This is a genomic window from Cupriavidus sp. CP313, assembly GCF_054072015.1.
On sequence record NZ_JBSVZB010000048.1, the window covers coordinates 1 to 46,165 of the forward strand.

The window sequence follows — 46,165 nt, forward strand, 5'->3', positions numbered from 1 at the left end:
ATTCCATTGGTCGCCGCTTGGCACACATGAACGTTTGGCATGTCGGCTTCTTGGGCTGCCATATTTCTGCAGTCTAGGCCGCTATCTCAATGCGCTGTAGAAGGCAGCGTCTTACACGTCTGCTCGGAAGGCCTGCCTTGCAACCGGCGTGCTCACCCATTTTCAAGAAGGGCGTGCCCCTGCAGGGTCAGGCCGCCGCCACTAGCGCCACGGTGACAGCGATGTGCTATTCCGCGCAGATTCACGCCAGCTATCGAAAGTACGTTCGGGAATTCGGGGCCTCCGTCAGTTTTGAGCATTTTGTCGAGCTCTTCTGGGAGAAGCGCAGAGACGGCGCTGGTCCAAACTGCCTAAAGCAATTCGTGCCGCATTCCTTTCTGCCACGAACGACAAGGAACGCGCTGTCGCCGACCTTGTTGTGGCGGGTGACAAAGATCAGGCGATAGCGTTGGAAACGGAGTTGTTCCAGCAGAAGACCCGGCTGACGGCCGCGGAGCGCGCATTGGCAGCCAAGCCGACGAAGAAGGCGGAGAACGATCAACGCATCGCGACGGACAAGATCGCGAGAGCACAGCGCAATCTTGCCGACCTGCAGCGAGCCGATTTACTGGATCGAGACTCGCGTATTTTCCCGGGGCATTACGCGCCTGTGATGGTGGTGCAGGACGGCCAGCGGGTGGTCATCCCGATGCGCTACCAGTGCAGGCTGCCGGGGTGGACGCCCGCGATAGAGCGGCAGAAGCCCGGAAGCTACAACGCAAGACGCAACAATTTGAAGAAGGCCTGGCGACACCTATACGGTCATAGACACGGCATCATGATCGTCAATGCTTTCTACGAAAATGTCGCACGGCATCGGATGGAGCAGCGAGAGCTGGCGCCTGGCGAAAGGAGAAGAGGGCGAGGCCGATCTCTATTCCTTCGCTGCCGGCGGAGGGTCTGGGCATGGGTCTGGCCATCTGCCGGTTGATCATCGAGGCACATGGAAGGCGGCTGTGGGCGAGCCCCAATGTGCCTTGCGGGGCCGTGTTTCAGTTCACCCTGCCGCCTCAAGACTAGATACCTCCCGCCGACGGCGGGAGGCTACAGGGACTCAAAGCGGCGACTCGCAAATGCCGAGCTGCTGTGCCATCAATACAAGCTCGGCAAAGGTGTGTGCCTTCATCTTGCGCATGGCCTGGCCGCGATGAATTTTCACGGTGACCTCGCTGATACTTAGCTCGCTGGCGATCCGCTTGTTCAGCAGACCCGCCACCACCATGCGCATGACCTCGGCCTCACGCGGCGTCAGGCTCTGGTAGTTGGCTCGCAGTTCATCCAGCTTACGCATGCCATGGCGGCGATGCTGATCCTTTTGCAAGGCGGCCGCCACGGCATCGAGCAGGTCCTGCTCGCGGAATGGCTTCGCCAGAAAATCCTCAGCACCAGCCTTCATAGCAGCAACGGTCATGGGGATGTCGCCGTAACCAGTCATAAAAATGATTGGGACCTGAATGCCCATTTGGGACAGCCGAGTCTGTAGGTCCAGGCCACTCTGCCCGCGGAGCCTGACATCGAGCAGAAGGCAAGTGGGCGCGTCCGGGAACGCGAATGCTAGCAGTTCGGCAGCGGATGCGAACAGTGCGACACGCATCCCGACTGATCGGAAGAGGTTCTCCAACGCGCCGCGAAGCATTGCGTCGTCATCAACGATTAGCACCATCGCTTCATCACTCGCACTGGTCTCCGTGGTTACGAAGCTGTTGATTGTCACAGTCAATCTCCAGTGCACTCATCGGTGCGCGGCGTCTGGGCAGGCCCACTCTCGCCACCATGACCTGACCCCGCAAAACCTTCCATTACATCACACAAGCGGGATCATGGACTACTTATACCATGGGGTTAGTTCAGTGTGACTGTTGGCGGCTGCCCCGGCCGGCCAGTTTGCAGGCTAACGCACATCGAACCCGCACGCAGCCCCAATGCCTTCCTACGCCGCAAAGGGTTGGCGAAGCCACTCCCTATTTGCTGTAGCACGGCCTAGCGGCGTCGCGATGAAACCAAGGCAGCGGACGACTAATACGATGCGCCAATGGCCATGGCCGACAGCGCCGACTATTCTTGCCTCAGGTTGCGATCCAGATACAAACGCCAGTCGCGGCCCTTATGCCTAGCCGCCCCGACGCGGCTCTGTCGCGGCGGCCCTACTCTCGCCCCCAACAGGAGCAACGCAATGTCGAACCCCAAGCTTGAAGTCCTCACCCCGCAGAACAGCCAGCTGATCTTCATCGACCACCAACCGCAAATGGCGTTCGGCGTCCAGTCGATGGACCGCCAGGCGATGAAGAACAACGTCGTCGGCCTGGCCAAGGCGGCCAAGATCTTCAATATCCCGACGACGATCACCACCGTCGAGAGCGAGTCGTTCTCGGGCTTCACCTATCCGGAACTGCTCGACGTGTTCCCGGACCAGAAGACGCTGGAGCGCACCTCGATGAACTCGTGGGACGACAAGAAGGTGCGCGACGCGCTCAAGGGCAATGGCCGCAACAAGGTGATCGTCGCCGGCCTGTGGACCGAGGTCTGCAACACCACCTTCGCGCTGTGCGCGATGCTCGAAGGCAACTATGAAATCTACATAGTGGCCGATGCTTCGGGCGGCACCAGCAAGGAAGCGCATGACTACGCGATGCAGCGCATGGTGCAGGCCGGCGCTGTGCCGGTGACCTGGCAGCAGGTGCTGCTCGAGTGGCAGCGCGACTGGGCCCACCGGGATACGTATGACGCCGTAATGAAGCTGGTGAAGGAACACTCGGGCGCCTACGGCATGGGTGTCGACTACGCCTACACCATGGTGCACAAGGCTGCTCCCCGGACCGAAACAAAGCATGAGTCCATCGCTCCGGCTCCGGCTCGCCGCTAAACCGAAGCTTCTACTGGACCACGGGACGCGGATTGTCGTCCTGTGAAGCAGAGATTGGCCTACGCCGGTAGGAAGCACCGAGCATCTCAACGGCGAGCCGATTGCAGTTCTCAAAATTGGCGACGGTGTCGGGTATGTCCTTGCCGACACCGTTCCTGCGCTCCAGACTCATATGACGCTTTCTTGGCGGGTTCGCGCTTGCTACTTGGCAAGTGCCCTTCTTTCTTCACCCGTTGTTCCGCTGCAAGCGGTCACCTTGGACCAGGCCGTGGGCCCTCAATACGACACCGCCCATGTGTATGTGGCGCCCGCGGATGTCGAGAAGTTTTCTGATAGCTTTATCGCGACATTCGGCGGCCATAAATCCGGAACTACCGTGCTGCAGGTAACCCCGACGCCAAGCATGGCGACTTCCCAAATCGTCCATACCCCGGTCGGAACCGTCTCGGTCTTCGGCTTCAAGACACCTATTCCTTATCCGTTTGGACAAGAGCGACATGGGTACCTTGTCAAAGATCTTGAGACCGCCATTTCACTCGCGCGACACCATGGCGCAGAGGTCAGTGTGGCCGCGTTCCCCGATCCGATCGGCAAAGATGCCGTGATCGAGTGGCCGGGCGGGGTAAGCATGCAACTCTACTGGCATACACACGCACCGAACTACGAACAACTCGAGACCGTGCCAGAGAGTCGAGTTTACATCTCGCCGGATCGAGCAAACGCATTCGTAAGAAGCTACATCGCGTTCACAGACGGAAACGTTGCGTCGGACGAATGTAATGCCCCTGGAGTGGAAATCGGACAGGGTACTAAGAGCTACCGTCGCATCCGCATGGAATCGAAGTTCGGCAAAACGACCGTACTAGTCACTGATGGCCATCTTCCGTTTCCCTTTGGCCACGAGTCGACAGGCTACGAGGTCAGGAATCTATCCGCGACTTTGTCCCGCGCTCGCGCATCCGGTGCCGTCGTGTTAGTCGGCCCGTTCTCAACGGAGCAGCGGGAGGCCGCCGTCGTCGAGTTCCCGGGAGGCTATATCGCAGAAGTTTATGCGCTTCGACGCTGAAACCACCGCCTGGTGCCGGCTGTGTTAGCTCATGCTCGCCACTGGTTGGAGGGCTAGCAAGTGCATAAGGCGGAGCGGGTGGCGCGATACAACGTGTTTAAAGTTTTGGTTGACATGCATAAAACAGTTTCAACAAGGGCTGCAGAACACCTGGCTGCTTCCACAAGCCGACTGGGACCTATTGCTTACGCAGCGGTAGTTCTGGCGATTTTGGCAACGGCAGGCATAGCCCATGCAGAAGACGCGAAGATTGTTTGCGGCGCAGACCGCCCAGCCCCATTGTTCAACCGCTGGCAAGAGGATTGGTCGGTGCTGGCGGATCCCTGCGTGCCGCGGCAGCCTTTTGACGATCTAAAGTATGTCCCGCTTGGCGGGGATCCCCATTCCTACCTTTCGCTGGGCGCAAATCTTCGCGAACGGTTTGAGTACAACAACGCTCCATTGTTCGGCATTGGTGCGAGCAGGGCTAACAGTTATCTGTTGCAGCGTGCGGACGTGAGCGCAGACGTCAGGCTGGGACGGCATCTGCAATTTTTTGCCCAGCTCGCCGATGCGCGTGTGTTTGGAAAGGACTCTGTGTCCGCAGTGGACAGGAATCCCGTTGATGTACAGCAGGCTTTTGTCGCGTGGGTTTCCCCACTGGGCCCCGGCACGTTCAAGTTTCGTGTAGGCCGCCAAGAAATGGCGTTCGATTTGCAGCGGTTCATCTCAGTGCGGGACGGCCCAAACGTGCGGCAGGCCTACGATGCGGTATGGGTCGACTACGAGTTGGATAAATGGCGCTTCCTTGGCTATTTGACGCAGCCCGTGCAGAACCGCAACGGAAGCGTGTTCGACGATGTCTCCAACAGGCACTTGACCTTTAGCGGTGTACGGTTCGATCGGAAGGATGTCGGCCCGGGCGATTTGTCTGGCTACTATTCGGCGTATAACAAGACCGGTGCAAGTTACATCGACGCATCGGGCGGCGAACACCGCAATGTTTACGACCTTCGGTACTCGGGCAAGCGGGGGGCGGTCGACTGGGATGTTGAGGGGATGTATCAATCCGGCCGCGTCGGTACGAAATCCATATCAGCGTGGGCTTTGGGATCCGTGTTCGGCTACACCGTTGCTTCTCCATGGTCCCCTCGCATCGGCATCCAGCTTGACATGGCCTCTGGGGATCGGCATTCGAAGGATGGGTCGACGGGAACGTTCAATCCGTTGTTTCCCAACGGCTACTACTTCACGTTGGCCGGATACACAGGATACTCCAACGTTATCCATCTGAAGCCGTCCATCACGTTAAAGCCGAAAGCCGACCTAACGCTGCTGGGAGCCGTAGGCCTTCAGTGGCGTCACTCTACGGCTGATGCTGTCTATCAACAGCCGAGCACTCCCGTACCGGGCACGGCTGGACAAGGAGGGCATTGGACCGGTGCTTACCTGCAATTGCGCGCGGATTGGGCCATGACCAAAACGCTGACAAGCGCTGTTGAAGCCGTCCACTATCAGGCCGGTAATGCGCTGCGTAGTGCAGGCGGTCGAAACTCCGATTATGTCGGCCTCGAGTTGAAGTATGGCTGGTAGTGTCGAACGTTTGTCATTGAGTGCAAGCGGGAAATACCCCGTGACAACACGGTACCAAAGTCTAAAGGGCTGGCCGTCGGTTTCTTCGACGGCGGCTTTCGCATCCTTTTTCCACGGGCGCCGTCATACCAATGTCGTCCCCGATTTACCTTCATTAAGGAGAGACGAGCATGTCCAAACTCAAGTTGCTTGAACCCACCGATTGCGCATTGATCCTTGTTGACGAACAGGCAGGCCTGGCATTTGCCGCCGGCTCGCAAGACCCGCAGATCCTGCGCAGCAATGGACTCGCGCTCGTGAAGACCGCTGTAGCGTTCGACGTGCCCGTCGTCGCCTCAACATCCGCTACGAAGGTGTATAGCGGTCCACTAATGCCTGCATTTCGTGAGGTATTGCCGAATGTCGCGCCGATTGAACGTCGCAACATGAATCTCTGGGAGGACGATGCCGCCCGAGAGGCAGTGAAAGCCACCGGTAAGCAGACGCTGGTCATCGCAGGAATGCTGACTGAAGCCTGTGTGAGCTTTCCAGTGCTGTCTGCGCTGGCGGAAGGCTACCAAGTTGTTGTTGTCGCGGATGCTTGCGGCGGTCTAACGCCGACCAGCCACGAACTGGCCCTGCGCCGTATGGCGTCCGCTGGTGCCGTCATGACATCGTGGCTGCAACTGCTGTTGGAATTCCAAAGGGATTGGACGCGCCATGATACGTACGAAAAGGCTAGGGCAATTGTTGTCGAGCACGGGGGCGGCTATGGCACCGGCCTGGCATATGCGCGGGATATGATCAAGCCAGCATAAGTTGCTCCACAATGCGGCAGGCAGAGGGTCACGTTGTCGGGAGGCTGAAAACGGCTGGGCAGTACGTCGGGGCGTAATCGCTTTTGCCCGGCCGGTCAGCCGCCTTGTAAGTTGTCACTTGTGCTGTTGTGAATCGGTGGTGATCGGGGCCCGCATAAATCCTGCAGTGACCGCTGTGGAGCTCGTCCCGGTCACGGGCCAAGCAGCCAATGGCCGACCGAGAATGGCCGGCCTCGGTCGGACGCCCACCCCGGAACTGATATCCGACATGCCACTGCAACACGCCGAGCGGCGACTGTGCGCGCCGCTTGTCGCCCAGAAAGGCGTTGTTGTCGCCGAACAGCCACACCCCGGCAGACAACTCGGCAAACCAGTTGCCGATCGGCTGGGACAGGCCGATTTTCGGCTTGAAGGCCCAGCGGTGGGTCCCAACGTTGACCAGCCGGGCGGCATCGTACTGGCCGCCGGGTGCTACAACCGGGAGGCTCGCGCCGAGCATGGCGTCCGGCGCCCGTTTCATGAACTCGGCCAGCTTCAGAGCGGGGCCGCCAAGGAGATTGATGGCCAGGCGCATGCGGGCATCGCCGATCCCCTCCCGGTGGACCGCGTTCGGCGCATCGAGCACGTTGCCACTGACGTCGCCACTCGCGAACGGTGCAAGCAGGCCGAGCGAGGCAGTCCGCCCGGCCAGCTCAAACACGCGCACATAGCCCACCCCGAAAATGTTGACTCTGGAGCGTACATCGGTGATGGGCAGCGACGGGTCGGTCAGCACGTCCCCCGAGAGCCGGGTATAGGTAGCGGCGAGGAAGTTTGTCCCGACGGGTGCGGCAGAATAGGCGCGTGGCTCGAGTTCCTGCGCATGGGCCGGCATCCTGCAGCACCACAGGGCGAGCCACATCCACAAGGTGACCAGGGTGCGTCAGGGCAGACCATGCCGACGGCCTCACGGATCAAAGTGCAATGAGACTAACACGGGACGCGTTGTTCCCGGCGAAGCACAAGTCTCGTGCGGCCATCATGCACACAAATGCCCCTAACACCGGTAATAATTACCAAGGAACCACTGTATGGGTAACGTGGTAGCCGATGGCGTAGGAGGTACGATGAGGATGCGGCTGGCAATCTGGCTTGTAGCCGTGGCCGTTTTGTGGTCCGGGGCGGCAGTCGCCGCCAGCTTCGGCAGCAAGGGCGGGCCCGATCCCGCGAACATTGACCATATTGCCGACCTTCTTCGCGAGGATCCCTACGATCTGGAGCTGCTGATCAGCTTCGGCACTTCCAAGGGCGGATCGGCCGGCCATATCGCCCTTGCGATTCGAGACGAAGTACCTGGTGACGATCTGGTCTACTCAGCCAATTTCTATGCCGACCGCGCACGCAGGCACGCAACAGGTTTCTACACGAAGGATCTGATGGTGGCCATTCCGAAGAAGGAGTACCTGTACAAGACGGTCTCCTCTGTCGCGCAGACTGCTTCGTTTGGCCTCGACTTTGGCGAGATCTACAAGCGCTCGATCATCGGCGTGCGCGTCTACGGCGTACCGGCGAGCGACAAGGCGGCCCTTGCGGCGTACTTCAAACGCATCAATTACGACTATCACCGACGGGCCAAGAACACCGAGTATCACAGGGGCGAGATCAAGTACGATTACTTGCGCCTCAACTGCGCCAAGACCATCGGGGCCGCATTCAAGTTTGGTGCCAACTACAGGGACCTCGATGTCACCAGTGCCAGGGTTCTCTCCGGGCGGCGCGTGGTCGCGGCCGCCACGGCCAACATTCCCACCGAAATGGCGATGAAGCTCATCGAGGAGTGGGGCAAGCGCGGGTATGGCATGGATGTGGTGCTGTACAAGAAATATGGTGGCTCGTCCTATGTCGACCCTCACGAGGACGAAAAGGTGGCGTTCAAGGACTTGCCCAATCGTTTCCCATCGGTCTTGTCCCTGGACTTCCGCAGGGAAGAGGGGGCGTATCAGGACTTCGACAACCTGTTCGCGATGTACCTCCTCTATAACCTGGGCAAGTACAGCGTGCGTGTTAACGAACGTACGTTGCTGCTGGAGATCGAGAAGGAAAAGGACCCGATGACCTACCAGGAGGCGGCCAGACTTGCTAACCGGAGCTCCAGGTCAGACAGCGAGAATTTCCGCCGCCACCTTGAGTTCCGCCCGCGCGGTACACGGATCGGGGAAACGCCGGACAACACGCACCTCTACAATTTCACTGACGACAGCGCCATGAAGATTCAGCCCAACAAGGATTGAGGAACTGAAGCCGCATGTGGATCTGCTGATGACCAGGTACTTTCCCGATGCGCATTTCTCGGATGAGCACCGCGCGTTGTTCGCCTTCGCCAGTTACAACGCGGGCCCTTCCAAAATTGCGAAGATGCGCGCCGAGGCGGCTGCGCGCGGGCTGGATCCTGCCCACCCTCCAAACCGGCATCAAAGCAACTGGGCCCCTGTCCTAGTTCGACGCTTAGCGGTCCCCACCTATCGGCAACCGCTCGGCTTCGAGGTCTGCGCGGCAGACTTCGACGTGAACAGCAAGCTGACAAGGCGCACGCAGAGTCCAATAGGATGGTCATTCTTCCAGCCATACGTAGAAGAAGTTTTTCTTATCTCATCGTCCGAAAAGATTCATTCTGTTGCGACCATGGCTGACGCTACAGTTCGGAACAAGACGCAAATCGGGGGCCTGGCTGCCGCGCTCAGTCCCCATGCGCAGAATGCGACTGCCGGCACCGTTTTGCGGAGGTGAGTCATGTCTATTCTCTTGCTTGGAAACCTCGACGCCAAGACCACCGATGAGGACATCGGCGCCTTCCTGGTGAAGTACGGATTCCCGGAATACACCAGCATCGAATACATGGAAGGCGACGGTACCAGGCCTGCCGTGCAGGCTGACGGCATTGGTCGGTAGAAGTTCGTCGCAACCAACAAATCCTTCCTAAGCGGCGGGTCCTCGCCAATCGCTTCGCGAAGTCGCTGTACTCGGCGTCTCAGCCATGGGTTATCGAGTGACCGTGACGGCCGCACAACAGCCCTTGGGCTTCGGTCGGCGACCGTCTCTTGATGGCCGATCTCGGTCCGATAGCCGCCGCGAAACCGCGACCGTCTCTGATCGACCCTTCACGGACATTCCCCACCTTTTAGTTGAATGGCCGGTTTGGCCCTGCGGATTCAACCCGTCGATGCAACACACTAAAGACTGCGTGAGCGTCCGCTGCCGGCATGGAAAGGAAACTGCAAGTGAACGGCTTAGCTTCTCAGTCTCGCCAAATCGTCACCAGCACCGAATCCGGACCTTTCTGCTACGTCCTTGGAGTCGGCGACAAGCAACGTTTCGAACGCAAGATCGCTGTTGGTGAGGGCTGGCGTGACTAAGAGCGGAATGGATCAAGCTGCGTTGACCCTCGTCAACGTGGAGGCGCAATCGCGACGTATAGTTGGTACAGAGACCTTCTCGCCCACACCAGGAGTGCCACATGCCCGCCATTCGTCGTCTTCCCATAGTTGTATCCGCTATCGCTTGGGCGCCGGCGGCCTTCGCCGCTGCCGGCACTCCCGCCGCCGAGCACGATCACAGTCATTCCAATGCACCGGCCACTGCCTCTCAGCCTGCTACTGTCCCTTCAGCCGCCGCGACACCGGCGAAAGGAAGTAACACTCAGCGCGACGCGCAAGTCGCGCATTTGCGCGCCATTCGGGAACGGCTGTCACGGGCCACCACCGCTGAAGAAAGGCAATCCCTAATGGCCGAGCGCCAGAAGGTCATGCGCGAGGCGATGGCCTCAATGCAAAAGGACATGATGAGCATGACGAGCCGGGCGCGCCAGCCTTCAGCAAGCACGGGAACTGCTGATCAAATGCAGGTGTGCCGGGACATGATGGGCCAGCACATGGCTTTGATGCAGGAGATGATTCATTCCATGGACGGCTCGGGTACGAGCGGAATGGGTCGCAGCATGATGAGACACGGGATGGTGGGCGGGGGCGACACCGCAGGCGCTTCTCCACACAAGTGATTCCCGTACACTGGTTTGCCGAGCTGCGTAGGGTATGTCAACACATGGGCTCCAAGTTGGGCCCATGTCGCGACCAAAGTAATGCCTTCCAGCCCTCGGGAAAATCCACCGCCGCAGCAAGTCCCCGGCTATTCTTTGCCTCCGGCCGCATCATAGAGCCAGGCAAAGAACGCGCCGGCCGCAAAGAACCAGAGCGCGAAGATGATGCCGGGATAAATCATCGTCCAGGCTGAGAGTGAGTTACTGGTCTGCAGCTTACGAAAGTCAAGTCCTTGAAAGAGCGCATTCATAAAATTCATGAAAGGCTCGGGGAACGTTAGCCACAACACGGTACACACTGCGTAAAAGAGCACGACTGTGGCCGAGAGTGTAAAACCAGCTTTCAAGGGTTTCATGGCGCTCTCCAAATCCATTCAGAGAACTGCAGGGTTCGGCGATCAATGTGGATGCGGCGCAGATGTATCGCGCGGCACGAAGTGGGGAAGAAGCGCGGGCGTCCGTTTGCGGTAGCTCTCATACTCCTGGCCGAACTCCCTAAGTGCCTCGCGCTCCTCTGCTTTCGCAAGACGCACGTACATCCACACCAGCACCGGGAACATCGCCAGGGTCAGGATGGTGGGCCATTGCAGCAGGAAGCCCAGCATGATGAGGACAAAGCCAACATACTGTGGATGCCGCATACGCGCATATATCCCGGTGGTCGCCAGTTCATGCCGCTGCTGAGCTTGATAGAGAGCCCGCCATGCTGCCGACAACATGAGGAACCCGCCGAAGATCATGATATTGCTGGCAATGTGGAATGGGCCCCAATGTGGGTTCCCGCGCCAGCCAAAGATCATTTCAGGAAGGTGCCCCGCATCATGCGTCAGGAAATCGATGCCGGGAACGCGCGCGGACAGCCATGGAAGCAGAAGATATATGCTCAGCGGGATACCGTACATCTCGGTGAACAACGCCACAATGAAGCCCGAGAACGCGCCAAAGGAACGCCAGTCGCGCGACGTCTTCGGCTTGGTGAAGCTGAATGCGAAGATGATAAAGATTGCGGAATTGATGAAAACCAAAGACCAGAGGCCGTAGCCATATTGCGCTTCATGATTCATCACTGCTCTCCTTTAACATCCTTCCCGTCGCGCGCGCCTTCGCTGCCTCGGTCGTGACCACGGCCGTGGCCGTGATGCATGAAAAGATGCATCAACGGACATGAAGCAAGGAGCAGGAAGGGCAGGAACTGAATGACATGCGCCCGATGTTCCGTCCAGAGAAAATAAGCGATCACCAACAGGAACCCAATCGTCACCAACTTTGACCGGTAAATCTTTCTCCCGATCTCTGCCGCAGGGGCGCTGTCCCCGTGTTCGCTATTCATACGAATCTCCGATCCATCGTTAAACACTGCCCCAACTTACCTGCAGATCGGCAGCGCTTCCGATGCTACCAATATGCATCGGGCGCAGGACCTCAATGCCTTTCTTTTGGATGATTTCGTTCCCAATGGCCCGCCGTGCATGCGGAGCGACCTCGATACGGCACAGCGAATAACGCCCGCGGCCCGAGCCAGACATGGTGTGCATGAGAACCACTCCGGCGTGGAAATCATCGACGTCTTGATGGCGCTCGACTTCGTAACCATTCCGCAACACCTCGCTGCGATCCTTTGGGCTGCTTGCCAGCCGTTGGCCGTCCATGCTTTGGAGTATTGGCGAACGGTCGCCAGTCGGCTTGATCTACATCAAGCTAGCCGCAGCGCGCAGCGCGGCTAAGGGAGAGCGCTGCAAATTGCAAGCGAGAGATCACCTTTACAGGCGATTCGACAGGCGCTCGCAGGCGTGGGCGCGTAAGCGCACGCCATGGACCAGCGCTGTCCGCGTTCGGATACCTCAGGAGACCATCGCCTGAGGTGCCCGCTCAAGGGGCGGCGACACAACGGAGAAGTAAGGGAGCTCCGGATGAGCGAACAGGATAGATTCCCAAATGCTCGCAGCGCTCCCCGCCATTGCTGGCGTGACGACGGCGGACGCACAGATTGCAGTGCACGTCGAGTGAACGGTGTTGCCGGACGGCGCGCCGGCGGCACAGTGGCCTAGCGTATCGCAGCCATCCCCGGTGCCAGCCCCCTCACCGTCGGTCTGGGCAGCGTACACCTGAGAACCCGCCACGCCGAACGTGCAGCAGCGCTCCGCAGACATAGAAAGGGTGCGCAACGGGAACGCCACAGCGAGCATCACCGGCAGGATGGCTCGCCAGAGTTGCTTCATATGCTCACACCCTCGTGCCAGACGTACGACCTGAAGCAGGTGCCGTCTGTCCTTGCATGCCTTCAGTAGAGGAGGCGCTTATCTGTGGGGCCGGGGCGCTATCCCACGCAGCGCAGCGGCTTGCGGGCGCGCAGCATTGCGCCACCAGAAGATACGCCTCGTCCAGTTGCCGGCTGTCTTGGTCTTGACCAGCCATGGCTTCGAGGGCGCTCAGGAGCAGATCGGCGACGACATACTGTTCTTGCTCGCATGCCCGCCTGAACACTGCAAGGACATCGTCATCCAAGGTCTGTTTAGCGGCAGCCATGGCGTCACCTCCGCGCAAAAAGGGCTCGCTCCCTGGCTGGGGCCCCCTGTTCGACGGACGTTGCAGTCCGTCTGCCGTAACTATGGACCTTCCCATAGGAGGAAGGTCAAGCAATGTCGGCTGTTCTTCGGTGCGATTTTGACTGCCCGCCTTCTGACGTGCTTCATCCGTGAATGGCATCGCCGACTCGACAGGCTAGTGGCACTACAGCTTACCGGGATGTAATGGCTGCGCAACGCCCCGGTGAGAGACGGCCTCATACCATTGATTCAAGAGGTCGATACCTCGAAACTTCAATGGAGTGCACCATGAAAACCAACAAGTCCTTGGCCGCCGCGCTGACTCTTTCGGCGTTGTCCATCTCCTCTGCATGGAGCACCGACAAGCTGAAGACCAACGCCGGCGATGACGTGGCGCAGCATGTTCAGCGCCAGGCCGGAGAACCCGCTGCAGTTCCAGTATCAGGGCAGGTAAGCGCAACGCGTCTCGGTTCGCAGGCCGCTATTTTTGGCAGCCAGGTACCCGCAGGCACGGCCTCCCGCACAGTGGCACTGACCTCGGGCATGAAGTACGTCACCGTTGAGTCCGGCGACACCGTGACATTCCGGAGCGGGGGGCAGGTGGCAACGTGGAAGTTCGCCGAGTCGATTCGCGGAACGTCCGTAGATCTGGGCCTCATCTTGCCGGGCATGCCGAATGCCCAAGGTGTACGCGTCTATATCGACCGCAGTCGTCTCTTTACCGGCGGCTGACCTCGATACCCGGCCGGACCGAATTGGGCTTACCCATCGGGATACCCGAGATGACCACTTTGTCATGGCGGTGTCACGGCTCGGTGGGGGACCGCTTTCTACACTGTGTTGGCAGGCTCATGGAGCCAATTATCGAATCATCGAGGAGAAGCAAAATGCGTACGTTGAAGAAGACCGCTCTTGTAGCACTGACTATTTCAACGCTCGGCGGCGTGGCCGGCATGGCAAATGCCGGCGGGACCTCGCCGCGCGATTCCTTCACTGATGGCGCCCATGCGATGGGTACGCGCGACCCGTTCAGTGACGGCAGCCACGCCGTTGGAACGCGCGACACCCTTACGGACGGCGCCTGATCCACGCCTCTCACAGGCGCAGCCATCCAGGTACGGACGTCTTGTAGGCATCCGACCGTGGGCCGCGAAAAGAGCGGCCCACGGGACACGACTGCTTCGGCGGCGGTGTCGTCTTCCCTGATACGAAGCACAAGGCCGCAGCTCGGCTTGCGGCAGTCCCGTGCTCAGCACTTCGCCATTCCAAAGGCGCCTTCTCATTGGCGGCCAACCCATACTGGACCCAAGCGCGGTTAGCCTTTTGAGAACAGTCCTGCCACCGGTGCACCCCCTTGCGCTTGACCTTACAACGATGGGAACGTCTAAGCTGGCGTCATCAGGCGTGACATGGAGGTCCCGCACCTCCGATGCCGGTCATCTTCGTGTAAGGAGCGTGTCATGAAGAATTGCCCCCAATCGTCAGCCTCCGGCAGGGGGAGCCATAGATTCATGCGCTTTCGCTGGCTTCTGTTCTTTGCGGTAGCCGGCGTTGCGGCGATTGCGCTTGGCGTCCGGCACTGGGGCCACGTTGCCTCCTGGCTACCCTTTGCGCTAGTGTTGCTGTGTCCGCTGATGCACTTCTTCCATGGCAGGCACGGCGGCCACCGCACGGCCGCAGTAACCGGCAAGTCGGATGACTCAGTGGATGCCCGGCCCAACAACTAAGGGAGCCAGGATGAACAGGACAAGCAACGAACGCGATGCAACGGAGCCTGGCCGCCACGGCGCCGGTGCACATACCCCGGCTCAGCACCAGTCCGATCATGGCCATCATCACGAGCATGCCCATCACCATGGCCATGTTCATGAACAGGCTGGCACTGGTACCGGGGCGGCGGAGGCCCTCAAGGATCCGGTCTGCGGGATGACCGTCTCGGCCGATTCCAGATTCCAGGCCGAGCATGCTGGGGCTCGCTATTATTTTTGCAGCGCGTCCTGCCAGCAGAAATTCGAGTCCGATCCGGGCAAGTACACGATCCCGTCTGAGCCGCCCTCGGCGGAGCCTGCCGCCGAGGGCACGATCTATACTTGTCCCATGCACCCGGAGATCCGCCAGGATCATCCGGGCAACTGCCCCAAATGCGGCATGGCGCTGGAACCGTTGTTGCCGGAACTGGATGAAGGCGAGAACCCCGAGTTGGTGGATTTTCGTCACCGCTTCTGGTGGACGCTACCGCTCACCGGTGTGGTGTTCGTACTGGCCATGTTCGGGCATCGCCTTGGCTGGATGCAGGTGTCGACCCAGAGCTGGGTCGAGCTTGCATTGGCGACGCCTGTGGTGCTGTGGGCGGGCTGGCCGTTCTTCGTGCGGTGTTTCCAGTCGATCGTCAACCGCAGTCCGAACATGTGGACGTTGATCGGAATCGGCACAGGTGCGGCCTATGTCTACAGCGTCATTGCGACCGTCATGCCAAGCGCATTTCCGCAGGCGTTCGCCGAGCATGGCCGCATCGGTGTGTACTTCGAGGCTGCGGCGGTGATCATCTCCCTCACGCTGCTGGGTCAGTTGCTTGAGCTCAGGGCCCGCTCCCAGACTTCCGCCGCCATCAAGTCGCTGCTGGGACTGGCGCCCAAGACGGCGAGGCGTATCGGTCCCGACGGAGCCGAGGAGGACGTGCCGCTCACCCATGTCCACGTGGGCGACCTGCTGCGCGTGCGGCCCGGCGAGAAGGTGCCGGTCGACGGCGTGGTAACGGAAGGCACCAGCGCGGTCGACGAATCGATGATAACCGGCGAGCCCATTCCGACCACCAAGCGCGTCGGCGATCGCGTCATCGGTGCCACGATGAACACGTCGGGCAGCCTCGTCATCCAATCCGAAAAGGTTGGCTCCCAGACCGTGCTGTCCCAGATTGTCCAGATGGTGGCGCAAGCGCAGCGATCGAAGGCGCCGATGCAGCGGATGGCGGACAAGGTTGCCGGCGTCTTCGTCCTCGGTGTCATCGGCATTGCGGTGCTGACCTTTGTCGCGTGGGGACTCTTCGGCCCCGAGCCGAGCTGGGTGTTCGGGCTGATCAATGCCGTCGCGGTGCTGATCATCGCATGTCCGTGCGCGCTGGGTCTTGCCACGCCGATGTCCATCATGGTCGCAAGCGGCAAGGGCGCTTCGAACGGCGTGCTGTTCCGCGACGCCGCTGCGATCGAAAACCTGCGCAAGGTCGATACCCTGATTGTCGACAAGACCGGGACGCTCACCGAGGGTCGGCCTGTTTTTGAGCGCGCGCTCGGCGCAACTGGTTATGCCGAGGAGGAGGTGCTGCGGTTAGCCGCCAGCCTGGATCAGGGCAGCGAACATCCTCTGGCGGCCGCGATTGTTGAAGCAGCCCGTGAGCGCGGCCTGCAGTTGGAAAAGCCGGAGGGCTTCGAGTCGAGCTCCGGGATCGGGGTAAGAGGCAAACTGGGCGGCAGGAAGGTCGCGATCGGAAACACTGCGCTCATGGAAGCCGAAGGAGTTCCCATCGATCCGCTCGTGACGCAGGCCGATGAGCTGCGTGCGCAAGGCGCCAGCGTCATGTATCTCGCTGTCGAAGGCAAGCTTGCTGGCCTGCTCGCCGTCTCGGACCCGGTCAAGTCCACCACGCCGGAGGCGCTGGCGCATCTCAGGGAAGAAGGTATCCGTGTCGTGATGGCGACCGGCGACGGGATTGCAACGGCAAAGGCGGTGGCCGGGAAACTCGGCGTTGACGAGTTCCACGGCGAGGTGAAGCCGGCGGACAAGCTTGAACTTGTCAGCTCCCTGCAACAGGCAGGCGCGGTGGTCGCCATGGCGGGCGACGGCATCAATGATGCGCCGGCGCTGGCGAAGGCGGATGTCGGTATTGCCATGGGCACGGGCACTGATGTCGCGATGAACAGCGCTCAGGTCACGCTGGTCAAAGGGGATCTGCGCGGGATTGCCCGTGCCCGGCAACTCTCGCGAGCAACCATTCGAAACATGAAGCAGAACCTCGGTTTTGCGTTCATTTATAACGCCTTGGGCGTTCCGCTGGCCGCGGGCGTTCTATATCCAATGACAGGCCTGCTGTTGTCGCCGATGATTGCCGCGCTGGCGATGAGCCTGAGTTCTGCCTCGGTCATTACCAATGCGTTGCGGCTCAGGAAGGCTGCTACCTGAGGCTTGTCGGGAGCTCCGAAACCTATCAGTGCGATCAGGCCCGTCCCGAACGCGCCTTGGCACAGGCAGATGCCGACCGGCTATTCAAGCTGAAGACCCAAGAAGTCCTTACGGCAAGTCTATGAGGTGCACGCGACGGCTTGCGATGGCGGGTCCTCTGTCGTGACGGCACTTCGCACGTGATCAATGAATCACTGCCGAGACAATAGAACATACAACAGCCCACATATAAGAAGGCACGCGGCGAGAACAAGGTAGTAGCGGCTGCCGTGCTGAGGCTGGCCCGCACTATATGCGTGATGGGAATGCTGAATGTGGGGCTTCATTGCGCACCAGAACAAGGCTTGGGTGTCATTTAGGCCATAGTTGATCACTGTTGCTCACGCCCGCGCAGATTCCGTGCCACTGCCCCTGCGCGGAATGCCAAAGCTATCTACTGTGCGCGTCCGAACGGTTGCTCCGTAGCATCGGTTCCACACTCGTCAGTATGGCGGCGATCCTCGTCGCATCCAACGGTTTGGAGTGGAAATGCGCCAGTTCCAGCCACTCACCAGCCTGCGTCTGTTTCTCGCGCTGTGGGTGCTTTGCCTGCACTGGTTCCATAGCTACGGTGCAGACGGCACCTACTTCGATATTGGCTTCACAAGCACCTTCTTCGACCACGGCTATCTCGGGGTCGATGGATTCTTCATCCTGAGTGGCTTCATCCTCACTTACAACTACGACCCCGCTCCCGACCAACGGCTGAACTGGAAGAAGTTCATCGTGGCGCGAATCGCCCGCATTTATCCGGTTTATGTCGCCTGCCTTATTGCGTTCGCGGCTGCCTTGATCGTTCGCGACTTCGCCTTGCACAAGCATATGCTGGGCACCGGCGGCTACACAGCTTCGAACTTCTGGTGGGAGCTGTTCCTATTGAGTGCATGGCGGTATGCCGGCCCACCCGGATGGAACGACGTTGGTTGGTCAGTTAGCGCGGAATGGTTCGCGTATGTCTGGTTCCCGGTTTTACTGTTGGCAGCGCCTCGCCTAAGCAAGACGCGAATCTTGTTGGTGGCAACCCTCGCACTTGCGGCGTTGGCCGTAGTAGAGGCGACATCGCCCAAACATCTTTCGCTCAGCGGCGGCATAGCGCGTTTGATTCCCGAATTCATGTTGGGTGTACTGCTATGTCGCCTGCGAGAAGCAATGGCCCACTACCGTGGCTTCGTCGGGGGCGCTCTACTGTCCGTGATTGTCTGCGCCGTTGGTGTGAAGGTTGGCATCGATACTCTTTTCGTCGCCGGTGCTGCGGGACTCGTTTTCTCGCTTTCCTATGAAACGGACGCACTCACTCGGGTGCTCTCACTGGGGCCGCTGGTATTTCTTGGCGAGGTTTCGTACTGCATCTACATCGTGCAGCGAATCCCCCAATATCTGTTCTCCTTCGCGAGGTCCCGGCTGCCCGACCTTGCCGCGATGCCGGGTGCGGCGCAGGCTTTGATCCTGTTGGTGCTGACAGTCGGCGCATCCATCTTTCTTCACTAAATGATCGAAAAGCCGATGCGGTCCCGGATCAACCGCCACTTTGGTTCAAGCCGCAAGCGGGGCGGGTCACTGGCGACTCCCTGAGGACTGACTGCAAGAGTCGCAGGTCCCAGTTATGGCGGCGCACCAACTGGCTGGCCTCTTGGCGCAAAGCTACGCTCGGTGTGAAACTACAACAATGACCCACCATCCAGGATCAATACTTCTCGAATCAACGCAAGGCGCTCAGGGTCGGACCGAATATCTTCTGGACTGTGACAGCGTAACGGTTGCAGTGGGCGGCCTTGTCGTCGAAGGCGTGGAAGTACGGCGTCTACTGGCCCTCAGTTGGGCACCTGAATATGTGTCCTTCAACGCTTGGGGCCAGCGCCACCGCTACAAAGTTGGTCCTGTGGCAATCGCACGTCCGAGACGCGCATTGTTCCCATTCGCTTAGGGACAGACCATTATTCGGGTCCGGGAAAGAGTGACAGCTTCAGCCGTGGCGACATAGTGCCTCGGTGCCGGGAGAACAGAAATATGGACATCCCACTTGACCACGGTACGTTCGTCAAGGTGCTAAACGCCCGGACCCCACGCACAGAGTTTCTCGTAGGCCAGACAGTGCAAATAGTCGCTTACGGCAAGCGGACCGGTGTCTATGTCGTGTTCGTTGACGGCGAAATGTATGCGCCGTTCCGGCATGAGGACTTTGAGGTGGTGCCACATGGCGAGTGAACTTGCCTCGTGCCAACGTATAGGCGGGTCCCTGACCCGGTATCCGATTTCAGCCGGAAAGAGACGGTTCCCGGATGTTGCTTCTGGCGACCATCTCGCAGGCCAAGGCGAAGGTGTGTTCCCGAACGCATAAATCATGTGAAAGCATGCAAGATTGAGCTTCTCGCCAAGTATCGGCACCTCTCCAAGAAGCAGCGTCAATGGCGCTCTCATCAGCATCCTGTAAAGTGCCGCCATCGCCTCAATTGGCGGCGCGGTTAGCTCGAGAAGGGATCATTGCAGCGGCTACGAAGTGATTAACGTTCGGCGGCCTTGCCGCCACAATCGGTTACACGGTCTGCCCGCCAGACCCGCGCCAGCCCGCTATAGGTCAGGTAGAATCCCGCCCTATGTCGCGCGTGATTGCCATCCTCCTGATGCTGATCCTGCCGCTGCAGGCCTTGGCCGCAGCGCAGCGGCAAATCGCGCATTCAGCGGGCTTCCCGCCGGACCATATGGCGGCGCACGCCGAGCATGTCCCCCATCACCACGGTGACGACGGGGAGATCGCGTTCGACGATTCCACAGCATCCGCGTCGCACCAACTCGACTTCGACTACGGCACCCATTTCCAGGCGCCGCTGCCTGCGGGCCTGCTGCTGCCGCTGGCGCAGCAGACGCAGCCCGAGCCGTTATTCCTCGGCGGCCGCATGCCTGACCCCCGCGGCAGTCCACCCTTACGCCCCCCTCACGCGCCCGCCTGACGGCGGGGCATTGACCTCCTGATTGCCTACCGTGGCGCAATGGCTTGCGCTGCGCCCCGCCGCATTGCCTGTGTTATCGCGATTTGCGTTGGGGATTCCATGCAGAAGTTTTTCATTTCCATTGTTGCGTCCGCGCTGCTGGCGCCGTCGGCCCATGGCCAGCTTGCGCCGGCGGATCTGCACGCGCTTTTTAATACCGCGTGGGAGCGGTCCGTTGCATTCCAGGCGACCGAGGGGCGGCGCCTGGAGGCGGCGGCCAGTCGGGTCCAGGCGGATTCGCTGATCGCCGGGTCACCTACTTTGGGCCTGCTGCACCGGGATGACCGCTGGACCGAAAAGCGCGGCTTGCGTGAGAGCGAGGTCCAGCTTGGCGTCCCGGTGTGGATGCCAGGCCAGCGCGCGGCACGCGGCGACTTGGCCGACGCACAAGCGGCCGAGGCCGAAGCCGGCGCCGCTCTGGCGCGGCTGAACGTTGCCGCCGAGGTGCGCGAGCGCGTCTGGCAGCTAGTGGCCGTGGAAGGGGAGCGCGATGTGCTGCGGCGCCGCGCAGATATCGCCGCGTCGCTGCGCGACGATGTTCGGCGGCGGGTCACCGCCGGCGACCTCGCGCGCACCGACCTGCTGCTGGCGCAGCAGGACTACCTGGCGGCGCAGGGCCTGCTCGCGGACAGCGAGGCCCGCTTGGTGGACGCCAGGGCGCGGCTGCTGCAAGCGACCGGCGTATCGGCGCTGCCGCTGCGGTATGACGAAGCGGCAGCGCCAGTGACCGATCCTGCCGCCGGTGCCGTGAGCCATCCAAGGCTGGAAGCAGCGCAGCAGGCCATGCTGCGCAGCGAGCGCCAGGTGGGCTACCTGCGCAAATCGCGCCGCGACCCGCCGGAAGTCGGCGTGATGTACCGCAACGACCGTGCGGGCGGCGGCATGCCCAGCGACCAGACCGTCGGCCTGTTCATAAGGATCCCCTTTGCCACCGATGCGCGCAATCTGCCACGAGAGACTGCCGCGCAGACTGAGTTGATGACAGCCCGGGCCGAGCTCGATCGCACCGAACGCATCGTCCGCTCCGCGATCGACGCGGCACAGGCGGCGCTTTCGCTCGCAGAGCAGCAACTCAAACTTACCGAAGAGCGCAGCGCCACGCTGTCCGAACGGGCAACACTGCTGCGCAAGACCTTCAATGCCGGCGAAATCGGCTTGCCTGAAGTGCTGCGTGCACAGAACCAGGCCCTCGAAGCCGAAGCCGACCTGGCGCGCCAGCGTGCCCGGCGCGGCATCGCCACTGCCAACGTGAACCAGGCTCTCGGAGTCCTGCCATGATCCGCCAGCTCTTTCTCACCCTGCTCTTGTCCCTTGCCTGCGCCGCGCATGCCGCGCCGGGCGCCCACGGCCCCGATGGCGAGCATCTGGATGCGCCGGCGAGCACCAGCGCCGCGGCGAATGCCCAGCCCGTCATCGAAGCCAATACGGAATCGTTCGAACTGGTTGGCACGCTGGCCACTGATGAGCTGTCGGTGATGGTCGACCGCTACGTCACCAACGAGCCGGTGCTGAACGGCACGCTGGAGGTCGAGTTCAACGGCATCAAGGCGCAAGGCAAGCTGCACGCCGACTTCGGCGATTACTCCTTTACCGACGAGAAACTCCTCAAGGCGCTGCGCCAACCGGGCAACCATGCGCTCGTGTTCACGCTTATTGCCGGCAACGAGTCGGACCTGATCGAAGGCAGCCTGAACGTTGCCGCGGACGGGCACGCCCATGGCCTCGGGGCTTTGTGGCAAGCGCGCTGGCCGTGGATCGTCCTGCTTGTGGCGGTTGTCCTGGCTGCCGCAGCCTGGGGCGTGAGGCGCCGCAATATCCAAAAGAAGAACTGAGGCCCGACATGCTGAAGACAACCAGTTTTGCAACGATCGCCATCGCGCTGGCTGCCTGCGCAACCATGCCGGCCCTGGCCGGGCCCGGTGCACACGGGCCGGGTGGCGAACACCTTGATGCACCGGGAGCGGTGTCCGGCAGCGGCGGCCTGGCCCGGCTGCCCGACGGCAGTGTCCAGGTGCCCAAGCTCGCGCAACGCCGCATGGGCATCCGGACCACGATGCCGCAGGAAGCCTTGCACCCCATGACCGTAGAGCTGAACGCCGTGGTGGCCATCGACCCCAATGCGGGCGGGCGCCTGCAGGCAGGGCATCCGGGCTGGATCGAGCCGCCGCCGGGCGGCTTCCCGGTGCTGGGGCAGCGTGTCAGCAAGGGCCAGGTGCTGGCCGTGCTACGGCACAAAAGCGAGCCCTTCGATATCGGCAACCAGCAGGCGCAGTTCGCCAACCTGAGCGCCAACCTGAAGCTGGCCCGGCAACGGCTGCAGCGGTTGGAATCGCTGCAGGACAGCATCCCGCGCAAGGAGATCGAAGCCGCCCGCGCCGAGGTCCAGAGTCTTTCCGGCCAGCGCGAGGCCGTGGGCAAGAGCCTGCACCAGACTTACACGCTGACCGCGCCGGCCAGCGGCATCATCGCCACTGCCAATGTGCTGGCCGGCCAGGTAGTCTCGGCCGGCGACGTGCTGTACGAAGTGGTGGATCCCGCCCGAACGCTGATCGAAGCCAACACCGCGGACGCCTCGCTCGCCACTCGAATCCAGGGAGGGACACTGGGTCGGGCGGAGGGCGGCAAGCTGGACTTCGTCGGCGCCGGCCGCAGCCTGAAGAACGGCGCCGTGCCGCTGATGTTCCGGCTGACGGGCAATGCGGTGCCGCTTGCCGTCGGGCAGCCAGTGACTGTGGTTGCTACGCTGACCGATACGGTCAAGGGCATCGCGTTGCCAAGTGAAGCCGTGGTCCGCAATGCCAGCAACCTGCCGGTGGTGTGGATCAAGTCCGGCACGCAGCGCTTTATCGCCCAGCCGGTTGAGGCCCGTGTGCTGGATGCGGGAACGGTTGTCGTGGTCAAGGGGCTGTCACCGGAGAACCGGGTGGTGGTGTCCGGAGCGGCACTGATCAATCAGATCCGCTGAGGGGCGCGCATGTTCAACTGGATCGTTCGCGCGAGCCTCGGCAACCGGCTGCTGGTACTGGCCGTCGCCTTAATCCTGATGGTGTACGGCGGCGTGACCGCATGGCGCACGCCGGTGGATGTTTTCCCGGACCTCAACAAGCCGCTGGTGACCGTGATCACCGAAGCCGGTGGCATGGCGCCGCAGGAAGTGGAGCTGCTGGTGTCGTTTCCGATCGAGACCGCGCTCAATGGCATGCCAGGCGTCACGCGGGTCCGCTCGGTGTCGGGCGTCGGCTTGTCCATCGTGTATGCCGAGTTCGACTGGGGCAGCGATATCTATCGCAATCGCCAGCTCGTGTCTGAGCGGCTGGCGCTGGTGAAGGAGCAGTTGCCCGGCGGGCTGACGCCCATCCTCGGGCCGGTCTCGTCGATCATGGGCGAGATCATGCTGATTGCGTTGCCGATCGACCCGGCCCGGGCCAGTCCGATGCAGGCGCGCGAGTATGCCGACTTCGTGCTGCGGCCGCGCCTGCTGTCGGTGGCTGGCGTGTCGCAGGTCATCCCGATCGGCGGCGAGGTGCGCCAGCTCCGGGTCGAACCGGACACCGCCAGGATGGCGCAGTTCGGCGTGGCGCTGCCACAGGTGGAAAGCGCGTTGCGCGACTTCGCCGCCAATACCAGCGGCGGCTTCATCGACCTGAACGGCCGCGAATACCTGATCCGCAATCTCGGCCGCACCAACCGGCTCGACGACCTGAAGGGACTGGCGGTTGCCTACAAGGAAGGCGCACCGGTGCTGCTCGAGCAGGTGGCCGGCGTGCGCTATGCCGCGGCGCTCAAGCGCGGCGATGCCGGATTCAACGGCAAGCCGGCAGTGATTGTCAGCGTGCAGAAGCAGCCTGCGGCCGACACGGTACGCCTGACGCGGGACGTGGAAGCAGCACTCGGCGAACTGAAGCAGGGGCTGCCGCCGGGCTTGTCCACGCCGCAAGTTCTGTTCCGGCAGGCGGATTTTATCGAGGCCTCGATCGGCAACGTGATCGAGGCGCTGCGCGACGGCGCCATCATGGTGACCGTGATCCTGTTCGCCTTCCTGCTGAGCGCGCGCACCACCGCGATCTCGCTGGTGGCGATCCCGCTGTCGCTGGCCGTCACCGCGCTGGCCTTCCACCTTCTGGGCCAGTCGATCAACGTGATGACGCTGGGCGGACTGGCCATCGCCATCGGCGAGCTGGTCGACGACGCGGTGGTCGACGTGGAGAATATCCAGCGCCGGCTCAGGCAGCGCGCAAGCATGGAGGACCCGCCGTCCGTGCTGGAGACCATCTGGCGTGCCTCGGTCGAAGTCCGCTCCGGCATCGTCTATGCCACGCTGGTGGTGGTGCTGGTGTTCGTGCCGCTGTTTGCGCTGCCGGGTATCGAAGGGCGCCTGTTCGCGCCGCTGGGTATCGCCTACATCGTGTCGATCCTGGCATCGATGCTGGTGTCGATGACGGTGACGCCGGTGCTGTCGTACTACCTGTTGCCGCGGATGAGGCGGCTGGAACATCCGGACAGCCCGCTGGTGGCGTGGCTCAAGCGGGTCGATACCAGGATCCTGGACTGGTCGTTACCGCGCGCCAAAGCGGTGCTTGCCGCGGCTGCCGTGGCCGTCGCGCTGGCGGCCGCCACCGTGCCTTTCCTGCCGCGTGCCTTCCTGCCAGCCTTCAATGAAGGCTCGCTGGTGATGTCGCTGATGTTCAATCCGGGCACCTCGCTGGCCGAAGCCAACCGCATGGGTGCCCTGGCGGAGACGCTGATCCGGCAGGTTCCGGACGTGACGCAGGTTGGGCGGCGCACCGGCCGTGCCGAACTGGACGAACATGCCGAAGGCGTGCATTCATCCGAGATCGACGTCGACCTGAAGCGCTCCGACCGCAGTCGGGAGCAAGTGATGGCCACCATCCGCGCCCAGCTTGCCAGTCTCCCTGCGTCGGTAGCGATTGGCCAGCCGATTTCCCACCGGCTGGATCACTTGCTTTCCGGCGTGCGGGCACAGATCGCGCTGAAGATCTATGGCGATGATCTCGATACGCTGCGCGGCCTGGCGGAGAACGTGCGCGGGCGGCTTGCTGCCATACCAGGACTCGTCGATATCACGGTCGAGCGCCAGGTATTGATACCGCAAGTCAATGTGCGGCTCGACTACCGCAAGGCAGCGCAATATGGCATCCCGGCAGGCGAGGCGCTGAAGGCCTTGCAGACGTTGTCGGATGGCACGCGCGTAACGCAGGTGATCGAGGGCGTGCGCCGCTACGACCTGGTGGTGCGGTTGCCCGATACCGGCCGTACGCCGCAGGACCTGTCCCGCGTCATGCTGGATTCGCCACGTGGCGCGGTGCCGTTGTCGGCGATCGCCAGCGTCGAGGATGGCGACGGCCCGAACCAGATCGGGCGCGAGAACGGCCGCCGGCGCATCGTGGTCTATGCCAATACCGACGGGTCGGATATGTCGAAGATCATCGGCGATGTGCGCAGCGCGGTCGCGCGCGCCGGGTTGCCCGGTGGCTATTTCGTCAGCATCGAGGGGCAGTTCCAGGCGCAGGAGCAGGCCACGCAACTGATCGTGTTGCTGTCCCTCGTGTCGCTGGCGCTGATCTACCTGGTGCTTTACTCGCGCTACCGCTCTGCGACCCTCACGCTGATCATCATGGTGAACATCCCGCTGGCGTTGATCGGCAGCGTGATCGCCATGTGGCTCGGCGGCCTGACGCTGTCGGTGGCGTCCATGGTCGGCTTCATCACGCTGACGGGCATCGCCACCCGCAATGGCATCCTGAAAGTCAGCCACTACATCAACCTGTGCCGCTTTGAAGGGGAAACCTTTGGTATCCCGATGATCGTGCGTGGGTCGCTGGAGCGGCTGACGCCGGTACTGATGACCGCGCTGGTTGCGGCGTTTGCGCTGGTGCCATTGCTGGTGTCGGCCGACGCGCCCGGCAAGGAAATCCTGCATCCGGTGGCGGTGGTGATCTTCGGCGGGTTGGTCAGCTCGACCATCCTGGATTCCGTGCTGACACCATTGGCGTTCTGGTTGTTCGGGCGCCGCCCGCTGGAGCGGATCCTGTCGCAACAGCCGGGCGACGCGTACTGATTACGGGCTTTGGCAGCGCCGCCCGTAAGTCGCTGCACCAACGGAGTATTCGATGAAGAAACAGTTCTCAGCCATGTTGTTTGCCGGCAGCCTCGCACTGTCCGGCCTGTCCGGCCTGTCCGGCCTGTCCGGCCTGGCCATGGCCCACGGCGCCAAGCCCGCGCAGTACGGCGGCATCGTGCAGACCGCCAGCGACCTGCAGTTCGAGTTGGTCAACAAGGATGGCGCCGTCACCATTTATGTCGACGACCATGACAAGAAGCTGCCGGTGGCTGGTGCCAGCGGCAAGCTGACGGTGCTGACCGGCGCCCAGAAGACGGAAACGGCGCTGAACCCGGGGACGGACAATGCGCTGGTAGCGGCCGACAAGCTGCAGCTCAAAGCCGGCTCCAAGCTGGTCGCGACGATCAAGTTTGCCGACGGCAAGACCGTGACGGCACGCTTTGTGGCGAAGTAGTACAAGGACCCGCCGGCTTTATACCAGCAACGGACCATCAGATGCCGGAACGAACGGGCATGCGCCCTAGTGAAGGTCCGGCCATCTGGGATGAAGATCATCAATCGTGAAGGCGTGCCGGTGGCTGTGGCTGCCCGTTCGCTCGCCTTCAGACAGGTGGTCCTCGAACGCCGTATCTACCGGATGGCTGTGGTCGAGGACATCGTGATCTGCGGCCGGCCACGTCCGCCAGGCAATCCCCACGCCAAGGACTGTCAGCGCAGCGAGGACGGCAAAGGTCGGCGCCATGCCTAACCTCGCACCAAGCTGCCCGGCCAGCGGGTACGTGACCAGCCAGCACGCATGCGACAGGGAAAACTGCGCGGCGAAGACTGCCGGCCGGTCGGCCGAGCTTGCCGAGCGACGCAGCAACCGCCCGCTGGGCGTCAGCGTCATCGAGTAACCGATGCCGATCGTGAACCAGGCTGCGAGGAATGTCGGCCATTCGGCCGGCCCTCCCAGCACCGCGATTGCGATGCCGGCCAGTAAGCCAAGGGCCATGACCGAAGCACCGGTTAGCATGGCGGGCCTGTCGGGCCGCTCGTCGAGGTACTTCGGCAGCAGCAGCGCTACGAGCATCGATCCGCATCCGAACGCAGCTAATGCAATCGGAACGTCTGTGGCGGGCCGCTGCATTTTGCTTTGCACGTAGACGACAGTATTCACGATAACCATCGAACTCGCCGCCGCAGCGGCAAGGTTCAGCGCAAGCAAGCCCCTGAGGCGCGGCGTCCGGAGATAGATCGACATGCCATGGGATGTCTTGGCGTAGATGCTCCCCGATCGCTCCACTGCCCGTGACTGAGGCAGGCGCACAGAAACAACCAATGCAGCCGAAACGAGGAAGCCGATGACGGTGCCGGCAAACAGCCAGTGGAAGCCGATCACCGTCAACAGCGCCGCGGCCAGCGCAGGGCTGGCAAGGCTTTCCAGGTCATACGCCAGCCGCGACAACGACAATGCCCTGGTGTAGTCCTTCTCGCCGGGCAGAACGTCGGGGATCGTCGCCTGGAACGTGGGCGTGAACGCCGCCGACGCCGACTGGAGTAGGAAAATGAGGAGATAGATCTGCCAGGCTTCGGTCACGAACGGTAGCGCGACAGCGACACCGGCACGGACCAAGTCCATCGACACCAGGAACGCCCGCCGGGGCAGCCGGTTCGCGAACGCACCGACGACGGGCGCGATACCGACATAGGCGACCATCTTGATCGCCAGCGCTGTGCCGAGGACGGTGCCGGCGTTCGCGCCAGCCAGGTCAAAAGCGAGCAACCCGAGGGCAACCGTCGCCAGCCCGGTCCCAACCAGTGCGATGACCTGCGCGAGAAACAGGTGGCGATAGGTGCGGTTGGCCAGGGCATCCAGCATGACTGTGACCCTTACAGGTATTTGCTGACGGACTTGAATTCGCGCGAACCCGGGCATCAAGGCCAGTTGGCGAGGGCAGGCTGCTGGGTGTATTTCAGCCAGACATGGCGCCTCCCGCCTTATCTGGTGTCGTTGCTGCCAAACGAGATGGCATCAAAGAGGGTCACGCTGTCCGCCTTGGTCCAGACTCCGATGGCGCCGGCGCCCGGGATATGCTCGTCCGAGGTGTCGATGTACAGCTTGCCATCCAGCGTCACCCGGATGCGCGGGCCGGTAAATTCCACGCGCAGCAAATGCCAGATGCCGGGGGCAACGGGCGCGTCACGATAGCGGATCGTGTGCCTGCGCCCGCTCGTCGTGTAGTACAGCGACACATTGCCCTCCAGCGCATTGGCCCTGGCGACATAGTAGTTGTTCCCGTCCTTCCAGCGCCAGACGACGCCACCCGCTTGATCCTCGCGGCCGGCGACGGGCTTGAACCGCGCTTCCACGAAGCCGTCGGCCAGGGTAACGTCCTGTTTCACGCACCAGGGGAAGTCGCCAGCCCCCGATTGCCTGAGCACATTGCCCAGGTTTGGGGCCGTCGTATCGCGTTCAATGGTCCACTTCGGATTGCCGTGCCCGGTGACGCCGCACATCCAGCCGGCGGGCAATACGCCGGGGCGCTGCTGGCTGAACAGGATGGTCTCGCTCATGGCCGGTATGGCCATGCCCAGCAACAAAGCAATGAGGAGAGTCGGCTTCATGTGGCATCTCCTGGCTGATGGTCAACGCAGCGTTCAGGCAGGCATCTTCGGCGGCCAGCGGTGGGTTTCCGCCTGGCAGTGCTGACACCACGCATAGAGCGCGTCGTACATCACCAGGCCATGGCCGAGCATCTCGTGATCGTCGGCATACACCTGCGAGAGGCCAAGGGAAATTGCATAGAGTCCGCTGGACTGCGGCGTCAGGTCGAGCTTCGACGTATCGGCGCCGCGCACGATTTCCGCCAGTTGCCGCAAGGCGGGATCGGGCAGGCCGTACTTGTCCAGGAAGGCGTCAAAGCTGCACAGCTCACCGACATGCGACAGCTCCACGCCGGGGATGTCATAGGGAATGGCGCCGGTCTCGCCTGCCACGCGCAACACGTCGCCGGCGGGGACATAGAGAAATTCCGGCGCCGCGTCGATGAACCGGGCAATGAGCCACGGGCAAGCGATGCGGTCGATCTTGGGGCGTTCCCGGGTAATCCATTTCATGGCGGTCTCCGCACTGGTTTGTCGAGGTGGTGGCTAGGTCTGGGCGGTCGGAATTCTCTCTGACTATTTGCTCACGCCTTCGAATCGATCGGTGACCCTTGCCCAATTGATGTTCTGCATGAACGCATCGACATAGGCCGCGGCTTTCGCACCATAGTCCATGTGGTAGGAGTGTTCGTACATATCCAGCGCCAGAATCGGCGTCGCGCCAGCCAGCGTATGGGCGTGGTCGGAAGCCCACTGGTTGACCAGCCGAGCGTCGCGCGGGGAGTAAGTCAGCAGTACCCAGCCCGAGCCGCCGCCAAGGGCCTTGCCCATGGCGGTGAACTCCGCTTGCCAGCGCGCGACAGAGCCGAAATCGCGCACGAGCGCCGCTTCCAGTTCGCCGCCTGGACTGCCGCCGTCGCCCAGGCTGTCGAAGTACACCTCATGCAGGATCATGGAGTTGGTTGCAATCAGTTCTTCGCGCTTCAGGCCGTTCAGCACAAAGACCGGTGCGGCTGCCACGTCGAGTGCTGACAGCTCTGCGGTAATCGCATTCAGCCGCTTCACCGCGCCGCCATAGTTGTTTTCGTAATGGCTGACAATCAGTTTCTCAGACAGTCCCGAAAGCCGGGCTGGATCGCAGGCCAGCGGTTTCATTTCGTAGCTCATGGTGTCCCCTGGTTCGTTTGATTCAGTGGTGCAGCACCGGATAAACGGCAAGGCCGATCAGCGCGGCGCCGGTGATGATGACCGGCTCAGGCAGCTTCTTGAACTTCAGCAGCAACGCGACCGTGCCCAGGGCCAGCAGGATGGTCGGAACGTCGACAATCGAGCGCTTGGCCAGCACGAACACTGCACCGGTGATGGCGCCAATCGCAGCCGCGGTGACGCCATCGACAAAGGCCAGGATGGCTGGTAGTTTTCCGTACTTCTTGAAGTAAGGGGCTGGCAGCACGGTGAACAAATAGCAGGGCAGGAACGTTGCAAGTGCCGCCACGCAGGCGCCGGGCAGCCCGGCCACCAGGTACCCAATGAAGCCGACCGTGATGACCACCGGGCCGGGTGTGATCATGGCCACGGCCACCGCATCGACGAATTGCTTGTCGTTGAGCCAGTGGTATTCCGTCACCACACCACCGTAGAGGAAGGGCACGATGGCGAGTCCCGAGCCGAAGACAAAGGCGCCTGCCTTGGCAAAGAACACGCCGATCTGGCTCAGAAGCGGCCAGTCCAGCGTGCTCAGCAGGCCACTCGCGGCTGGTACCTGTGTGGCCGCGAGCGCGTTGGCGCCACTCTGGCGCAGCCATTTGGGTGGGGCGCGCAAGAACCAGGCAAGCACGCCGGCTGCCAGGAACAGCCAGGCAATTTCGGACTCTGTGACGATGGTCACCGCAGCCAGCACCAGATAGATCGCCCACAGCAGTTTGTCCTTGCCCACGCTCTTTGTGGTCAGCTTATAGGCGCTGATGGCGATGATGCCGATGACGGCGGCGCCCACGCCATAGAACACCGATTGCATCCAGGTCAGCCCGCCAAACCGGACATAGGCCCAGCCTAGCGCCAGCACCATCAGGAACGACGGCAGCACGAAGGCCAGGCCGATCAGCGTGGCACCGAGGACTCGATAGTGGACGTAGCCAAGGTAGATCGCCAGTTGCGCTGCCATCGGGCCCGGCGCCAGTTGTGCCAGCGCTATGCCTTCCTTGTAGTCGCCATCGCTGATCCAGGCCCGCCGCTCCACGAGGTCGCGATGCATATAGCCGGCCAGCGCGACCGGCCCGCCAAAGCCGAACGTGCCCAGGCGAAGGAAATAGAGCACGAGTTGCCAGAGGGTATAGGCGGGCCGTTCCGAGACGTCCGGGGGTGCCATGCCGGCTTGTTGCATTCGATTCATAAAGGGGATCCCCTAGGGAGGAAGTTGAAGTTAGGGCTTCTTGTCGGTGGAGAAGTGTGCGTAAAGCGAATCCAGCACCGTGCCGATTTCTGCCAGCAGTGCGTCATCATCCGTCAGGCGCGCTCGTGCGCCGGCCAGCATGGCTTCAAAGCCGCTGGCTTCCGGTACCGAAATGCCGCCAATGTCCAGCGCATGGACCATGGTGCCGAGCCGGCTAAGCCCGCGGTTCAATTCGAGGCCGAAGCTCGACAGCAGCACTTCAAATGAAACGCGCTCGCCCACATGCGTGAAGGTCGCGTCGTCGAAATCGAAACCTAGTGCATCGTTAGGGCAATCGGCGGGGCTTTCCAGCCACAGGAACCGGGCGTGGGGATCGAAACTGTTCCGCCCGCTGCCGTCGTGATGTCGGTGTACCCCGATGGGCAGTATCGATCTTGCGTATACGGGATGCTCTTGCCGTTCCGGCATTTGGTCACATAGGCTGGGGTGGCCAGTGCAATGAGGAGGGAAGCGACGGGGAATCGTAGGACACCGCCAGGTCAAGGTATGGGTTGCAGAGAGTCTACGTGCGGACCATGGCGTGGAGCCCGAGTCTGTTATTAAAGACAGCCGGATGCAAAGCTGGCGCGACCGCTCGAAATGGCGGAAGCGAGATGTCCGTGGTACCTGGAAGGGCAAGACCCTAGTCTTCGAAGTACAGCTTTCGACGACATTTGTCGTCGACCATCGCAGCACGACGACAGTTCTACCTAAGCGAAGGTGCCTTGCTGTTCTGGATATTTCGCGACTTCGCTCTCTCCGAAAATGAGATGCGATTCAGTGAACGCGACGTGTTCTACAACAATAACTGGAACATCTTCTCCATCGACTCGCATAGCGTCGAGGCGTCCCGCCAGGATGCTGAGCTCAAACTGTGGTGTCGGTGGCAGCAGCCTGTCGTGCAGGGCGGCACAATCCATTACCAATGGCACAAGAAGCTCGTGAGCTTCTCTGAGCTTACATTCGATTTCGAACGTCAACGCGCCTTCTATTTCGATTTCGAGACTGCACTGAAGGAAGCGCAGGCCACGCTCTTGGGCGAGAAGGCTGCGGCATTTCACGAGGCTAGGCGCGCTCGGCAATTCGGCCGGACGGTGCACGTTCCTCAACGGCAGGAGGTCAAGGACGATGCAGAGCTTGCCGAATGGCTTGGGCTCGAAGCCCGCTACGATACTATGCCCAGCGAAATCGAACGGGTGTGGCTTGCTGCTGATACGGCCGACCGTTTCAGTATGCGAAGTGTTCAGGATTATGCTTACATAGTCCTCGCGCCGTACCTACGAGCGGCATGCCCGACGGCTCCAAAGACGCTGGAGGGCCGAGAGGACCTTCGGACCATCCTAAGTGCGCTAATCTCGCTTCGGTTGGCCCGGGTCGTTGGCAGCCGTTCAATCAACCTGAAGCACGTCGAAGACACGGTGTTTCGTTCGGCATTCGGTTACTACAGCGTGTTTCGCTATGCCGCACGAATCTACGGACGTCAGACCGAGATTGGGTACGATATTGCGGACTCCATTGCCTCCCAAAATTTTCGCCTACACCTCAGCCACAAGGCAGAGGACCCCGATGTCGTGACCCGCGATTTCGATAAGGCCTTCATGATTCTTTTCCCGGAGTTCAAGCCGGCTCGGGCATAGAACAAGAGATTCGTTTGCCCAGAGCCTGGGTGTTGGACGAGAAGTGCAGCTACGTTCTCAGCGTTCCGCGACCTCGCGCAGCAGACCGGTCAAGAAATCCGAAAATGGTCGGCAGATTGGCCGGCGTTTACGGCGCGCCGCAGCCAGTCGGGTAAGTCACCGTTGCCATCCCAGGTATGACCTGCCGCGTCTCTATAGCGGACACACGTGGACGACGGCCGTTCTGAGAAGCATCCGGCGGCTACCAGGTCATCAAGGGAAATACCGTAGCGGGCCATTCGCGACTTGACCCAAAGAATGGCGTCCGTGCGCTCCCGTAGTTGCTGCATCTCCGAATCATGCGGAATGGCGTGAAAGAGTGGTGTGGCGACTTCAGCCACTGGTAAGCGCTTCGTCATTGACCATTTAGCGTGAACAGCGTTCCTTGATATGTGATGGCCCAATCGTAGCGGGCTACCGCTTCTCGCGTATCTATCGAAAGAGTAGACGTCCCCGGCGGGATGCTCGTCGCACCTGCCACCAACCTTCCCGAAAACTCCTTTCGTCCATCGTACAGATGCAAAGTCTCGCGGGATGCTTCGACCTTCGACTAAGACCAAACCTTCTCACGAAATCGGCTGAGAGCTTCATCTCATCTTCTCGGGCCATTCCAGTTCAGCCGCGTAGAGCCTCTGCCTTAGTTGCCCGTCGAGGGCCAGCTGCGCGAATACTGTCTGGGGACGGGTCGAAGGGGCTGGCTGGCACACCGAACTCCTCCCTTGGCTCAGTTTTCCTGTCGTAGTCGTCTCTCAATTCGGAGCAACGGCACGCACGGTTACTTCATCCTTGTCATCGTCTCCAGGGCCCTCCTGCTTGGTCGCCATCGGAAGCGACTCTACTGGATAGCCGTGATGTTCCCACGCATCAAGACCGCCCTTCAAGGCGCGTACATGCCGGAATCCCTTTCGACGCATTTGCTGCGATATCCTTTTCGCCGTTACGTCGTTAGGGCAAACGCAATAGACCACGAGGTCGTGTTCAAGCAGTGCCTCATCAACCTTCGCGGGAGATGCTAAGTCAATCGGTATCGCGCCGGGGATGCGGTGCGGTTCTGCCTGGCGTACTGCTTGCGGGCGAGCATCGAAAATGACAGGCGGTCGCTCGGACCGCATCATCTCATCCAGCTGCTGCGGTGTGATTCGAATATGCGCGAGCCAGCGACGAAAACGCAGGCGCTGAATCCACCGGTATGCTGCGAAAAATGCTCCGACAGCGAGGAACACTTCGGCAACAGTTATGCCATGCGCACTGACCAGAGTCATCATCCTGGTCAACTGTGGGCCAAACAGAGTTCCTCCAGCGAGCCACGCTCCCGACCACATCGCACCGCCAGCGATGTCCCACGAGAAGAAGATTCTTCGGTCAATCTTAGTGGTACCCAAAAGCGGAGATGCGATAAGTCCAAGGCCGGGGACGAATTTCGCCACGAGCAGCAGGGGCGCCCCGTAACGCTCGAACCAGGCGTGAGTCCTCCGAATACTTGAGTCCAGCGATAGAGACACTCGGACCAGACGTGTGAGGATGCGACGACCATAGTGCCGTCCAAGCGCGAACCACAGCCCATCTGAAATAAGAACGGCAGTGACCGCTGCCACGAATACGGAACCGAAAGAGACGAAACCAGCAGCTACCTGAGAGCCAGCTAACAGAAGCATCGGCGCGGCCGGAACCGGCGCGCCAAGTTGTGTGACCAGGACACTGAGGAATACTACCAAGGCTCCCCATTCGGAGATTAAGCCGGGTGAAACTGTAATCAACAACTGACTCCGTTCATCTTCGACAAACGAGTAGAGCGCGATTGACACGCGTGTCGACGCGTTGCATTGTCGCACAAGCAAAGGAGCGCTGCCTGGCAAGGTGAGAAGCGGTACCCGTCTGGTTCTCGCATTGCGCATAGGGATGCGAATGTCCGGAGCAAGGAGTCGCTCCGGTACCATAGCACTTGTCCCTCAGGCGTGGGCGTTCGAGAGGTTGGCCATGAAGCGATTACCGACGGTCCATATGGTTGTTGGCCTTATCGCACTGGTGGCATTTCTGTGCACCGGGCTTTATATGCATTTCTCACTCGTTCACTTGCGTGGTATTTCCGACGTGCTCCGACTCATGTACCGGTCGGCACACATCTACTTGCTGTTGGTTTCCTTGCTGAACCTGATGCTCGGCTGTTACCTGACGCCGATTGAGCGCGGCGGTGCCCGCTATTTCCAGTTGCTTGGCAGCGTCGCCATTCTGTTGGCGCCAGCTTTCGTCGGCGTGTCATTCGGGACCGAATCGACCTTCGAAGATTTGGTGCGCCCCATTATCGCTCTAGGTATTTACCTAGCCTTCGGCGGCGCCCTCGTACACGTAATTGTGGCGGCCACTGCACGTCGATTCCGTGGCTAAATGAGCTCATCGGTTGACTGTTACGGACAAGCCTAGCGCTCCGCGCATGCTAGTCATCGTAGTCGTCATGCCAGCGCCGCCATTCCCGCCGGCGCTCCCGCCATTCGTGCTCCCTCCATCGCTGTTCGCGCCATTGGCGCTCTCTCCAAGCGCGGCCCTGCCAGTCGTCATAATAGTAGGCCGGAGCCGCCACCACGGGAGGCGCCTGAACGACCACGGGAGCTGGCTCGTAGTAGACGGGCGGCGGGGCGACAACCACTGGCACAGGGATGCCAATACCAATGCCGACGTCCACCCGCGCCTCAGCCATGTTGGAGCCAAGCGCGGTAACGCCGACTAGAAGCAAGAGCGATGCGGCCATTCGCATGATTTTCTCCCTTTTCTCTTGCAGAGACTCTAGGTCAGCATGGTTCCACGGTGTATTAGCGGATTCGCACAGAGGTGACTTTCTGTAACGGCGACGTTGATGCGCTCGATGTCCAGCCGGACTTTTGGGGCTACAACACAATCGAGCATCTTCTGTGTGGACCGAGGTCGGAGTACTTCCGAATTGACGAAGACCCGTGCTGTGGGTGAAGGCGCATCCGTCCGGGCTCATGACCTCAGCTTGCCTGTTTCAGAACTTACGGATTGTCACGAGTTCTGAGTCAACTCGGCTCAGGACAGTACCGTTTTTGCAGGTAAGCACGGCGCATTGCCGAGCTGCCGAAAATCCATCAGGAGTTCACGTCATGAAGAAGCTGTTCGCTGCTCTCGCCTCTGCAGCCCTCGTCGGTACCGTTTTCGCGCAGACTGGTGTGCCAGCTTCCGCGACTCAGCCGCAAGCAGGGGCGATGAAAGACCAGGTAAAGGTCGTCAAGGAAAAGAGCGCCACGCAGGAAAAGGCCGACAAGAATAAGAAGGGTGTCAGCGCGCAGGGCGAGGTAGCAAAAGCTCAAGCCAACGCCAGCAAGGAGAAGGCTGACGTTAAAGCTGACGCCAATAAGTCCGCCGCCAAGGGTACCCACCACAAGGCGACCAAGATGGGGGCCGCCAATACCGAGACTGGTAAGGCGAAGGTTGACGTAAAGAATGATGCCGACCAAGCGAAGGCCAAGGTGGACGTTGCGAAGCCGGACGCACAGACCGACGCTGCGAAAGCCGCGGCGAGCGTGGACAAGACGAAGAAGCAGTAAGCTGCTCCCATCGGGCGAACCGAGGGGGCGTTGCCGGGGCGAAGGCCGCTGCAACGTAGCCTGAGTGCTGGAGCTTTGCGGAGAGCGTGGGTTAGCTGGAAAGTTAGCCTGGCCTCTCCGCGTTTGTTCAAGATGAGGGGCGCGCCATGAATGCCTTTCTCGCATTGCTGATTGCCGCCTCCACGCTGCTCGGCGGTTGCGTCGTGGTGCCGTATGGTGGCGGGTACTATGGTGGTGGATACTACGGTCCTTACGGGTACTGGGGCCACCGGCACCACGGATACCATGGACATCATGGAGACGACGACTAACGCGGAATTTGACGCTTTCGTTGCAACCGAAACTCTAGCCATTGTTTCGACATCCGATAGGACGACATCGGGCTGCGCGTGGCACCACGCCAAAGTAGGAATTTCCCCGTGTCATGCAAGGATGGCGTGACAGATGACGTTTCCGAGGCGGTCGACTAGCCCCGGCTGTGCTTGCAAGGCCATGACGAGAGCGTGGTCTGTATTTGGGATGTTGACAATTTCCGCATGCTCTGCGCGTCTGGCGTTCGCGATGAGCAGTTCACCGATGGCCGCCGGAACGACAGTGTCCTCGGTTGCGCGGACCACCGTCAATCGACCAGGAAATGACCCTATCTGTTCGAAGACAACCGAGCGCCGCCAGCTTTGCGGCGCGCGGAGTATCGTGGTGAAGGCTGGCCCGAAGGGCACCGCGAAAGCGGCTGAATCGTAGGCGGCGCCGACCAGTGTGACCAGTCGCGTGATGCGGTTGCGAGGGTCAGCGGCAAGGCGCACCGCGATTTCGCCACTCATGCTGATGCCGATGACAGCGCGCGGCTCGGCTTCATCAAGGTACTGCAACGCTGCAATTGCCTCGCGGTAGCGCTTACTTAGGGAGTTGGGTGTTCGTGCCGAGCTCTCTCCGTGCCCGGAGAAATCCACGGCAACCGACCCAATCCCATGGCTCGCTAGATTCTGGCGGAGCGCAAGCCAGTGGGACCTTTCGCTCGTGCTTGCGCCGCCATGCAGCACGAGGCAATTGGCGCGCCCATCCGCCGCAAGCAGGTCGCCGGCCAACATCTCGGCACCGGTGTCAATTGCGAAATGTTTCAGGGAAAACATGGCCGTCAGCTGTCAGTGCTCCTGGAGTCGACGATAGGCGTTGTAATGCCGTAGCGCACCCTGTTTGTCTCCTCGCAGTTCGTTAAGCCGCGCCAGGTTGTAGTGCGCATCTGCATAGTCGGGAGCAAGCTTTAGGCAGCGCCTGTAACCATCCAGGGCGTCGTCACCCCGGTCTAGCTCCTCCAGGGCGACGGCGCGATTGAAGTGAAGTTGGCAGGCTTCCGGGAAGTATTCCAAAGCCCGGTCAAACACCGCCAGTGCTTCTTCGCACCGCCCGTCCTCACACAGGAGAACGCCTAGGTTAGTGTAAGCGCCATAGTGCGCCACAGGCACCAACTCCAGCACTTTCCTATACGCATGCTCGGCCCCCCGCAGGTCCGTGGCAGTCAGTTCTTCACCGAGCTCAAACCACTCCTCGGCCTGGATGTGAGCCTCCCTCGCACTTCGAGGGGAGCTGTCCAAAAACGCCACGTCCCCCTTCAAGGGGGCGACCTCAAAGTCCAGCAGCAGCTGGCCGGAGTCAGCGTCCCATTGGTCGGGACCTGACCGCACAGCAATGGTGTTGCCAACGGCAGTGATGCGAATTCCCGTCAATGGCAGCTCCTGCGGAAGCGAAGCTCGTAGGTGCGTCAACGAACGCAGTATCTTGCGGGAAGGAATGTTGGCAGACTGGAGTTGATAGGCGGTACGCAGCAGGACCACATCCTGGAAGCTGAAGCGCAGTTCGTTTCGGGGGCCGCGAGCAGGGGTCACAAAGCCGGCGTCGACCAATCCCGTCAAGACTCTGCGTGACACGCCGAGCAAGGACTGGAGGCTTCGCAGAGAATAGTGGTGCTCCAAGCGCGTCACTTGCGAGACCGTACGCGAGCAGCTGGTTCCTCAACCTTCTCAGCGCGCTTTACGCCTTTGCGCTCCTTCGTGGCAAGGGCTGCGACATCAGCGGCAGCAGTCTTGGTTTTGGTGGCAGGCGCTTTGGCCTTGCCGCCTTTAGCCAGGCTCGCGCGTAAAGCATCCATCAGGTCAATTACCTGGCCTGTAGAGGACACCTCCACCTGCTCGGGCGTGACAATGTTCTTGCCCGCAATCTTCTCGTCAATGGCTTTGAGAACACGCTTCTTTTCTTCGTCTGCGTACTGCGTCGGGTCGTAGTTCTCTTCTGTGGCCTGGTCGATAATCTGCAGCGCCAACTTCAGCTCAGCATCGGAAACGTCCACTTGCTCGATGTGCAGGTCCTTGATAGACCTGACTTCATCCGCAAAGAGAAGCTGTTGGAACACAAGCCCGTCGTCGGCAGGACGAACCTGCACGATGTGGGTTTTTCCCTTGGAGGCCCACTTGGCCAGGGCGCAGCGCTGACTCTGGGCCATGGCCTTCTGGAGCAAGCTGTAGGGCTTGCCGCCGCGCTTGTCTGGAGCGATGAAGTAGGCTTTGTCGTAGTAAATAGGGTCGACGGCCTTTTCAGGAATGAACGCCACGATTTCAACAACATGGCTGGCGCCTTCTTCCAAGGCCTTCAGCTCCTCAGGAGAGAAAACCACAAAGCGGTCTTTGTCAAATTCGTATCCCTTCTGCAAGTCTGCGCGCTCGACGGGCTTACCCGTCTTCTCTGATATGTACTGCTGCTTGGCGCGGGAGCCATCCGGGCAGAGGAAATTGAACCTGACTGCAGTTTCGCTCTCGGTCGCGGAATACAGCTTGACGGGGATTGAGACCAACCCGAATGAAAGGGATAGGGAGGCGATTGAACGAGCGGCCATTGAATCACTCCTTCGAGGGTGGCCGGGGTCTAGTGCGCCAGCCAATACACTAGCCTCCTGGACGCGCCGACTCCGAGGAAGACGCTCCGTGTGAGCCTCAGTTCTCACCTCGGCACTCCAGAAGCTACCTCAGCTATTGTAGGCGGGCGTGTAGCCTAGCCGCTTCATCGCGGAGGTCAATGTCTGCCTGGTTGACCAATACTCTGCCCAAGGGTCATTGGTCTCGAAGCTGAGGTACTCCCGCGTTGTCGCGACTGTCCACTGTGCGCCACTTTTCAGTGACATGAGTTGCTCCCACGACACTGGCATGGACACGCCCAAGCCTGGCCTGGCACGGGCAGAGAATGCCGCAACTGTGGTCTGACCCATCCCGTTGCGCAGGTAGTCGACGAACACCTTGCCTTTGCGATTCGAAGGCCCGGACTTGGCGGTGAATCGCGCAGGAATCGTGCGGACCAGGTGCTGCACAAAGGCCTTGGAGAATCCCTTCACATGCTCGTAGTCCATGCGCTGGGCGAGCGGTACCACGATGTGCAGCCCCTTGCCGCCACTTGTTTTCAACCATGCGTTGAGCCCTAGTTCAGTCAGTAGCGTGCGCACAAGGAGCGCCGCTTCCAGCATGTGCGGCCATTTCAGGTCTTCGCCGGGGTCCAGGTCGAAGATGACTCGGTCAGGGTTGTCGAGGCGCTTGACCGTGGAGTTCCAGGTGTGGAACTCCACCACGTTCATCTGAGCAGCGGATACAAGCGCGTCCAGGTTGTCGACGGTGAGCAAGGCAGCGTGGCCCGGCCACAAGGCGGCGTCGTGTTCTTTGAGCCCCGGCAGCTTGCTCTCAGGGTGCTTCTGGAAAAACAGTTCTTCGGCGATGCCATCGGGCGCGCGCAGCATCGATAGTGGGCGGTCCTTCAGGTGGGGCAGCATCCAGTCGGCTACGCTTTCGTAGTAGCGAACCAGGTCGAGTTTGGTGAGGCCGGTTGACGGGTCGATGACCCGTTCAGGATGAGTCACCTTCACCGAACTGGGTGCCGGCGCTGAAGCTGCGGTCTTGGCAGCCTCCCGGGTGATTCCGCTTGCCGGCTTGTCCGTGCGCAAGCCTTTGAACGAGGCCTGTCGCACAAGACCGTCAGCGGTCCACTCAGCGAAGGCGACTTCCGCCACCAGTACTGGCTGGACCCAGTGTTCGCTACCGACAGTGCGCTTGGACCAGCGCCCCGGCTTGACGGTTTTCGGGTCAAACGATGGAGAGGGCACCTCGAGCGCTTTCAGGCGCGCCCACAAGTCTCTTGCAGTCTTGGCATCCCAGCCGGTGCCGACGCTGCCGGCAGAGCGGAGCTTGCCATCTACGTGGTAGCCCAGTAGTAGGCTACCGACCTCGAGAGGCGCAGCGTTTCGGTCGGTGAAGCCGCAGACGACGAACTCTTGACGAAGAATGCACTTCGCTTTTAGCCAGGTCTGAGTCCTGCTCGAAACGTATGGCGCGTCACGCCGTTTGAACATCAGACCCTCTAACCCCAAATCGCATGCGGCCTTGAATATTTGTGCCGGTGGCGCGTCGAAATGCTCGCTAGTTCGAATTCGCTCGCCGGACTCTCCGACGAGTTGTGCCAGCATGGCTCGCCGGGAGCTCAATGGCACCTTGCGCAAATCTTTCCCGTCCAAGTAGATAAGGTCGAAGAGGAAGTAGACGATGCTCTCACCCTGAGCTGCGTCGATGGCATTCTGCAAAGCGTTGAAATCAGGCAGGCCATCCTTGAGGACAACTATTTCACCGTCGAGCCAAGCGCTCGAGGCTCTCAGGTCTTTCAACCCGGCTGCAAGGCCTTTGAACTTGCTTGTCCAATCGTGTCCTCCACTGGTGAAAAGCCTGACGCTGCCATTGTCTATCCGAGTAAGGAGGCGGTACCCGTCGAACTTCGTCTCGACTATCCAGCCGTCCCCCTTCGGTAGGGACGCAGCCAGGGTAGCGAGTTGCGGCTTGAGCTTCACCGGCAGCTCGGCGGCCACTGCAAGGGTGAGGTCAACTTCGGGTTCCACGCCGAGCGGAGCCCGGGGGCTGGATTTGGGTTCGCGCTCCTCGATTGGGCCCAGGGGCTTGTCGACGACACTGTCCGGCAGAGCTTTGATGACGTCATACTCGGCAAGGGATTGCGCCCACTCATCCCGCTTCTTGAAAAGCATCCAGTGGTCTTGCGTGTCGTCGGGCTTTGAAATGCGCACTAGCTCCCAGCGGCCAGCGAGCTTTTCCCCGTGCAGCTGGAAAACTAGCTTTCCGGCCTCCATCCCCTCGCGAGGGTCGCCTACAGGATCCCAAATTCCGTGGTCCCACACTATGACTGTTCCGGCTCCGTACTGCTTCGGGGGAATAATCCCTTGGAAACCGGCGTACTCAATGGGATGGTCTTCCACATGGATGGCCATCCGCTTCTCCTGAGGGTCATAGCTTGGCCCCTTAGGGACGGCCCAACTCAGCAGGACCCCGTCGAGTTCGAGTCGAAAGTCGTAGTGCAGCCGCCCGGACCAGTGCTTTTGGACAACAAACGACAGGTGTTGGCTTGGGGCGGAAGGGCCGCCAGCCTGCGGCGTGGGCTCCGGCGTGACATTGAAGTCACGTTTCTTCTGGTACTTGGACAGCGGCGGGCGCGTCCGGTCGGAGTTGGCGGACATAGCCTAGTCTACGGCGAGTCCAGCCGGGAAAACCAGGGTCCGGCAGCCGAGTACGGTCAGATAGGAGACTCTTCCCGTAGCTGCGCTCCTGCCGCAGCACTGGATTGCGCTGATGTGGCTCGGTCGACGTTCGATTGCGAGTCCTTTATGACACCACCAGACTGTCCTCGAGCAGCGCGCGATGCAGATCACCGGGTGGTCGGCGTCGCCTGCGAGGAGCGTTAAAATAGGCGAAGGATTCGACCCTTCCAGCGAGCTCAGTCCGGTGCAGAATCAGGCGCAGTTCGAATCGGTGAGAGCTGTGCTGAACGAAGTCCGCGCCGACCCTCAAGCTTGGGTCATGGCAGGTGGCAAAAGCCTCGACCGTCCCGGATACTTCATCGCACCATCGTTATCGGCTTGATGGAAGGCACGGCTCTCGTTGACAAGGAGACGTTCGGGCCAGTGCTGCCAATCCTGTCTTTCCGGACGGATGAGGGGGCCATTGCGCGGGCGAACGCTGGAAGCCTAGGCCTCTGCGCCTCTGTCTGGAGTGAAGATGTCGCAGAAGCAGAACGGATTGTGCTACGCCTGGTTGCCGGAACCGTTTGAATAAACCAGCACGTTGACGTCGACCCGTTGGTGCCGTTCGGTGGAGCGAAGCAATCGGGTTTTGGGCGGCTGGACGCGAGGGGCTACTCGACTTCACGGAGAGCCGTGCCCTTTACGTGCCTCAAAGCCTTCTGACCTGAGACGAGGGCCACAGCTCGCAAGAGTATGCAAGGCTGGTGAAACGGGAGACTGAACATCGCCTTACCTGGCTGCTAGCCCGCGCAGCGGCAAACATCTGTGAGCTACGCGGATGCACTATGCGCAACTGAGAATGCTCAGGTTATTCCGGGGCGCTTTGCTCGGCTTAAGCGACGTGAAGGAATGACCCAATACATATCCTACCGTAAGGATATGTACATGTTTTTCAGTGAGGATATTCTTACTGAGATATAGCAAGGGATACCATTCCTAGCCGCGCGCAAGGCCGTCCGGGTCAGCGATTTTTTTGACCCTCACCATCGCGGTAGCAGCGATTGTTGACGCCGGCAGGCTCCATGCATCCGTCCCAGCCCATGGCTGGGGCGTAATACCCCGCCCAAGCGCCGGTGAGCGGCTTTCCATTTCGCATTGGCACGCGAGCCCAGGGGTACCAGACAGAGCCAGCCTGGGGCCAGTGTGGATTGGAGAGGCAGTTGCAACCAGGAATGAGGGGCAGTTCGCCTCGATACCTGCACGTCCTGGCTGCCCGACCGCGAAGCGGTCCACATGTACAGGTATTGATATGCTTGCCCTTCATCCAAACAAAATTCGAGGTAAGCATCTGGTTATTCCGAGCTATTGAGGTATACAGATGTGTATGCACTGGAATAACCTACTATCCTCAATCGAAGATCTCCATACGTTTTTTAGGTGAGGATATCCTCGCTTTAGAGTAGCAGGGCACAGCCGAAGGCCCCCTGGCACTCATGGAGCAGGGAGCCTTCCACCATCCATAGCTTGGATGAATCCGACAGTCATTCGAGCCACGCGCTATCTTCGCCCGCGTGCTGGTCGTCTCAACTCTTCCAACACAGAGACCAGTATCCCCCGTCGCTGCCGTATCTAGCCGACCAACGGGGCGGTCACTCACCGAAGCTTCCCAGACGGGGAAGGCGGCCCTATCGTCGGGCGGCTCGTGCTCGGCCGACGTGTGACATTACTGTATACCTCCGCGAGAGCTGCATGACTTGAATTGATTTGTTATGTCAAGCGTCGTCACCCGCCAGAAAAGGTATAACGTGATTGGTCTACTTGCGGCGGGATCGTTCCAATACGTTTAAAGCTCGCGTTTGCCCGCCGTCACAGGAACGTAGCTAAGTATCAGGTTTGTTGGCTTGGATTCCAGGTTGAGCCAGGCAGGTTTCGGGCAGTGTAGCGCGTCGGCCGCACTACGCTGCCATATCCAATGCGAAATTCCGACACTGCGAACGGTCCGATGGTTGGGCTTTGTTGCGTAGCCGGTCGCGACGCGATTCAGCTTGGGACTGTTATGGGTCACCATCAGCGCCTACGCCGTCTTAATCAGCCGTGATGCTGTTTGCCTTTACCACTTCGCCCCACATCTTGTAATGGGCCCGGGTCAGTGTGGCGAGCTGCTCCGGAGTGCCGCCGCCCGGCTCGTCTCCGCGGTCGACGATGTTCTTGATGACGGTCGGATCCTTCAGCGCCGCATTCATCGCACTGTTTGCCTTCTTGACGATGTCGGAGCTCAGGCCCGGCGGCCCATACAGGCCGATGAACGAGATGATGGTGAAGTCCTTGATGCCGCTCTCCGTGGCCGTCGGCACATCCGGAATCATTGCCACTCGTTTGGATCCGGTAACCATCAGCGGGCGAAGCTGGCCCGACTTGATGAACGGTGCGACGACCGATGTCGCGTCGAACATCGCATCCAGGCGTCCGGCCATCAGGTCGACCATCGCCGGGCTGCTGCCCTTGTACGGGACATGGTTCATCTTGGGCCCGCCCATGCGCTCGCGCAGCAGTTCCATCGTGACATGCGGCAGCGCGCCGGTGCCGCCTGAGCCATAGTCGACGGTCTTGCCCGACTTGTCCCGCGCCTTCACCTCCTCGACGAACTGCGCGTAGGTCTTGATGGGAGAACTGGCAGGCACCACAAGGACCAGCGGGGACTGCAGCAGCACGCCGACTGGCGTCAGCTTCTGAGGGTCGACGATGCCAAGCTTGGTATAGACGTGCGGCGTGATTGTCATCGAGCCATTGCCCACCAGCAGCTTGTTGCCGTCAGGCGCCGCACGCAGTACCTCTATCGACGCGATGTTACCGTTCACGCCGGCCTTGTTGTCGATGACCACGGGCTGGCCAAGCGAGGCCTGCAGGCCGTTGAGCAAGACGCGTCCTGCGAAGTCGGTCTGGCCGCCGGGCGGGAAGCCGACCAGCAGGGTCACCGGCTTGGTCGGCCAGGTGGTCTGAGCCCAGGCTGCCGTCGCGGTCAACGTGCCGAGGCCGAGCGCCGCGATGCCCAGGATCAACGCTGAACGGCGCGACGCCGCGAAAGAGTGCTTGGTAATTGTCATGACATGTCTCCAGTTAAGTCTTTTACAGGGTTGCAGTGGCACGGCGCTTCAGCCCGCTTTCTCCATCGCTTCCCACATCCCGTTGATATAGACCGCGCCGAGTGCCCGGTCATAGAGGCCGTATCCCGGCTTGCCCGTCTCGCCCCAGATCATGCGGCCGTGGTCGGGGCGGAAGTAGCCCTGGAAGCCGACGTCGTGGTACGCCTTGACGATCGCGGCGATATCCAGCGATCCGCATCTCGACAGGTGGGCGGTTTCCTCGAAGTCCCCATCCGGAGTGATCTTGACGTTGCGGATATGGGCGAAGTGGATGCGTCCCATGCCGCCGAACTCGCGCACCAGCGCCTCGACGTTGTTCTGCGGACCGGCGCCAAGCGAGCCCGAGCACAACGTCAGGCCGTTTGCCGGCGTGTCGACGATCCTGAGGATGCGTGCCAGGTCGTCGCGGTTCTTGACGATGCGCGGCAGTCCGAAGATGGGGCGCGGCGGATCGTCCGGATGGATGGCCATCTTGATGCCGCACTCCTGGGCCACGGGAATGATCGCGCGCAGGAAATGCTCCAGATGCTCCCAGAGCCTGGCTTCGTCGATGCCGTGGTATTCGGCCAGCAGCGCCTGCAGTTCCCCTGGCCGGTAGCTGGAATCCCAGCCGGGCAGGGCGATGCCCTGGCTGACGTCGATCTGTTCGACCTCTCGGGTGCTGAAGGCAAGGCAGGTCGAGCCGTCATCGAGCTTTTTCGCCAGTTCTGTACGGGTCCAGTCGAACACCGGCATGAAGTTGTAGCAGATGACTTCGATGCCAGCGGCGGCCAGGTTCCGGATGTTCTGCTGGTAATTGGCGATCAGCGGTTCGCGCGTCGGCTTTCCGAGCTTGATGTCCTCGTGGACCGGGACTGACTCGACCACCTTGAACTGCAAGCCAGTCGCCTCGATGGTGGACTTGAGCGCCAGGATCTTGTCCAGCGGCCATACCTCGCCAACGGGTTCGTCGTAGATGGCCGAGACGATATGTGTC

The 46,165-nt window shown here is 60.9% G+C and carries 45 protein-coding genes and 2 pseudogenes; 26 read left to right on the forward strand and 21 right to left on the reverse strand.

Annotated elements, in window-relative coordinates:
• Positions 1-460 precede the first annotated feature (460 nt).
• Positions 461-970, forward strand: coding sequence for an SOS response-associated peptidase family protein (locus ACW4E8_RS37600; RefSeq protein ID WP_456809112.1), 510 nt, complete (start codon positions 461-463; stop codon positions 968-970).
• Complete coding sequence (locus tag ACW4E8_RS37605; RefSeq protein ID WP_456809113.1) at positions 946-1,059, forward strand: hypothetical protein; 114 nt, start codon at positions 946-948, stop codon at positions 1,057-1,059. The genes ACW4E8_RS37600 and ACW4E8_RS37605 overlap by 25 nt, the downstream gene beginning before the upstream one ends.
• A gap of 34 nt (positions 1,060-1,093) precedes the next feature.
• Here ACW4E8_RS37605 and ACW4E8_RS37610 read toward each other — a convergent pair whose 3' ends face one another.
• A complete protein-coding gene (locus ACW4E8_RS37610; RefSeq protein ID WP_456809152.1) occupies positions 1,094-1,702 on the reverse strand; it encodes a response regulator transcription factor in 609 nt (202 codons plus the stop codon).
• Positions 1,703-2,212: 510 nt separating this feature from the next.
• Between ACW4E8_RS37610 and ACW4E8_RS37615 the strand changes: the two genes are divergently transcribed.
• The 4 genes from ACW4E8_RS37615 (at position 2,213) to ACW4E8_RS37630 (ending at position 6,337) form a co-directional block, all read left to right on the forward strand.
• A complete protein-coding gene (locus ACW4E8_RS37615) occupies positions 2,213-2,902 on the forward strand; it encodes a hydrolase (RefSeq protein ID WP_456809114.1) in 690 nt (229 codons plus the stop codon).
• Positions 2,903-3,074: 172 nt separating this feature from the next.
• The gene (locus tag ACW4E8_RS37620; protein WP_456809115.1) at positions 3,075-3,968 is read left to right on the forward strand and encodes a glyoxalase; all 894 of its coding nucleotides are present in this window, start codon (positions 3,075-3,077) and stop codon (positions 3,966-3,968) included.
• 114 nt (positions 3,969-4,082) lie between these two features.
• Entirely contained in the window at positions 4,083-5,540 is a 1,458-nt protein-coding gene (locus ACW4E8_RS37625; protein WP_456809153.1) for an alginate export family protein, read from the forward strand.
• A gap of 170 nt (positions 5,541-5,710) precedes the next feature.
• The gene (locus ACW4E8_RS37630) at positions 5,711-6,337 is read left to right on the forward strand and encodes a hydrolase (protein WP_456809116.1); all 627 of its coding nucleotides are present in this window, start codon (positions 5,711-5,713) and stop codon (positions 6,335-6,337) included.
• Positions 6,338-6,365: 28 nt separating this feature from the next.
• Here the strand turns inward: ACW4E8_RS37630 and ACW4E8_RS37635 are convergent, their stop codons facing one another.
• Positions 6,366-7,238 (reverse strand): transporter, encoded by an 873-nt coding sequence (locus ACW4E8_RS37635; RefSeq protein WP_456809117.1) that lies wholly within the window; start codon positions 7,236-7,238, stop codon positions 6,366-6,368.
• Between the two features lie 205 nt (positions 7,239-7,443).
• Here ACW4E8_RS37635 and ACW4E8_RS37640 point away from each other — a divergent pair, with 205 nt between their 5' ends.
• From ACW4E8_RS37640 to ACW4E8_RS37655, 4 genes are all read left to right on the forward strand, one after another.
• Positions 7,444-8,607 carry a hypothetical protein gene (locus tag ACW4E8_RS37640; protein ID WP_456809118.1) on the forward strand — a complete coding sequence of 388 codons (1,164 nt, stop codon included), beginning with the start codon at positions 7,444-7,446 and terminating at the stop codon, positions 8,605-8,607.
• Positions 8,608-8,623: 16 nt separating this feature from the next.
• Positions 8,624-9,103, forward strand: coding sequence for a hypothetical protein (locus ACW4E8_RS37645; protein WP_456809156.1), 480 nt, complete (start codon positions 8,624-8,626; stop codon positions 9,101-9,103).
• 3 nt (positions 9,104-9,106) lie between these two features.
• Positions 9,107-9,265: a hypothetical protein gene (locus tag ACW4E8_RS37650; RefSeq protein WP_456809119.1), complete on the forward strand. Its 159-nt coding sequence runs from the start codon at positions 9,107-9,109 to the stop codon at positions 9,263-9,265.
• A 565-nt stretch (positions 9,266-9,830) separates the two neighbouring features.
• Complete coding sequence (locus ACW4E8_RS37655) at positions 9,831-10,370, forward strand: hypothetical protein (protein ID WP_456809120.1); 540 nt, start codon at positions 9,831-9,833, stop codon at positions 10,368-10,370.
• A 128-nt stretch (positions 10,371-10,498) separates the two neighbouring features.
• On the opposite strand, the gene ACW4E8_RS37660 is transcribed toward ACW4E8_RS37655, so the two are convergent.
• The 4 genes from ACW4E8_RS37660 to ACW4E8_RS37675 are packed head-to-tail and all read right to left on the reverse strand — an operon-like array spanning position 10,499 to position 12,058.
• Positions 10,499-10,765, reverse strand: a complete 267-nt coding sequence (locus tag ACW4E8_RS37660; protein WP_456809121.1) for a DUF5676 family membrane protein — start codon at positions 10,763-10,765, stop codon at positions 10,499-10,501.
• Between the two features lie 42 nt (positions 10,766-10,807).
• Positions 10,808-11,473, reverse strand: coding sequence for a methyltransferase family protein (locus tag ACW4E8_RS37665; protein ID WP_456809122.1), 666 nt, complete (start codon positions 11,471-11,473; stop codon positions 10,808-10,810).
• The gene (locus ACW4E8_RS37670; RefSeq protein WP_456809123.1) at positions 11,473-11,739 is read right to left on the reverse strand and encodes a DUF2933 domain-containing protein; all 267 of its coding nucleotides are present in this window, start codon (positions 11,737-11,739) and stop codon (positions 11,473-11,475) included. The genes ACW4E8_RS37665 and ACW4E8_RS37670 overlap by 1 nt, the downstream gene beginning before the upstream one ends.
• 19 nt (positions 11,740-11,758) lie before the next feature.
• Complete coding sequence (locus ACW4E8_RS37675) at positions 11,759-12,058, reverse strand: hypothetical protein (RefSeq protein ID WP_456809124.1); 300 nt, start codon at positions 12,056-12,058, stop codon at positions 11,759-11,761.
• Positions 12,059-13,243: 1,185 nt separating this feature from the next.
• Between ACW4E8_RS37675 and ACW4E8_RS37680 the strand changes: the two genes are divergently transcribed.
• The 12 genes from ACW4E8_RS37680 to ACW4E8_RS37735 all read left to right on the forward strand — a co-directional run bounded on the left by ACW4E8_RS37680 (position 13,244) and on the right by ACW4E8_RS37735 (position 26,693).
• On the forward strand, positions 13,244-13,687 hold the full coding sequence (locus ACW4E8_RS37680) for a CzcE family metal-binding protein (RefSeq protein WP_456809125.1): 444 nt from the start codon (positions 13,244-13,246) through the stop codon (positions 13,685-13,687).
• A 155-nt stretch (positions 13,688-13,842) separates the two neighbouring features.
• Positions 13,843-14,040, forward strand: a complete 198-nt coding sequence (locus ACW4E8_RS37685) for a hypothetical protein (RefSeq protein WP_456809126.1) — start codon at positions 13,843-13,845, stop codon at positions 14,038-14,040.
• A 426-nt stretch (positions 14,041-14,466) separates the two neighbouring features.
• Positions 14,467-14,682 carry a DUF2933 domain-containing protein gene (locus tag ACW4E8_RS37690; protein WP_456809127.1) on the forward strand — a complete coding sequence of 72 codons (216 nt, stop codon included), beginning with the start codon at positions 14,467-14,469 and terminating at the stop codon, positions 14,680-14,682.
• A 10-nt stretch (positions 14,683-14,692) separates the two neighbouring features.
• A complete protein-coding gene (locus ACW4E8_RS37695) occupies positions 14,693-17,131 on the forward strand; it encodes a heavy metal translocating P-type ATPase (RefSeq protein WP_456809128.1) in 2,439 nt (812 codons plus the stop codon).
• Positions 17,132-17,659: 528 nt separating this feature from the next.
• Positions 17,660-18,658: an acyltransferase family protein gene (locus tag ACW4E8_RS37700; protein WP_456809129.1), complete on the forward strand. Its 999-nt coding sequence runs from the start codon at positions 17,660-17,662 to the stop codon at positions 18,656-18,658.
• A 519-nt stretch (positions 18,659-19,177) separates the two neighbouring features.
• Positions 19,178-19,375 (forward strand): hypothetical protein, encoded by a 198-nt coding sequence (locus tag ACW4E8_RS37705; RefSeq protein WP_456809130.1) that lies wholly within the window; start codon positions 19,178-19,180, stop codon positions 19,373-19,375.
• 389 nt (positions 19,376-19,764) lie between these two features.
• The gene (locus tag ACW4E8_RS37710; RefSeq protein ID WP_456809131.1) at positions 19,765-20,118 is read left to right on the forward strand and encodes a hypothetical protein; all 354 of its coding nucleotides are present in this window, start codon (positions 19,765-19,767) and stop codon (positions 20,116-20,118) included.
• Between the two features lie 99 nt (positions 20,119-20,217).
• Positions 20,218-21,435, forward strand: coding sequence for a TolC family protein (locus tag ACW4E8_RS37715; protein WP_456809132.1), 1,218 nt, complete (start codon positions 20,218-20,220; stop codon positions 21,433-21,435).
• Positions 21,432-21,989 (forward strand): hypothetical protein, encoded by a 558-nt coding sequence (locus ACW4E8_RS37720; RefSeq protein WP_456809133.1) that lies wholly within the window; start codon positions 21,432-21,434, stop codon positions 21,987-21,989. The genes ACW4E8_RS37715 and ACW4E8_RS37720 overlap by 4 nt, the downstream gene beginning before the upstream one ends.
• Positions 21,990-21,997: 8 nt before the next feature.
• Positions 21,998-23,122 (forward strand): efflux RND transporter periplasmic adaptor subunit, encoded by a 1,125-nt coding sequence (locus tag ACW4E8_RS37725; protein WP_456809134.1) that lies wholly within the window; start codon positions 21,998-22,000, stop codon positions 23,120-23,122.
• Between the two features lie 9 nt (positions 23,123-23,131).
• Complete coding sequence (locus ACW4E8_RS37730) at positions 23,132-26,236, forward strand: efflux RND transporter permease subunit (protein ID WP_456809135.1); 3,105 nt, start codon at positions 23,132-23,134, stop codon at positions 26,234-26,236.
• Between the two features lie 52 nt (positions 26,237-26,288).
• Positions 26,289-26,693, forward strand: a complete 405-nt coding sequence (locus ACW4E8_RS37735; RefSeq protein ID WP_456809136.1) for a hypothetical protein — start codon at positions 26,289-26,291, stop codon at positions 26,691-26,693.
• A 66-nt stretch (positions 26,694-26,759) separates the two neighbouring features.
• Here the strand turns inward: ACW4E8_RS37735 and ACW4E8_RS37740 are convergent, their stop codons facing one another.
• The 6 genes and pseudogenes from ACW4E8_RS37740 to ACW4E8_RS37765 form a co-directional block, all read right to left on the reverse strand.
• Complete coding sequence (locus ACW4E8_RS37740) at positions 26,760-28,100, reverse strand: MFS transporter (RefSeq protein ID WP_456809137.1); 1,341 nt, start codon at positions 28,098-28,100, stop codon at positions 26,760-26,762.
• 119 nt (positions 28,101-28,219) lie between these two features.
• The gene (locus tag ACW4E8_RS37745; RefSeq protein WP_456809138.1) at positions 28,220-28,846 is read right to left on the reverse strand and encodes a hypothetical protein; all 627 of its coding nucleotides are present in this window, start codon (positions 28,844-28,846) and stop codon (positions 28,220-28,222) included.
• A gap of 33 nt (positions 28,847-28,879) precedes the next feature.
• Entirely contained in the window at positions 28,880-29,338 is a 459-nt protein-coding gene (locus ACW4E8_RS37750; RefSeq protein WP_456809139.1) for a chromate resistance protein ChrB domain-containing protein, read from the reverse strand.
• A gap of 63 nt (positions 29,339-29,401) precedes the next feature.
• Positions 29,402-29,992 (reverse strand): superoxide dismutase, encoded by a 591-nt coding sequence (locus tag ACW4E8_RS37755; protein ID WP_456809140.1) that lies wholly within the window; start codon positions 29,990-29,992, stop codon positions 29,402-29,404.
• A gap of 22 nt (positions 29,993-30,014) precedes the next feature.
• Positions 30,015-31,208: a chromate transporter gene (locus tag ACW4E8_RS37760; protein ID WP_456809154.1), complete on the reverse strand. Its 1,194-nt coding sequence runs from the start codon at positions 31,206-31,208 to the stop codon at positions 30,015-30,017.
• Positions 31,209-31,247: 39 nt separating this feature from the next.
• Positions 31,248-31,592 (reverse strand): annotated as a pseudogene (locus tag ACW4E8_RS37765) (chromate resistance protein ChrB domain-containing protein); the annotation flags it as partial.
• Between the two features lie 338 nt (positions 31,593-31,930).
• Between ACW4E8_RS37765 and ACW4E8_RS37770 the strand changes: the two are divergent.
• Positions 31,931-32,893, forward strand: a complete 963-nt coding sequence (locus tag ACW4E8_RS37770; RefSeq protein WP_456809141.1) for a DUF6035 family protein — start codon at positions 31,931-31,933, stop codon at positions 32,891-32,893.
• Between the two features lie 89 nt (positions 32,894-32,982).
• On the opposite strand, the gene ACW4E8_RS37775 is transcribed toward ACW4E8_RS37770, so the two are convergent.
• A complete protein-coding gene (locus tag ACW4E8_RS37775) occupies positions 32,983-33,291 on the reverse strand; it encodes an H-NS family nucleoid-associated regulatory protein (protein WP_456809142.1) in 309 nt (102 codons plus the stop codon).
• A gap of 390 nt (positions 33,292-33,681) precedes the next feature.
• Complete coding sequence (locus tag ACW4E8_RS37780; protein WP_456809143.1) at positions 33,682-34,737, reverse strand: DedA family protein/thiosulfate sulfurtransferase GlpE; 1,056 nt, start codon at positions 34,735-34,737, stop codon at positions 33,682-33,684.
• Between the two features lie 172 nt (positions 34,738-34,909).
• On the opposite strand from ACW4E8_RS37780, the gene ACW4E8_RS37785 reads away from it, so the two are divergent.
• Complete coding sequence (locus ACW4E8_RS37785; RefSeq protein ID WP_456809144.1) at positions 34,910-35,317, forward strand: hypothetical protein; 408 nt, start codon at positions 34,910-34,912, stop codon at positions 35,315-35,317.
• A gap of 49 nt (positions 35,318-35,366) precedes the next feature.
• Here the strand turns inward: ACW4E8_RS37785 and ACW4E8_RS37790 are convergent, their stop codons facing one another.
• Positions 35,367-35,684 (reverse strand): hypothetical protein, encoded by a 318-nt coding sequence (locus ACW4E8_RS37790; RefSeq protein WP_456809145.1) that lies wholly within the window; start codon positions 35,682-35,684, stop codon positions 35,367-35,369.
• Between the two features lie 364 nt (positions 35,685-36,048).
• Between ACW4E8_RS37790 and ACW4E8_RS37795 the strand changes: the two genes are divergently transcribed.
• Positions 36,049-36,492, forward strand: coding sequence for a hypothetical protein (locus ACW4E8_RS37795; protein WP_456809146.1), 444 nt, complete (start codon positions 36,049-36,051; stop codon positions 36,490-36,492).
• A gap of 422 nt (positions 36,493-36,914) precedes the next feature.
• Here ACW4E8_RS37795 and ACW4E8_RS37800 read toward each other — a convergent pair whose 3' ends face one another.
• From ACW4E8_RS37800 to ligD, 4 genes are all read right to left on the reverse strand, one after another.
• Positions 36,915-37,622, reverse strand: a complete 708-nt coding sequence (locus tag ACW4E8_RS37800; RefSeq protein ID WP_456809147.1) for an alpha/beta hydrolase — start codon at positions 37,620-37,622, stop codon at positions 36,915-36,917.
• Positions 37,623-37,634: 12 nt separating this feature from the next.
• Positions 37,635-38,444, reverse strand: coding sequence for a tetratricopeptide repeat protein (locus ACW4E8_RS37805; RefSeq protein ID WP_456809155.1), 810 nt, complete (start codon positions 38,442-38,444; stop codon positions 37,635-37,637).
• Positions 38,445-38,467: 23 nt separating this feature from the next.
• A complete protein-coding gene (gene ku / locus ACW4E8_RS37810) occupies positions 38,468-39,379 on the reverse strand; it encodes a non-homologous end joining protein Ku (protein ID WP_456809148.1) in 912 nt (303 codons plus the stop codon).
• A 129-nt stretch (positions 39,380-39,508) separates the two neighbouring features.
• The gene (ligD, locus tag ACW4E8_RS37815) at positions 39,509-42,043 is read right to left on the reverse strand and encodes a DNA ligase D (protein ID WP_456809149.1); all 2,535 of its coding nucleotides are present in this window, start codon (positions 42,041-42,043) and stop codon (positions 39,509-39,511) included.
• 181 nt (positions 42,044-42,224) lie between these two features.
• On the opposite strand from ligD, the pseudogene ACW4E8_RS37820 reads away from it, so the two are divergent.
• A pseudogene (locus ACW4E8_RS37820) lies at positions 42,225-42,634 on the forward strand (aldehyde dehydrogenase family protein).
• Between the two features lie 1,496 nt (positions 42,635-44,130).
• Here the strand turns inward: ACW4E8_RS37820 and ACW4E8_RS37825 are convergent.
• Positions 44,131-45,150, reverse strand: a complete 1,020-nt coding sequence (locus ACW4E8_RS37825) for a Bug family tripartite tricarboxylate transporter substrate binding protein (RefSeq protein ID WP_456809150.1) — start codon at positions 45,148-45,150, stop codon at positions 44,131-44,133.
• A gap of 48 nt (positions 45,151-45,198) precedes the next feature.
• The coding region (gene uxuA, locus ACW4E8_RS37830) for a mannonate dehydratase (protein WP_456809151.1) at positions 45,199-46,165 on the reverse strand (967 nt) is incomplete at its 5' end.

Coding starts and splice junctions, on each gene's coding strand:
- ACW4E8_RS37605 (WP_456809113.1), top strand. CDS start 946: ATGGGTCTGGCCATCTGCCGGTTGATCATCGAGGCACATGGAAGGCGG.
- ACW4E8_RS37610 (WP_456809152.1), bottom strand. CDS start 1,702: ATGGTGCTAATCGTTGATGACGACGCAATGCTTCGCGGCGCGTTGGAG.
- ACW4E8_RS37615 (WP_456809114.1), top strand. CDS start 2,213: ATGTCGAACCCCAAGCTTGAAGTCCTCACCCCGCAGAACAGCCAGCTG.
- ACW4E8_RS37620 (WP_456809115.1), top strand. CDS start 3,075: ATGACGCTTTCTTGGCGGGTTCGCGCTTGCTACTTGGCAAGTGCCCTT.
- ACW4E8_RS37625 (WP_456809153.1), top strand. CDS start 4,083: ATGCATAAAACAGTTTCAACAAGGGCTGCAGAACACCTGGCTGCTTCC.
- ACW4E8_RS37630 (WP_456809116.1), top strand. CDS start 5,711: ATGTCCAAACTCAAGTTGCTTGAACCCACCGATTGCGCATTGATCCTT.
- ACW4E8_RS37635 (WP_456809117.1), bottom strand. CDS start 7,238: ATGTGGCTCGCCCTGTGGTGCTGCAGGATGCCGGCCCATGCGCAGGAA.
- ACW4E8_RS37640 (WP_456809118.1), top strand. CDS start 7,444: ATGAGGATGCGGCTGGCAATCTGGCTTGTAGCCGTGGCCGTTTTGTGG.
- ACW4E8_RS37650 (WP_456809119.1), top strand. CDS start 9,107: ATGTCTATTCTCTTGCTTGGAAACCTCGACGCCAAGACCACCGATGAG.
- ACW4E8_RS37655 (WP_456809120.1), top strand. CDS start 9,831: ATGCCCGCCATTCGTCGTCTTCCCATAGTTGTATCCGCTATCGCTTGG.
- ACW4E8_RS37660 (WP_456809121.1), bottom strand. CDS start 10,765: ATGAAACCCTTGAAAGCTGGTTTTACACTCTCGGCCACAGTCGTGCTC.
- ACW4E8_RS37665 (WP_456809122.1), bottom strand. CDS start 11,473: ATGAATCATGAAGCGCAATATGGCTACGGCCTCTGGTCTTTGGTTTTC.
- ACW4E8_RS37670 (WP_456809123.1), bottom strand. CDS start 11,739: ATGAATAGCGAACACGGGGACAGCGCCCCTGCGGCAGAGATCGGGAGA.
- ACW4E8_RS37675 (WP_456809124.1), bottom strand. CDS start 12,058: ATGGACGGCCAACGGCTGGCAAGCAGCCCAAAGGATCGCAGCGAGGTG.
- ACW4E8_RS37680 (WP_456809125.1), top strand. CDS start 13,244: ATGAAAACCAACAAGTCCTTGGCCGCCGCGCTGACTCTTTCGGCGTTG.
- ACW4E8_RS37685 (WP_456809126.1), top strand. CDS start 13,843: ATGCGTACGTTGAAGAAGACCGCTCTTGTAGCACTGACTATTTCAACG.
- ACW4E8_RS37690 (WP_456809127.1), top strand. CDS start 14,467: ATGCGCTTTCGCTGGCTTCTGTTCTTTGCGGTAGCCGGCGTTGCGGCG.
- ACW4E8_RS37695 (WP_456809128.1), top strand. CDS start 14,693: ATGAACAGGACAAGCAACGAACGCGATGCAACGGAGCCTGGCCGCCAC.
- ACW4E8_RS37700 (WP_456809129.1), top strand. CDS start 17,660: ATGCGCCAGTTCCAGCCACTCACCAGCCTGCGTCTGTTTCTCGCGCTG.
- ACW4E8_RS37705 (WP_456809130.1), top strand. CDS start 19,178: ATGGACATCCCACTTGACCACGGTACGTTCGTCAAGGTGCTAAACGCC.
- ACW4E8_RS37710 (WP_456809131.1), top strand. CDS start 19,765: ATGTCGCGCGTGATTGCCATCCTCCTGATGCTGATCCTGCCGCTGCAG.
- ACW4E8_RS37715 (WP_456809132.1), top strand. CDS start 20,218: ATGCAGAAGTTTTTCATTTCCATTGTTGCGTCCGCGCTGCTGGCGCCG.
- ACW4E8_RS37720 (WP_456809133.1), top strand. CDS start 21,432: ATGATCCGCCAGCTCTTTCTCACCCTGCTCTTGTCCCTTGCCTGCGCC.
- ACW4E8_RS37725 (WP_456809134.1), top strand. CDS start 21,998: ATGCTGAAGACAACCAGTTTTGCAACGATCGCCATCGCGCTGGCTGCC.
- ACW4E8_RS37730 (WP_456809135.1), top strand. CDS start 23,132: ATGTTCAACTGGATCGTTCGCGCGAGCCTCGGCAACCGGCTGCTGGTA.
- ACW4E8_RS37735 (WP_456809136.1), top strand. CDS start 26,289: ATGAAGAAACAGTTCTCAGCCATGTTGTTTGCCGGCAGCCTCGCACTG.
- ACW4E8_RS37740 (WP_456809137.1), bottom strand. CDS start 28,100: ATGCTGGATGCCCTGGCCAACCGCACCTATCGCCACCTGTTTCTCGCG.
- ACW4E8_RS37745 (WP_456809138.1), bottom strand. CDS start 28,846: ATGAAGCCGACTCTCCTCATTGCTTTGTTGCTGGGCATGGCCATACCG.
- ACW4E8_RS37750 (WP_456809139.1), bottom strand. CDS start 29,338: ATGAAATGGATTACCCGGGAACGCCCCAAGATCGACCGCATCGCTTGC.
- ACW4E8_RS37755 (WP_456809140.1), bottom strand. CDS start 29,992: ATGAGCTACGAAATGAAACCGCTGGCCTGCGATCCAGCCCGGCTTTCG.
- ACW4E8_RS37760 (WP_456809154.1), bottom strand. CDS start 31,208: ATGCAACAAGCCGGCATGGCACCCCCGGACGTCTCGGAACGGCCCGCC.
- ACW4E8_RS37775 (WP_456809142.1), bottom strand. CDS start 33,291: ATGACGAAGCGCTTACCAGTGGCTGAAGTCGCCACACCACTCTTTCAC.
- ACW4E8_RS37785 (WP_456809144.1), top strand. CDS start 34,910: ATGAAGCGATTACCGACGGTCCATATGGTTGTTGGCCTTATCGCACTG.
- ACW4E8_RS37790 (WP_456809145.1), bottom strand. CDS start 35,684: ATGCGAATGGCCGCATCGCTCTTGCTTCTAGTCGGCGTTACCGCGCTT.
- ACW4E8_RS37795 (WP_456809146.1), top strand. CDS start 36,049: ATGAAGAAGCTGTTCGCTGCTCTCGCCTCTGCAGCCCTCGTCGGTACC.
- ACW4E8_RS37800 (WP_456809147.1), bottom strand. CDS start 37,622: ATGTTTTCCCTGAAACATTTCGCAATTGACACCGGTGCCGAGATGTTG.
- ku (WP_456809148.1), bottom strand. CDS start 39,379: ATGGCCGCTCGTTCAATCGCCTCCCTATCCCTTTCATTCGGGTTGGTC.
- ligD (WP_456809149.1), bottom strand. CDS start 42,043: ATGTCCGCCAACTCCGACCGGACGCGCCCGCCGCTGTCCAAGTACCAG.
- ACW4E8_RS37825 (WP_456809150.1), bottom strand. CDS start 45,150: ATGACAATTACCAAGCACTCTTTCGCGGCGTCGCGCCGTTCAGCGTTG.